The sequence below is a fragment of the Flavihumibacter fluminis genome (genome assembly GCF_021491375.1).
Lineage (GTDB): Bacteria > Bacteroidota > Bacteroidia > Chitinophagales > Chitinophagaceae > Flavihumibacter > Flavihumibacter fluminis.
This window is the reverse complement of record NZ_JAKEVY010000008.1, coordinates 1-57,671: the sequence shown is the minus strand read 5'-3', so window position 1 is coordinate 57,671 and position 57,671 is coordinate 1. Positions and strand designations below refer to the sequence as shown.

At 44.1% G+C, this 57,671-nt stretch carries 52 protein-coding genes (1 of these 52 running past the window's edge); 23 read left to right on the top strand and 29 right to left on the bottom strand.

What is annotated here, in order from left to right; genetic code table 11:
• A protein-coding gene (locus tag L0U88_RS20370) for a sensor histidine kinase (protein ID WP_234868665.1) crosses the window boundary here: on the top strand, positions 1-163 show its 3' end. Its footprint begins 821 nt before the window's first position; only the last 163 of its 984 coding nucleotides appear in the window; its start codon lies beyond the left edge, outside the window; its stop codon occupies positions 161-163.
• A gap of 5 nt (positions 164-168) precedes the next feature.
• Positions 169-876 carry a response regulator transcription factor gene (locus L0U88_RS20365; RefSeq protein ID WP_234868664.1) on the top strand — a complete coding sequence of 236 codons (708 nt, stop codon included), beginning with the start codon at positions 169-171 and terminating at the stop codon, positions 874-876.
• Between the two features lie 3 nt (positions 877-879).
• Here the strand turns inward: L0U88_RS20365 and L0U88_RS20360 are convergent, their stop codons facing one another.
• Genes L0U88_RS20360 through L0U88_RS20350 form a run of 3 tightly spaced genes read right to left on the bottom strand, consistent with a single transcriptional unit; the run spans position 880 to position 4,367 of the window.
• Positions 880-2,718: a BatD family protein gene (locus tag L0U88_RS20360; protein ID WP_234868663.1), complete on the bottom strand. Its 1,839-nt coding sequence runs from the start codon at positions 2,716-2,718 to the stop codon at positions 880-882.
• A gap of 11 nt (positions 2,719-2,729) precedes the next feature.
• Positions 2,730-3,428, bottom strand: coding sequence for an SDR family oxidoreductase (locus tag L0U88_RS20355; RefSeq protein ID WP_234868662.1), 699 nt, complete (start codon positions 3,426-3,428; stop codon positions 2,730-2,732).
• 18 nt (positions 3,429-3,446) lie between these two features.
• Positions 3,447-4,367 carry a DUF2167 domain-containing protein gene (locus L0U88_RS20350; RefSeq protein ID WP_234868661.1) on the bottom strand — a complete coding sequence of 307 codons (921 nt, stop codon included), beginning with the start codon at positions 4,365-4,367 and terminating at the stop codon, positions 3,447-3,449.
• Positions 4,368-4,447: 80 nt separating this feature from the next.
• On the opposite strand from L0U88_RS20350, the gene L0U88_RS20345 reads away from it, so the two are divergent.
• A complete protein-coding gene (locus L0U88_RS20345) occupies positions 4,448-5,146 on the top strand; it encodes a YjjG family noncanonical pyrimidine nucleotidase (protein ID WP_234868660.1) in 699 nt (232 codons plus the stop codon).
• A 204-nt stretch (positions 5,147-5,350) separates the two neighbouring features.
• Here L0U88_RS20345 and L0U88_RS20340 read toward each other — a convergent pair whose 3' ends face one another.
• Complete coding sequence (locus L0U88_RS20340; RefSeq protein ID WP_234868659.1) at positions 5,351-6,013, bottom strand: phosphatidylserine decarboxylase family protein; 663 nt, start codon at positions 6,011-6,013, stop codon at positions 5,351-5,353.
• Between the two features lie 63 nt (positions 6,014-6,076).
• Between L0U88_RS20340 and L0U88_RS20335 the strand changes: the two genes are divergently transcribed.
• The 12 genes from L0U88_RS20335 (at position 6,077) to L0U88_RS20280 (ending at position 22,674) form a co-directional block, all read left to right on the top strand.
• Positions 6,077-7,216, top strand: coding sequence for a formimidoylglutamase (locus L0U88_RS20335; RefSeq protein WP_234868658.1), 1,140 nt, complete (start codon positions 6,077-6,079; stop codon positions 7,214-7,216).
• 22 nt (positions 7,217-7,238) lie between these two features.
• A complete protein-coding gene (locus tag L0U88_RS20330) occupies positions 7,239-8,579 on the top strand; it encodes a D-alanyl-D-alanine carboxypeptidase/D-alanyl-D-alanine-endopeptidase (protein WP_234868657.1) in 1,341 nt (446 codons plus the stop codon).
• Between the two features lie 36 nt (positions 8,580-8,615).
• On the top strand, positions 8,616-10,526 hold the full coding sequence (gene mutL / locus L0U88_RS20325; protein ID WP_234868656.1) for a DNA mismatch repair endonuclease MutL: 1,911 nt from the start codon (positions 8,616-8,618) through the stop codon (positions 10,524-10,526).
• An 88-nt stretch (positions 10,527-10,614) separates the two neighbouring features.
• The gene (locus tag L0U88_RS20320; RefSeq protein WP_234868655.1) at positions 10,615-10,977 is read left to right on the top strand and encodes a BlaI/MecI/CopY family transcriptional regulator; all 363 of its coding nucleotides are present in this window, start codon (positions 10,615-10,617) and stop codon (positions 10,975-10,977) included.
• A 3-nt stretch (positions 10,978-10,980) separates the two neighbouring features.
• Positions 10,981-12,867: an N-acetylmuramoyl-L-alanine amidase gene (locus L0U88_RS20315; RefSeq protein WP_234868654.1), complete on the top strand. Its 1,887-nt coding sequence runs from the start codon at positions 10,981-10,983 to the stop codon at positions 12,865-12,867.
• Positions 12,868-12,952: 85 nt separating this feature from the next.
• Positions 12,953-15,880, top strand: coding sequence for a serine hydrolase domain-containing protein (locus L0U88_RS20310; RefSeq protein ID WP_234868653.1), 2,928 nt, complete (start codon positions 12,953-12,955; stop codon positions 15,878-15,880).
• Between the two features lie 119 nt (positions 15,881-15,999).
• Complete coding sequence (gene eno, locus L0U88_RS20305; RefSeq protein ID WP_234868652.1) at positions 16,000-17,286, top strand: phosphopyruvate hydratase; 1,287 nt, start codon at positions 16,000-16,002, stop codon at positions 17,284-17,286.
• A 47-nt stretch (positions 17,287-17,333) separates the two neighbouring features.
• Entirely contained in the window at positions 17,334-17,636 is a 303-nt protein-coding gene (locus L0U88_RS20300; protein ID WP_234868651.1) for an FtsB family cell division protein, read from the top strand.
• A 182-nt stretch (positions 17,637-17,818) separates the two neighbouring features.
• On the top strand, positions 17,819-18,049 hold the full coding sequence (locus L0U88_RS20295) for a hypothetical protein (RefSeq protein WP_234868650.1): 231 nt from the start codon (positions 17,819-17,821) through the stop codon (positions 18,047-18,049).
• Positions 18,046-18,717: an endonuclease III gene (gene nth, locus L0U88_RS20290; RefSeq protein ID WP_234868649.1), complete on the top strand. Its 672-nt coding sequence runs from the start codon at positions 18,046-18,048 to the stop codon at positions 18,715-18,717. The genes L0U88_RS20295 and nth overlap by 4 nt, the downstream gene beginning before the upstream one ends.
• A 229-nt stretch (positions 18,718-18,946) precedes the next feature.
• Entirely contained in the window at positions 18,947-20,245 is a 1,299-nt protein-coding gene (locus L0U88_RS20285; RefSeq protein ID WP_234868647.1) for a murein L,D-transpeptidase catalytic domain-containing protein, read from the top strand.
• A gap of 47 nt (positions 20,246-20,292) precedes the next feature.
• A complete protein-coding gene (locus L0U88_RS20280) occupies positions 20,293-22,674 on the top strand; it encodes a hypothetical protein (protein ID WP_234868646.1) in 2,382 nt (793 codons plus the stop codon).
• Here the strand turns inward: L0U88_RS20280 and L0U88_RS20275 are convergent.
• Together L0U88_RS20275 and L0U88_RS20270 are read right to left on the bottom strand one after the other, a co-directional pair.
• Entirely contained in the window at positions 22,665-26,294 is a 3,630-nt protein-coding gene (locus L0U88_RS20275) for a BamA/TamA family outer membrane protein (protein WP_234868644.1), read from the bottom strand. The two genes, L0U88_RS20280 and L0U88_RS20275, sit on opposite strands and share 10 nt — an antisense overlap.
• Positions 26,291-27,166 carry an SdiA-regulated domain-containing protein gene (locus L0U88_RS20270; protein ID WP_234868642.1) on the bottom strand — a complete coding sequence of 292 codons (876 nt, stop codon included), beginning with the start codon at positions 27,164-27,166 and terminating at the stop codon, positions 26,291-26,293. Before L0U88_RS20270 ends, L0U88_RS20275 begins: the two co-directional genes overlap by 4 nt.
• 68 nt (positions 27,167-27,234) lie before the next feature.
• Here L0U88_RS20270 and L0U88_RS20265 point away from each other — a divergent pair, with 68 nt between their 5' ends.
• Together L0U88_RS20265 and L0U88_RS20260 are read left to right on the top strand one after the other, a co-directional pair.
• Positions 27,235-28,473, top strand: a complete 1,239-nt coding sequence (locus L0U88_RS20265) for a Pycsar system effector family protein (RefSeq protein WP_234868640.1) — start codon at positions 27,235-27,237, stop codon at positions 28,471-28,473.
• 12 nt (positions 28,474-28,485) lie between these two features.
• Positions 28,486-30,714, top strand: a complete 2,229-nt coding sequence (locus L0U88_RS20260) for an FUSC family protein (protein ID WP_234868638.1) — start codon at positions 28,486-28,488, stop codon at positions 30,712-30,714.
• Here the strand turns inward: L0U88_RS20260 and L0U88_RS20255 are convergent.
• The 12 genes from L0U88_RS20255 to L0U88_RS20200 all read right to left on the bottom strand — a co-directional run bounded on the left by L0U88_RS20255 (position 30,711) and on the right by L0U88_RS20200 (position 42,737).
• Positions 30,711-32,573, bottom strand: a complete 1,863-nt coding sequence (locus L0U88_RS20255) for a 2-oxoacid:acceptor oxidoreductase subunit alpha (RefSeq protein ID WP_234868636.1) — start codon at positions 32,571-32,573, stop codon at positions 30,711-30,713. The two genes, L0U88_RS20260 and L0U88_RS20255, sit on opposite strands and share 4 nt — an antisense overlap.
• Before the next feature lie 128 nt (positions 32,574-32,701).
• The gene (locus tag L0U88_RS20250; RefSeq protein WP_353620683.1) at positions 32,702-33,475 is read right to left on the bottom strand and encodes an FkbM family methyltransferase; all 774 of its coding nucleotides are present in this window, start codon (positions 33,473-33,475) and stop codon (positions 32,702-32,704) included.
• Between the two features lie 20 nt (positions 33,476-33,495).
• Positions 33,496-34,404, bottom strand: coding sequence for a gliding motility-associated ABC transporter ATP-binding subunit GldA (gene gldA, locus L0U88_RS20245; RefSeq protein WP_234868633.1), 909 nt, complete (start codon positions 34,402-34,404; stop codon positions 33,496-33,498).
• A gap of 20 nt (positions 34,405-34,424) precedes the next feature.
• Positions 34,425-35,057, bottom strand: coding sequence for a carbonate dehydratase (gene can, locus L0U88_RS20240; RefSeq protein WP_234868631.1), 633 nt, complete (start codon positions 35,055-35,057; stop codon positions 34,425-34,427).
• A 12-nt stretch (positions 35,058-35,069) separates the two neighbouring features.
• Positions 35,070-36,638: a SulP family inorganic anion transporter gene (locus L0U88_RS20235; protein WP_234868629.1), complete on the bottom strand. Its 1,569-nt coding sequence runs from the start codon at positions 36,636-36,638 to the stop codon at positions 35,070-35,072.
• Between the two features lie 88 nt (positions 36,639-36,726).
• Positions 36,727-37,080: a hypothetical protein gene (locus L0U88_RS20230; RefSeq protein WP_234868627.1), complete on the bottom strand. Its 354-nt coding sequence runs from the start codon at positions 37,078-37,080 to the stop codon at positions 36,727-36,729.
• Positions 37,081-37,142: 62 nt separating this feature from the next.
• Positions 37,143-37,511, bottom strand: a complete 369-nt coding sequence (locus tag L0U88_RS20225) for a response regulator transcription factor (protein ID WP_234868626.1) — start codon at positions 37,509-37,511, stop codon at positions 37,143-37,145.
• 1 nt (position 37,512) lies between these two features.
• Complete coding sequence (locus L0U88_RS20220; protein ID WP_234868624.1) at positions 37,513-40,224, bottom strand: sodium:solute symporter family transporter; 2,712 nt, start codon at positions 40,222-40,224, stop codon at positions 37,513-37,515.
• A complete protein-coding gene (locus L0U88_RS20215; RefSeq protein ID WP_234868621.1) occupies positions 40,217-40,432 on the bottom strand; it encodes a hypothetical protein in 216 nt (71 codons plus the stop codon). The genes L0U88_RS20220 and L0U88_RS20215 overlap by 8 nt, the downstream gene beginning before the upstream one ends.
• Before the next feature lie 10 nt (positions 40,433-40,442).
• A complete protein-coding gene (locus tag L0U88_RS20210) occupies positions 40,443-40,688 on the bottom strand; it encodes a DUF6814 family protein (protein WP_234868619.1) in 246 nt (81 codons plus the stop codon).
• A 4-nt stretch (positions 40,689-40,692) separates the two neighbouring features.
• On the bottom strand, positions 40,693-42,228 hold the full coding sequence (locus tag L0U88_RS20205) for an MFS transporter (protein WP_234868617.1): 1,536 nt from the start codon (positions 42,226-42,228) through the stop codon (positions 40,693-40,695).
• Positions 42,229-42,317: 89 nt separating this feature from the next.
• On the bottom strand, positions 42,318-42,737 hold the full coding sequence (locus L0U88_RS20200; protein WP_234868616.1) for an IS1/IS1595 family N-terminal zinc-binding domain-containing protein: 420 nt from the start codon (positions 42,735-42,737) through the stop codon (positions 42,318-42,320).
• An 86-nt stretch (positions 42,738-42,823) separates the two neighbouring features.
• Between L0U88_RS20200 and acs the strand changes: the two genes are divergently transcribed.
• Complete coding sequence (gene acs, locus L0U88_RS20195; RefSeq protein WP_234868613.1) at positions 42,824-44,737, top strand: acetate--CoA ligase; 1,914 nt, start codon at positions 42,824-42,826, stop codon at positions 44,735-44,737.
• Here the strand turns inward: acs and L0U88_RS20190 are convergent.
• From L0U88_RS20190 to L0U88_RS20150, 9 genes are all read right to left on the bottom strand, one after another.
• Positions 44,718-45,977, bottom strand: coding sequence for a 1-acyl-sn-glycerol-3-phosphate acyltransferase (locus tag L0U88_RS20190; RefSeq protein WP_234868611.1), 1,260 nt, complete (start codon positions 45,975-45,977; stop codon positions 44,718-44,720). The two genes, acs and L0U88_RS20190, sit on opposite strands and share 20 nt — an antisense overlap.
• Before the next feature lie 64 nt (positions 45,978-46,041).
• Positions 46,042-48,720 carry a beta strand repeat-containing protein gene (locus L0U88_RS20185; protein ID WP_234868608.1) on the bottom strand — a complete coding sequence of 893 codons (2,679 nt, stop codon included), beginning with the start codon at positions 48,718-48,720 and terminating at the stop codon, positions 46,042-46,044.
• 228 nt (positions 48,721-48,948) lie between these two features.
• The gene (locus L0U88_RS20180; protein WP_234868606.1) at positions 48,949-49,506 is read right to left on the bottom strand and encodes a L,D-transpeptidase family protein; all 558 of its coding nucleotides are present in this window, start codon (positions 49,504-49,506) and stop codon (positions 48,949-48,951) included.
• A gap of 143 nt (positions 49,507-49,649) precedes the next feature.
• Positions 49,650-50,027, bottom strand: a complete 378-nt coding sequence (locus L0U88_RS20175; RefSeq protein ID WP_234868604.1) for a LysM peptidoglycan-binding domain-containing protein — start codon at positions 50,025-50,027, stop codon at positions 49,650-49,652.
• 10 nt (positions 50,028-50,037) lie between these two features.
• Positions 50,038-50,517 carry a BON domain-containing protein gene (locus L0U88_RS20170; protein WP_234868602.1) on the bottom strand — a complete coding sequence of 160 codons (480 nt, stop codon included), beginning with the start codon at positions 50,515-50,517 and terminating at the stop codon, positions 50,038-50,040.
• A 45-nt stretch (positions 50,518-50,562) separates the two neighbouring features.
• Positions 50,563-50,970, bottom strand: coding sequence for a DUF4332 domain-containing protein (locus L0U88_RS20165; protein WP_234868599.1), 408 nt, complete (start codon positions 50,968-50,970; stop codon positions 50,563-50,565).
• Positions 50,971-51,053: 83 nt separating this feature from the next.
• A complete protein-coding gene (locus L0U88_RS20160; RefSeq protein ID WP_234868597.1) occupies positions 51,054-51,890 on the bottom strand; it encodes an outer membrane beta-barrel protein in 837 nt (278 codons plus the stop codon).
• 20 nt (positions 51,891-51,910) lie between these two features.
• Positions 51,911-53,014, bottom strand: a complete 1,104-nt coding sequence (locus tag L0U88_RS20155; RefSeq protein WP_234868595.1) for an anti-sigma factor — start codon at positions 53,012-53,014, stop codon at positions 51,911-51,913.
• Between the two features lie 23 nt (positions 53,015-53,037).
• A complete protein-coding gene (locus L0U88_RS20150; RefSeq protein ID WP_234868593.1) occupies positions 53,038-53,523 on the bottom strand; it encodes an RNA polymerase sigma factor in 486 nt (161 codons plus the stop codon).
• 91 nt (positions 53,524-53,614) lie between these two features.
• Between L0U88_RS20150 and L0U88_RS20975 the strand changes: the two genes are divergently transcribed.
• Positions 53,615-53,749: a hypothetical protein gene (locus tag L0U88_RS20975; protein ID WP_255723251.1), complete on the top strand. Its 135-nt coding sequence runs from the start codon at positions 53,615-53,617 to the stop codon at positions 53,747-53,749.
• A gap of 18 nt (positions 53,750-53,767) precedes the next feature.
• On the opposite strand, the gene L0U88_RS20145 is transcribed toward L0U88_RS20975, so the two are convergent.
• Entirely contained in the window at positions 53,768-54,004 is a 237-nt protein-coding gene (locus L0U88_RS20145) for a hypothetical protein (protein WP_234868591.1), read from the bottom strand.
• Between the two features lie 156 nt (positions 54,005-54,160).
• On the opposite strand from L0U88_RS20145, the gene kbl reads away from it, so the two are divergent.
• Positions 54,161-55,351: a glycine C-acetyltransferase gene (gene kbl, locus L0U88_RS20140; RefSeq protein WP_234868588.1), complete on the top strand. Its 1,191-nt coding sequence runs from the start codon at positions 54,161-54,163 to the stop codon at positions 55,349-55,351.
• An 8-nt stretch (positions 55,352-55,359) separates the two neighbouring features.
• On the opposite strand, the gene L0U88_RS20135 is transcribed toward kbl, so the two are convergent.
• Positions 55,360-55,740: a RidA family protein gene (locus tag L0U88_RS20135; RefSeq protein ID WP_234868586.1), complete on the bottom strand. Its 381-nt coding sequence runs from the start codon at positions 55,738-55,740 to the stop codon at positions 55,360-55,362.
• Positions 55,741-55,772: 32 nt separating this feature from the next.
• Between L0U88_RS20135 and L0U88_RS20130 the strand changes: the two genes are divergently transcribed.
• From L0U88_RS20130 to L0U88_RS20120, 3 genes are all read left to right on the top strand, one after another.
• Positions 55,773-56,411, top strand: coding sequence for a 3-hydroxyacyl-CoA dehydrogenase family protein (locus L0U88_RS20130; RefSeq protein WP_234868584.1), 639 nt, complete (start codon positions 55,773-55,775; stop codon positions 56,409-56,411).
• A complete protein-coding gene (tsaB, locus tag L0U88_RS20125) occupies positions 56,408-57,082 on the top strand; it encodes a tRNA (adenosine(37)-N6)-threonylcarbamoyltransferase complex dimerization subunit type 1 TsaB (RefSeq protein WP_234868582.1) in 675 nt (224 codons plus the stop codon). Before L0U88_RS20130 ends, tsaB begins: the two co-directional genes overlap by 4 nt.
• 72 nt (positions 57,083-57,154) lie before the next feature.
• Positions 57,155-57,496, top strand: a complete 342-nt coding sequence (locus tag L0U88_RS20120; protein ID WP_234868580.1) for an ArsR/SmtB family transcription factor — start codon at positions 57,155-57,157, stop codon at positions 57,494-57,496.
• Positions 57,497-57,671 lie beyond the last annotated feature (175 nt).

Below are 57,671 nucleotides of genomic sequence, written 5' to 3'. Positions count from 1 at the left end.
GCGGTTTTATCGAATCGGGAATGAATCCGTACGAACCACCCAGGGAACCGGTTTGGGGCTCTATCTGTGTAAAAAAATCACAACAGATCACCGGGGTTCCATTCGGGTTTCAGATAATCAGCCCAGTGGAGCTAACTTTATAGTTCAGTTACCCAACAATTAAACAACATGGCAGACAATATTTCCATTTTGCTGGTTGAAGACGAAGAAAACCTGCACGAGGCATTAAAACTGAACCTTGAACTGGAAGGATATGAAGTAAGTTCGGCCTATGATGGTTTATCGGCTGTAAAAGCTGTTCAGCAAGAGTATTTCGATCTGGTTATATTGGATATCATGCTGCCGGGGATGGACGGACTTACAGTCCTGGAATCCATTCGCATTCAGCACAACGAAGTGCCCATATTAATTTTAAGCGCTAAAAACAGTAGTGCTGATCGGGTTACAGGTTTGAAAAAAGGAGCCGATGATTACCTGACCAAACCATTTAACCTGGAAGAATTAATGTTACGGGTCCATAAACTGATTCAAAAAAATAAAAAATTAAAGGATAAGGATACCATTGGAGATACCTACCAGTTTGGGTCCAATAAAATTGATTTCAGGGCGCAGGAAGCTACCACTCATGATGGACAAAAGATCCAGCTCAGTAAAAAGGAAGCCATGTTACTGAAACTGCTGATTGAAAACAAAAACGAAGTGGTACCAAGGGAGAAAATCCTGCAGACTGTATGGGGATATAATGTATACCCAACTACACGTACCATTGATAATTTCATTCTTAGCTTCCGTAAATATTTTGAAGAAGACAGCCGCAATCCCAAATATTTTCACTCCGTGAGAGGAGTGGGTTACAAATACGCGGAAAATGAATAAGTATTAGGATTGCTGCACTTTAGTAAGCAAACCTTCCACCTCTGTCAATATAGCTGCAGCATCCGCAACTGCTATTCCGGGTGCATACAAGGCCCACTCACACCGATTCCAGATTGAATCGAGCGCCGCCAGATCGTTATCACTCCATCCCCTTGCTTTCAGCATCGGAACTACGGTTTCTTTCTTTCTTTCAGATGGAGCAAGTCCAAAATGATCCCCGATGCAATTCCAGATGCTTGTTTCCAATTCCTTGAAGAAAAGCACGGGATCCTCTTTTCCTGCTGCCCATCTGGGCGATATTAGATAGTCTGATATTGTTCTATGTACAGGTTCAGGATTAACAGATACAAGTTCGGACGGCTTTGGATTTGCAGGAGCATGACCTGTTTTTTTTCTTCCCATTATTAGCCAGATCATGCCACCAAATACCAGCAGCCCTACACCTATGATTATCAGTTTGCCGGGAGATAAAACAGGCTCAGAAATTTTTTGCGTCGCGGGTTTCTCGGGCATTCGGTTAAGGGAGGGTGTTATTGTCAGAGGGATGCTATCTGTCCTGAGTGTTTTATATGCCTTTGTTCCCGGATCAAAAAAGCTGAATTCAATCCCGGGCAATTGAAAAGTTCCGGGTGCTGAACTGGTAATGGTATAGGTAATTGTTTTTTTACCCTCCATCGGACTAATGCTTTTGTTCAGTTCTTCTGTGATCTGCGGATCAAAACTGGTGATGCTATCCGGTAAAAACCATTCGGGAGCATTGATAAGGGGAAGGTTGCCGCTTCCTTCAATTTCAAGGACATAGGTCAGGTTCTCACCCGCTGCTATTTTGTTAGTCGAAGTAGCTCCCTTGATGGTGAATTTGCCAACTGCGCCGGAGAAACTGTTGGGGGCGCCTTGCGGAAGAGGAAGGATGGTTACTGTACGGGCCGGACTTGCAACTGTTATCTGGTGTTCTTCCCAGGTTCCGGATGCATCACCCATCAGATCATCAATCAGTCGTTGCAAGGAACTCCTGTTGGCTGATCCGGATGTTTGGTCGGTCCGAAGGAAACGAACCTTGTTTTCCAGCTCAACCGGTTCCAGTTCAAACGTACCTTCCTGCAGCGGGATAAGCTGGGTTTTACGAATGATATGCGACTGGTATTCCTTACCATTCCTTTCTTCGATAGTGGGACCAGCACCGTCCAGCTCAATCATATCGTATACACTGAATCCATTCATGGAGGGGCGTTTGCTGACTCTTGAATCGGAACGAAGTCTTGTCAATAATTTATAGGTGGAAACGATGGGTTCTCCAACATATGCGGTGGTTTTGTCGAGATCCAAAACCACGAGGAGTCCTTTTTTTATTTTCTCAGCGGGTGTTTCCCCAGGTTGAAGAATATAATCTTCCTGGATCTGACGGCGGTATGCACTAATGCCAGGATCAATCGGATAGGGATTTGCAGACTGAGGGGTGGCATTACCAACTTCAATCCTCAACTGATTCGACTTCGTCCGTTTCCCGTTAATGAGCGCAGTCGCTCCCTGTATGATTAATTTGCCGGTACGCTTTGGTCGCAGAATGAATGTCATTGCCTGGTACCTTGAAATTTCACCATTCACCAGGCTCATACCACTGGTTTCAATTGGTCCCTGCAATACATTGAAATCAGTAAATGGAGGCGCTTCAAAAGATTCAATCTGGCTGGCATTTTCAGCAATGAACTGCACTTGTAAAATATCGTTCAGTCCAATAGACTGCTTATCGGCAAGTGTAGTAAAGTTGACCTGTGCTGTTGAAAAAAATGGCAACAGTAAGATTGATACAATCAGAAGTATAGTAGAAAAACGAAGCTGCATGCAAGCACAAATTACAAATCACCTAATTGGGGGCGAAGAATAATGTCTTCAACGCATGCCCTGCTTGATAAACGGCTGGTGGCAACAATCATAAGGGCAATATCACGGGCTTCCATCATACGATTCGGATCTATACCTGATCCGGACCAGCTATCAGTGTAGGCGGCGCCAGGTAAAACGGCGGTAACCTTTATACCATGGGGCTTCATTTCTTCCCGAAGGTTTTTGCTGAAGCCGAGCAGGGCATATTTGCTGATGCTGTAAGCGCCTCCATTTGGATAAGCGGAAATGGAAGCGATGGAACAGATATTGAAAATATGGCCGGATTTTCTGGCCATCATGCCCGGTAAAAAATGGCGGGTAAGATGGTAGGCAGATAATAAGTTTACGGATAGAGAAGTTTCAAGTGCACCCTCTTCTTCATTGTGGATGCTTCCTGGTATAAAAAGGCCAGCATTGTTAATCAAAATATCGGGAACACCATGAGATAACACCCAGTCGGCAAAATCTCTTACTTCCTCCCGTTTGGAAAGATCGGTTGGGCGTGCTTTAAATTCACTGGTGGGGAACCTGTTTTGCAGGTCCTTTAGCGTTTCGTATAACTGGAAATCATTCCGGCTGCATAAAAAAAACTGATGTGCTTCTGAAGCAAACTCCTCGGCCACAGCTTTTCCAATACCCTTGCTGGAGCCTGTTATCACAATAATCATGCGTAAATGTACGCCATCTTATGCAGTTGCCTTGCCAGGTTTTCTTTTAGAATTGCTAAAACGACGTATAAAGAATATTGTACCGATCATCAGCAGGGATCCGGCAGCAATGGGTTTAGGGAATGCAGCCAACATACTCTTCTGCTGCTTTCCTGAAATCAGTTCCTCCAGTTGCCAGTTCTTTTCCGAGGAAACCGGGTTTGCCTGATCGGAATGACGAAATCCTTCCATGAATTCACTTTGTGACAAGATAAAAGGTAATACCTTTTTAATTGCAGGCAACTGATCCATTGTACCAACAGCATTGATCTTGAGAACTCCGTTTTTACCGAGTAAGCGAAGGTTGTAATTCACAAGCGATTCATCACTTCCGTTTACTTTGAGTTCAGTAGCCCAGTAAAGCGCTTTTTTATAATCATCGAAATAGGGGATCATTACCCAGTTTTCCACCTGAAGTGCATTGAATCCCTGCTCCAATCTTTTTTCATTGGCTTCCTGTAGTTGTTCGCGAATATTATTAAGCAATTCAAGATGGTCAAATTCTTTCTGTTTCTCGCTTGAAACATATCCGATCGGAGCATAGCTGATTACAAAACTATAATCGTTGTTAATGTTGGAAGGAACAAAATCGGATCGAACAATCATGCCCAGAACCTCTTCATCCGGAATATTTCCCCAGATATTTTCCAGGATATACCTGGCCTGATCTGGTTCAATAAAATAATGTCCGTCAGGAACTTTCATTCGAATCGACTGGTCAGAAAACCGGAGTTTACCTGAATGAAATTTCAGAACCTGGTTAAGGGAATCTGCCTGTTTTTTGAAAGTTGCCTGAATTTGACTGGGTTCAGAGGATGCCAGCTGAACACTATCGATCGGTTCAGCATAGGCAGACAAGGAAGCAATCAGAGCGCTGCCTGCGAGTAGAATTTTGGTCATAGGGATCAGAATATTTAGGATGCTACGGACTGCCAAGATAATAATTCTTTAGAATCATGCAATACCTTTGTCAATCATATATGAAGCATTATTCACATTTATTCTTCGATTTGGATCATACACTGTGGGATTTTGAAGAAAACGCAAAAAAAACCCTGGAACATCTCTACAAAGAGATGGAATTATCTACAAAGGGAATAAGTGATTTTACTTATTTCCATAAACAGTATTGTGCGCATAACGACCGGCTATGGGAGCGCTATCGTAATGGCTTGATTAAAGTGGATGAGCTTCGGTGGAAGAGAATGTGGCATACCCTGCTGGATTTTAAAATCGGGAATGAACAACTGGCAAAAGAACTCAGTGCGGCTTTCCTGGCTCATTTGCCGCACCGGAATATATTGTTTCCGCATGCCCATGAATTACTGACCTACCTGCATGAAAAAGGGTATGCTTTACATTTAATCACCAATGGATTTGAAGATGTTCAGCATGCCAAACTGAAGAACGCAGGAATAGATCATTTTTTTGGGGAAGTTATTACATCCGAAGGCAGCAATAGCCTCAAACCCAATAAGGAAATCTTTGAATTTGCTTTTCGTAAAACGGGTGCTGTTCCACACACCAGTATCATGATCGGCGATCACCTGGAAGCGGATATTATGGGCGCCAAAAATGCCGGAATGGACCAGGTATTTGTGAACCATATCCGCGAAACGGCAAGTTTTGCACCAACTTATACAGTGTATAGTTTAAAGGAAATAATGGAGATATTTTAAGGGAGGAAAGGAAGAGGGGAGAAAGGAAGGGGGAACAACGGAAACGGGAGACAAAGGAGACAGGGAGTTCATTGAAAGCAAAGGAGGTACTGCCGTTCAATGCCACGGCTTATGTACAAATTAATGACTCCATAGAAGCGTGCAAATTAGGGTTTTCACATCTCACGTTTCACGTTTCACGTCTCACGTCTCACTTTTCACCTTTCACTTCTTCAATGTCGCCAACACATCTACCCCGCCTTTCACAGCCTGGCCGAGTTGTACATTTACCTCGGTGCCAACAGGTAGCAGAAGATCCACGCGACTACCAAATTTAATGAAACCCAGTTCTTCGTTCTGTTTCACTTTCATGCCGGCTTTCAGGTAATTGACAATCCTTTTTGCGAGTGCACCGGCGATTTGTTTTACCAGGATTTCTGTATTACCGGTTTTTAAGACCACACTGTGACGTTCGTTTTCGGTAGATGATTTGGGATGCCAGGCCACCAGGTATTTTCCTTTGTGATATTTGCTGTAAATAACCTCACCAGATATCGGATTGCGGTTGACATGCACATTAGCCGGACTCATAAAAATGCTCACCTGCAGGCGTTTGTCGTGGAAATATTCTTCATCAAATACTTCTTCGATAACCACTACTTTTCCATCGGCCGGACATATAACTTTATCTTCTCCAAATGTATGTGTTCTGTTAGGCAGTCTGAAAAAGGATATGATGAAAAGAAGCAGCCCTAGCAATCCAACAAAAATGATCCAGCTGATCAGGGGTGCAGATGCACTGATAAAAAAGAATGACAGCAGGTTGAGGATTACAAAAATAAGGGTGGCAATGGCGATGGATTTATAGCCTTCTTTGTGAATAGTCATGTTGGTCGATTAAACCGTAAAATTAGGCATAACGCTAAAGAGTCCAATTATTATCTTGCAGCCATGAGTGAAATGCAACATTTAACGGATTTTGTTTTGCCGGTTTCATTGGCTGCCATCAGTGAAGACCAGGGTTTCCGAGCAGGTCAGATGGGAAAACAGATCCTGGTATATGAAGAAGACGCCTTCCCGGAATTGGATGCTGTTGATCTGGTTTTGGTAGGTTGTGGAGAACAAAGAGGACTGGGAATGGGCAGACCCTTTTGTAAGGGAACCGATCAGATTAGGAAAATGTTTTATAGAAGTTTTTACTGGCATACCGAAATCAGGATTGCAGATATCGGCAATATCAAACCTGGTGCATCACTCAGCGATACCTATGCAGCACTAAATCTTGTCATCCGGGAATTGACTGACGCAGGAAAGCGGGTTTTGATCCTTGGTGGTTCACATGATCTTACGCTTGCCCAATACCATGCTTATGCGAGCAGACAGCAACTCATCGAAGCTGTTTGCATTGATGCAAAAATTGATCTGGATATGGAAGCGTTGCCCCAGGCTGATCATTTTTTGATGGAAATGCTGACCGGCGAACCCAATTTCATGAAACATTATAGCCACCTGGCTTTTCAGAGTTATTATGTACATCCCTATATGCTGGAGAACATGGATAAACTCCGGTTTGATTGTTTCAGGGTTGGAACCGTAAAGGAACAGATTGATGAAATGGAACCGGTCATCCGGAACTGTCGCATGGTAAGTTTTGATTTGTCAGCTATGGCCCATGCCTATGCCCCGGGATCTGCTATTTCTCCCAACGGGTTGAATGGAGAAGAAGCCTGTGTACTTGCCCGGTATGCAGGCATGAGCCCGGTTGTAAACAGTTTTGGAATTTATGGATACCAACTGGCAAAAGATCCGGAAGAACTGACCGCGCAGCAGATCAGCCAGATGATCTGGTATTATATTGATGGTATTAATAAGGGGAAAACGGAGGCTGCCTTAAAGGAAAGAGATTCCTTTTATGAATACAATACAGCGTTTGCAGAAGTGGAAACCCTGTTCCTGCAAAGTAAACGGACCGGCCGCTGGTGGATGCAATTGCCCGATAACCGATTCATCGCCTGTTCCTATAAAGATTATCTGATTGCGAGCAATAATGATATTCCCGAACGCTGGTTACGGGCGCAGGAAAGAAACTGAGTATTTTAGTTATTTTTAAAGAATGCGCTTATACACACATGTAGTTTTTTCAGTTTTGCTGATGCTTATCCTGTCGGCTTGTTCGGTTTCCAAAAAACTGGATCAATACGCTCAAAAACTGGTTCTTCAGGAAGAGGGACTGAGACAGGCTCATATTGGCATCAGTATTTACGATCCACAAAAAGCCAGTTATTTATACAACTACCAAGGCGATAAATATTTTATTCCGGCCAGCAATACCAAACTGTTCACTATGTATGCAGGGATGCGGTATCTGGGGGATTCGCTTCCTGGCATCCGATATGCTGAAACTGCAGACAGTATCTACCTGCTGCCTACTGGTGATCCCAGTTTGCTGCATCCTGATTTTCCTGTTCACCCGGTTATCGACTGGTTGAAATCAAATCAGAAAGAGCTGGTTATTCAACAGGAGAACTGGCGGGAGAAAGAACTGGGTTATGGCTGGTCCTGGGACGATTACAACAGTTCATATATGGCGGAGCGGAGTCCACTACCGGTATATGGCAATACCATCCGCTGGACGCAGGTACTCGAAAAATCCGAATCAGAAGACGGACAGCTGGTAAACGAAGCCTTTGTGTATTCAGAACCTGAAGTTTCCTGGAAGGTGAATTTTAATCCGGCAAAAACATCCAGTTTTTCGGTTATACGTGACCGGTACTCCAACCAGTTTACCATCTCGGAAGGGAAGGAGATTTTAAAAACACTGGAGATTCCTTTTGTAACAAATGGCCTTTTTTCCGCGCTTGATTTATTAAGGGATACAATCGGTCGTTCCATTCTTCTGGTGCCTGGCGAGAATACCAGAAAGGCCGACCGGGTTTTATATTCGCAGCCAACAGACAGTCTCTTAAAGCTGATGATGCTACGCAGCGATAATTTTTATGCCGAACAGGTTTTGCTGATGGCATCGCAACAGGTTTATGGCTGGATGAATACCCGAAAAATGATTGATACCATTTTAAAGGCCGACCTCAAAGGTTTGCCACATTCACCAAATTGGGTGGATGGATCCGGTTTGAGCCGTTATAATTTATTCACGCCGGTTGATATGGTATGGCTACTGGAAAAAATGGAGCAGGAGTTTGGCCGCAATAGAGTAGATGCCATACTTGCATCCGGCGGAAAAGGAACATTATCGAATTACTATTCTGATTTAGGTGATGCAATGAAAGCGAAGACCGGGACATTAAGCGGGCAGGTTGCATTGAGCGGCTATCTGACTACAAAAAAAGGAAAGCGATTGATTTTTTCGGTTTTAGTAAACAATCACCAGACCAGTGCAGTAAAAGTTCGAAGGGCCGTGGAAGCGTATCTTCAAAAAGTCTGGGAGCGGTATTAAAGGCAGGTGTTATCTTTGCCGAAAGGAGTGTGAACATTGGCAGATACCATACAATTATTGCCCGATCATATAGCTAACCAGATCGCGGCGGGAGAAGTGATTCAACGTCCGGCTAGTGCAGTAAAGGAATTGTTGGAAAATGCAGTGGATGCAGGAGCAACCGAAATTCGGCTGCTGGTTAAAGAGGCCGGAAAATCCCTTATTCAGGTAATCGACAATGGAAAAGGGATGAATGAAACGGATGCGAGGCTCTGTTTTGAACGGCATGCTACCTCCAAGATCCGTCAGATCGACGATCTCTTTCATATCAATACAATGGGGTTTCGCGGGGAAGCACTTGCTTCTATTGCGGCAGTTGCGCAGGTTGAGTTAAAAACCAGAAGGTCACAGGATGAACTGGGTACCTACCTGGAAATGGAGAACAGTATGGTGGTAAGGCAGGAGCCGTGTGCTACAGCAGCCGGCACCAGCATCGCGATGAAGAACCTGTTTTTTAATGTTCCGGCCCGGAGAAATTTTTTGAAAAGTAATGCTGCCGAAATGCGGCATATCATTGATGAGTTTACCAGGGTAGCAATGGCTTTTCCCCATATCTTTTTCTCGCTTTCTCATAATGACCAGCAGGTTTTTCACCTGGATAAAGGATCGCTCAAACAACGGATTGTTCAATTGCTTGGGAATGCCTATTTATCGAGGTTAGTGCCTGTTCAGGAACAAACCGATTATCTCAATATCCAGGGCTTTATTGGTAAACCGGATGCCGCCAAGAAGACCCGGGGGGATCAATATTTTTTCGTTAACAACCGGTTTATCAGAAGCGCTTACCTGAATCATGCAGTGATGCAGGCTTTTCAGGATCTGATACCGGCCGATAGTTTCCCGCTTTATGTATTATTCATTGATCTGAATCCGGAACAGATTGATGTGAATGTGCATCCAACCAAGCAGGAAATCAAATTTGAAGACGAAAAAATTGTATATGCATTTGTACAGGCTGCCGTGAAACATGCGCTTGCACAATTCAGTATAACGCCTACCCTGGAATTTGATATCGATGCCGGTATTCAACAATCAGATGCGGTTGCCAAACCATTTACGGATGAACACCGGCAGGCAGCGAGCAGTTCTGAGCTGTACCAGGCTTTCAGCAAATCCAACCAGGCACACTTTATCGAAAAGGGAGGTTATTCAGGAATCGGCGGGTCTGGTGCTGCAACAGGTGGAGCTGCACAGGAGAAAGCGATGCCTTCCTGGAAAGATTTTTTTGAGAAACCAGCAACAGATAAGCATACTGGTGGATTGCCAGCAGGCAAATTGGGTGATGAAGAAGGTGAATTGTATTTTGATTGGGAAAAGCCCCGAAAAAAATGGCAGTTGCTGGAGCATGCTGAGTTGCTTCAAATCCAGTTGCAGTACCTGATTGCTCCAACCCTCCAGGGCTTTCTGCTGATTCACCAGCAATTTGCTCATGAACGGGTTTTGTATGAACGTTACGCTGCAGCCCTGGTTGGAAAAATCATAGCATCCCAGCAAAGTCTTTTTCCAGTGACCCTGGAACTGGCCCCGGCGGATGCGGCCCTGCTGACGGAACTGCTTTCAGATATGCTATTACTCGGCTACCAGATTGATCCCTTTGGTAATAATAGCTTTGTGGTTCAGGGGAGTCCGGCCGATATTGTTCAGGGCAATGAGAAAGCCGCGATTGAACAATTGCTGGATCAGTACAAACATTTTAGCAGTGATGTCAAATTTTCCCGGCGGGAAAAACTGATACGTTCCCTGGCATCCCAACATTCCATCAAGTCCGGAACTGCACTTACCCAGGTGGAAATGCGCCGGCTGGCGGAAGATCTGCTGCGCTGTGCGCAGCCCAACATTACTGCGAACGGCCGCCCTACCTTCATCGACTTCAACCAGGATTACCTCTCCCGTTCCTTTGGTCTCTAACCTCACCGGTCGGGTTTAAACTACTTGAAAAAATATTTGCATAACTAAAAATATAGTTTTAGATTGCTATGACTAAATTATTAGTTATATGAAATCGTTGACAAAAGCCGAAGAGGAAGTGATGCAGGTTTTGTGGGGAATTGGCCAGGGATTCTTAAAGGATATCATGGAAGCTACGGAGGAGCCAAAGCCGCACTCCAATACCATTGCCACGATTCTTAAAATTCTGATCGAAAAAGGCTTTGTGGAAGCAATTCAGCAGGGAAGAAATAACCTTTATCGTCCTCTAATCAGTAAAGCCGATTATGGCAAGCGATCCGTTCAGCAAATTGTAAAAGGATATTTTGAAGGATCCGCTACTAACCTGGTGAGCCAGTTTGTGAAGGACGAAAAAATTTCAGTTGATGAACTGGAAGCACTTTTGAAACAGATTCGATCAGCTAAAAAATAAGCCATGCTCCCCTATTTGTTGTACCTCTTCAAAATGCTTGTTTCCTCGGCTATTCTGCTGGGTTATTACTGGATCTTTCTACGGGATCAGCGTTTTCATCAGTATAACCGGTATTACCTTTTAGGAGTGCTGATCATCTCAATGGTGCTTCCATTGCTTCATTTTGATTTGTCGTTCTTTAATGAAGGGATAATCAGCCAAACTGTAATCCGAACTATCGAGGTAATCTCCGTGTATGGGGAAGGTGAAAATGTGGAAGTAAGCCCTGTTGGATCGATGTTGAGATCAATTACAATTTTAAAACTAATCTATTCTGCTGGTATAGGTGTTGGTTTTTGGGGATTGGGTATTGCGCTTCGAAGGATTCACAGGATGCGAAAAATCTATAAAGGTGAGCAACTGGATGATATTACAATTTATCATACCAGGGAAAAAGGAACGCCTTTTTCATTTTTCCGATCTGTATTCTGGAACGACCAGGTTTCCCTGAATAGCAGAGCCGGTCAACAGATTTTCAGGCATGAACTTTACCATATACGGCAATATCACAGCCTGGATATCCTCTTTTGTCAGCTGGCCATTCTGGTTTGCTGGTTTAATCCTTTTTACTATCTGATAAGGAATGAATTAAGGGCTGTTCATGAGTATCTCGCGGATCAGCATGCCATAGGTAATGATGGTCCACTCGAATACGCAGAAATTTTACTGGAACGAAGCATTCAGGAAAAGCAGCTGGCGCTTACCCATCCATTTTTTCAGTCACAACTTAAACGTCGAATAACCATGTTAACCATTAAACCTTTCCAAAAATCCGGCTACCTAAGCCGGGTGCTGGCCCTGCCTTTGGTTGCCAGCCTTTCCTTCCTGTTAGTTGCTTTTGTCATTCGTAAGCCATCCGAAGGTGGTTTTGTTGCCAAAGAGCCGGTTACCATTGTAGTGGATGCCGGGCACGGCGGACCTGATCCGGGTATTAAGTTACCAGACGGCCAAACAGAACAGCAACTGGCATTACAAATTAGCCGGAAAATTGCCAGTCTGGGTCCTGATTACAATGTCAAGGTTCTCCTAACCAGAATGGACGAGTCATTGCCAGATAATTTAACGGATCCATTTGAAGCGAATAAGTGGCGTGTTTTGTATTCCAATTCCATAAAGCCAGCATTGCTTCTATCGGTGCATTTAAATGGTAGCGATAACAATTCATTAAACGGATACGAGCTACATGTTCCCCGGTCAAACGGGCCGCACCAACATCTGAATGCCTCTTTAACAGCAGCTCAGATTTTGCAAAATCAGTTAAGTCCGGTTGTCAAAGTAAATGGAATAAAAGAACGTCAAAATAAAGGAATCTGGGTGCTTGACAAATCTGAAACTCCCGCTTTACTGATTGAATGTGGTTTTCTTACCAATCCGGGTGATTATGAGTTTATCAGGGAAACAAAGAATCAGGAAACCATTGCCCGGAAAATCCTCGAGTCAGCTGTATTATTTGCTGAACATCAGCGGGGCAATAAAGCTGTCCAGATAGATACGGTTCCTATGTCAAAAACACCCGGCAAAGGTGAAATTACATTTACACAGGCCGAACAAATGCCATTTTATCCGGGAGGAAAAGAAGCCTGGCAAAAGTTTTTAAACACTACACTGCGATATCCCCAGGAAGCAATTGATTCCGAAACAACGGGCACCGTATTACTCGGATTTGTAGTTAGAGCAGACAGCACCTTAGCAGATATTTCGATAATCAGCGATCCAGGTAAAGGACTAGGACAGGAAGCAAAACGAGTGCTGGAAGCCAGCGGAAAGTGGGCTCCTGCCAAACAAAAAGGTCAGGCGGTTAACTGTTACTTTAAACAGCCCATTACTTTCCACCTCGAACGAGAGTTTTGATTTCAGTCTGCCGCTGCGCTTCCCACCCGACCGGTGGATGCGGGAATTTGCTGAATTGTGCGGTATTTTTCAGTAACTTAGGCAGATGAAACAAATCTGGTTATTGGCAGCTGCCCTGTTCGCAGCCGGCAGCCTTACGGCACAAAAGAAATCAGCCCTGAATGCAGATCAGTGGGTAGACAGTGTATTCAAAACACTGAACAATGATCAGAAGATCGCTCAGTTAATGATTGTCCGAAGTTCCGGCATGAAAAACGGGATACCTGTTTTTTACGATAAGGAAGTGGAAGAGGCGATCAAAAAATACAATATCGGTGGCATCTGTGTTTTCCAGGGCGGGCCTGTTCAGCATGCCCTGCGCATCAATAATTTTCAGCAACTGGCTAAAACTCCCTTACTGGTAACCGTAGACGGAGAATGGGGATTGGGTATGCGCTTCGATAGCGTGATGAGTCTGCCACGCCAGGTAATGCTGGGGGCAACCAATGATCCTTCGTTGATGTATGATTATGGAAAGGCCGTGGCGGAACAGTGCAAACGGGTCGGGATCCAGGTAAACTATGCACCGGTTGTTGATATCAATAATAATCCGGCGAATCCTGTAATCGGAGAACGTTCTGCCGGCGAGGATAAGTTTAAAGTTACAGAATTAGGTATCCAGTATATGAAAGGCCTACAGGATCATGGAGTAATGGCCTGTGCAAAACATTTCCCAGGACATGGCGATGTTGCTGTTGATTCACATTACGATCTGCCACTTATTCCTAAATCACGGCAGGAGCTGGATTCTATGGAACTCTATCCCTTTCGCAAAATGATCGAGGCCGGAGTGGGTAGCGTAATGGTTGGGCATCTGGCTGTTCCTGCCATTGATGACGCCAAAAACCGCCCCAGCTCGGTATCAGCCAAACACATCAATGAACTCCTGAGAAAGGAGCTTGGCTTCAAAGGCTTAACCTTTACCGATGCCCTGGAAATGAAAGGTATTGCGAATTATTATCCTGATGGGGAAGCATCCGCACAATCGTTGATTGCCGGCAACGATCTGCTTTGCCTGCCTGGAGATATCCCCGGAGGAATCCAGGCAGTTAAAAAAGCTATACGCAAAAAGCGACTCACCTGGGCCAGCATTAACGAAAAAGTACGGAAAGTTCTGTATGCTAAGTACCAATATGGCCTTGCTAATCTAAATCCGATTGACCTTCACAACTTAACGGCGGACCTGAATAAAGATATTCCTGCCCTCCGCCGAAGAGTGGCGGAGGAAGCAATTACTGTTTTGCGCAATGAAAACAGGGCCATTTTTCCGTTGCAGCCAGGCACCAACCGCAGGGTTGCCTATGTTGCAATTGGTACCAACCAGGATAATTTATTGGCCAACCGCATGCGGAAAGATTATGGAGCCCATACTTATTTTTTCAGCAATAAGCTGGATGAAAATGCTGCCAATTCGCTGATTCAGTTTATGATCGGTCAGTACGATGTTGTAATTGCAGGAGTCCATTCTTATAACCGAACACCAGCCCGCAATTTTGGATTGAATCCGGCTGGTTTACATCTGCTTGGACATCTTCGGGATAATATCCCAACAATAACCGTGTTTTTTGGCAACCCCTATGCTATTAAAAATGCCTGTGATAACAAGGTCTTACTGGCGGCTTATGATGATGATCCCATTACCCAGGAAACTGCCGCCGATCTGATCAATGGAAAGATCCGTCCCAAAGGCAAATTGCCGGTATCAGTATGCCCTGAACTTCCGGTAGGGACAGGCCTGGTAACACAGCGACTGCTTCCCGAAACCTGGCCAGGTAATCTTGGATTCAGGTACGACCAGCTGGTAAAAATTGACTCCGTTTGCCTGGATGCCATTAAACAACAGGCCATTCCGGGAGCAGTGGTGCTGGTGGCCCGGGACGGTAAGATCGCTTTTGAACGGTCCTATGGTACTTATACTTACAATGATTCCACCCCCATGTATTGCGAAACCATCTTTGATATGGCCTCTGTTACAAAAATCATGGCTACCACTTTATCTGTCATGAAACTGGTGGATGAAGGGCGGCTGGACATCAATAAAACACTGGGTGATTACCTGGTATGGACCATAGGGTCGGATAAAGCCGGATTGAGAATCAAGGATATTTTATTACACGAAGCCGGACTGAAATCTTTTATCCCATTTTACCGGGAGACAATAGATCCGGTTGACGGCAGTCCAAATGGGGCCATTTATTCCAACTGGCCTGATAGCGTTTACTCCATTCGGGTAGCAGAGAACGTTTTCTTACGTAAAGATTTTACCGATACCCTGCACAAGCGCATATTACAAAGCGAACTCGGGCCGGCAGGTAAGTATGTGTATAGCGACAATGATTTTATCTTTCTCGGAAGGATAGTAGAAGCCATTACTGGTCAGGATCTGGACACCTACACCCGATCCACTTTTTATGAACCACTAGGACTTACCAATACAGGCTTTAAGCCAAGAACCCGATTCCCTGCAGGGTATATGGCGCCTACCGAAACAGAACCCGTATTCCGGAAACAACGTTTGCAGGGGGATGTACATGATCCCGGCGCCGCCATGTTTGGTGGTGTGGCTGGCCATGCAGGGCTATTCAGTACTGCTTATGACCTGGCGGTATTATCCCAGTTGCTACTGAGTAAGGGAACCCTGCAGGGACAAACATTTTTCAAACCATCAACAGTGGATCTGTTTACGGTTTACGCCAGCGGGATCAGTCGCCGCGCGCTGGGTTTTGATAAACCCGAGCGCGACAATCCCATTCGCAAAGAACCCTATCCTGCAACGTATGCATCACCTGAAACTTTTGGTCATACCGGTTTTACCGGCACCTGCGTATGGATTGATCCCAAATACAACCTTACCTATATTTTTCTCAGTAACCGGGTGGTGAATAATGGTGATCCCAACAAATTTTTGAGAATGAGCGTACGACCGAAAGTGCAGGATATCATCTATCGGTCAATGGGTGTTGGAGAAAAGTGAGGTAAGGATTCCTCTGACATTTCACGTCTGACGTCTCACGTCTCACGTTTCACTTTTCCTTACATTTGTGTCCGCTTGCTGTACACACATTCATCTCAAAACCAAACAAGCAAAAAACAATGAGTTACATTTCCGAAGTACACGCCCGGCAGATATTGGATAGCCGCGGTAATCCCACTGTAGAAGTTGATGTAATAACCGATGAAGGTGCACTCGGCCGCGCAGCCGTTCCCAGTGGCGCCAGTACCGGAATTCATGAAGCGGTTGAGCTTCGGGACAACGACAAGAAAAAATATGTAGGAAAGGGCGTTTTGAAAGCGGTAAAGAATGTAAATACAGTAATCGCTGACAAGCTGCTGGGTTGGGATGTATCCGACCAGGCTGGCATCGACAATCTGATGATCCAGTTGGATGGCACTCCAAACAAAGCAAAGTTGGGCGCCAATGCGCTGCTTGCCGTTTCAATGGCTGCCGCCAAAGCTGCTGCAATTGAAGCTGGACTGCCCCTTTACCGTTATATCGGCGGAACCAATGCCAAAACATTGCCTGTTCCCATGATGAATATTCTGAACGGTGGAGCACATGCTGATAATAAAATTGATTTCCAGGAATTTATGATCATGCCTATTGGCGCTCCCAGTTTTTCTGAAGGATTGCGCTGGGGTGTAGAAATCTTCCACACGCTGAAATCCGTACTTAAAAAGAAAGGGTACAGTACCAATGTAGGTGATGAAGGTGGATTTGCACCCAATATCCAGAGCAATGAAGAAGCAATCGAAACAGTACTGGAAGCCATTTCTGCTGCAGGCTATAAAACCGGATCCCAGATCATGATCGCAATGGACGCAGCTAACTCTGAACTTTGGGATGCTAAAACCAAAAAGTATATTTTCCATAAGAGCGACGGTAAAAAAATGAGCCCTGATCAACTGGTGAAATACTGGGAGAGCTGGGTGAAGCAATACCCCATTGCATCCATTGAAGATGGTATGGCGGAAGACGACTGGAATGGTTGGAAAGCTTTGACAGATGCAGTTGGAACCAAGTGCCAGTTGGTGGGTGATGACCTGTTTGTAACCAATGTTACCCGTCTGCAGCAGGGCATTGATAAGAAAATCGGTAATGGTTTGCTGGTAAAAGTGAACCAGATTGGAACCATAACAGAAACCATCAACGCAGTAACCCTGGCACAGCACAACGGATACAATACAATCATGAGTCACCGCAGTGGAGAAACCGAAGATACCACCATCGCTGACCTTGCTGTGGCATTGAATTGCGGACAGATCAAGACCGGTTCTGCCAGTCGTACCGACCGTATGGCCAAGTACAACCAGCTTATCCGCATTGAAGAAATGCTGAATGAAACGGCTATCTATCCGAAAAATCTTAAATTCGGAAAATAAACTACTGAAACAGTCGGATAGTTTTGCTATCCGACTGTTCCTAACCCATGCAGAAGATACTTTCCCATATCCCGGGTTTCCTTAAGAATAAATACATTCTTACACTCCTGTTCTTTGCTGTCTGGATGGTGTTTTTTGACGACCGGGATATCATTACTACTCATTTCCGTTATAAAAAAGAGTTACGGAACCTGGAGGATAGTAAAGCCTATTATCAGGAGCAGATTGCTGAAACCAGGAAAGAGCTGGAGCAATTGAAAAACGACCCTCAAACCCTGGAACGCTATGCCCGCGAAAGATATCGCATGAAAAGGGCCGATGAAGATCTCTATATTATTGAAGATCAATAATTAGCGATAAGGTTTTGGAAAATTGTAAGATTCCCCTAATTCACTGTAGAAACGCTTCGAAAAAAAAGTAAAATTATTTTTAGGTTATCGCAATAATCTATTTATAACGATCGTTTTATAGTCGGACGAAACCCCGGACTGGACCCCGGGTAATTTATTTACTGGACAAAAATGGTTTGCTTATGTCAATCTTTACACAGGAAGATTTACTACTTTATTTGTACAAAGAAACTTCCGCTCAGCAAAACGCTTTAATCGAAGCTGCTCTTCAACAGGATTATGAACTCCGTCAGAGTTTAGCTACCTTGCAGGAATCCATCCAATTACTCGATCAGCCTTCTGTAGCACCCCGTACTGAGGTGGTATTGAATGTTCTGAACTACGCGAGAGAAGTGGTGGAAACTGGCGCATGACGATTAAAGAAAGGTATTCAAAAGTAATAGCGTATTTTCAACAACAGGCCCCCAATGCTGAAACGGAATTATTGTATGATAATCCGTTTCAGTTGTTGGTGGCCGTTGTTTTGTCAGCCCAATGTACAGACAAGCGGGTCAATCTCACCACCCCCGCCCTGTTTGAGCGCTTTCCGGATGCAGAAGCGCTTTCCAACGCCTCAGTGGAAGAAGTTTTCGCTCTCATCAGGAGCATTTCCTATCCCAATAACAAAGCCAAGCATCTGGTTGGACTGGGGAAAATGTTGATGGAACAATTTAATGGAGAAGTTCCCATGACAGTGGAAGAGCTGGTTCGACTTCCTGGGGTGGGTCGGAAAACTGCTAATGTTATAACTTCTGTTGTGGACGCTCAGCCCAATATGGCCGTTGATACCCATGTATTCAGGGTATCTGCAAGATTGGGATTAACAAAAAACGCCCGAACCCCGCTGGCGGCTGAAAAACAATTGATCAGACATCTTCCGAAAGAGCTGGTGCATATTGCGCACCATTGGTTAATTCTTCATGGCAGGTATGTTTGCACCGCAAGATCCCCTCAATGTTCAGGTTGTGGCCTCAGCGATATTTGTGTTTTTTACAAGCGGACTCAAGCAAAACAACCAACCAAAACTACTCATGGTAAGTAGGTAATTTAAGGGCTAATCTGTATAAAAAAGTACTGTTTATTCGTCGAAAAATGCAGTCCGTTCGTCGAAGGGGCAAAATACAATCATTTGAAAATCAGCTAAATAAATCAAATAGTAAGTTTACTATAGGGTAAATTCAGCAGATTTTACCTTGCGGGCCAGCATAAAAGCTGCTACTTTTCGTTTTAGTTATAATCCGCATTCTGTTAAAAACGAAAATGTACCCCTTATGAAGACTAAGCTCTACGTAGCTGGAATTAGCGGCTGTTTGCTATTGCTGATTGCAATATACCAGCCGTTCGTTCGATTCACTTCTAAATCCGTAGCACAATCGACTGAAGATTTATCCGCTGGTCGATCTGTCCTGAATTATGAGCAGGCAGCCATACCAGGGCTTGAGGTTAAAACACCTGCAAAAGTTGCGATAGTAAACAAGGCTGAAGTAGCGGAGATTCGCAAAAATCCTAAAAAAGTTAAAGCTGTTCTGGCTAAAACCCAACCCAAAGCAAAAACAATCAGTGAAGTTGAGCCGGTTGCTAAAAAATCTGAAGAAATGGTTGCCAGTTTGCTGAAAAAAGAAGCCGAGGAGGATAACCTGCATCCATATGTGGCATCCAGCAAAACTGCAAGTCGTCGGGTAAAAAATAAAACCCCAAAACCTGAAGTGGAGATGCCTGAGGAGGTATTGGTGAATGCCAGTCCGAAGCGCCCTGGAAGAACAGTTATCAATTACGACAATGAAGAAACCGTTGTAAATACTTCGTATAAAACAGAAGCGGAAAATATTGTTAATACAAGTAAGGATCGATTCCCTCATGGAAATGAGGCAGCCAATGAAGTTCGGGTTGAAACCGGAGCGGATGCTGCTGTAGCCGTGGCTAAAGTTGAAAAGAAAGAAAAAACGTACAGTTTCCGTGGCAAAACAGAGGTTAAGTCCAGTTTGTATAAATACATTCCTCCCTTCTGGGACGGATTTTCACCGGAAATCGGAAATGAATCAGCCGATCGAACTGAAGTTATCCAGAAAGCCAAAAAGCTGGCGGCTATGGCGAATAAAGGGGGGTATAATAATGAATATGCCTTCCTGCTGGATATGAGCGTAAAATCCAACAAGTATCGTTTTTTCATTGTGAACCTGAAAACCATGCGAATTGAAAAGAGTGCACTGGTTGCACAGGGAAGAGGTAAACAAAACCTGAACCTGGATAAAGAGTATTCCAATACTCCGGGTAGTAACTGCAGTTCGCTGGGGGTTTATAAAGTTGGCAAGTCTTATCAGGGTGATTTCGGCCTTTCCTACCGTTTACATGGACTGGAAACTTCCAATAGCAATGCCCTGAAACGTTATATTGTACTCCATGCCATGGGAACAGTACCGGATCTTGAAACCAATTTCCCAATCTGGCAGAGTGAAGGCTGTCCGTCTGTTGCACCAAAAATCATGGAAAAGCTGAGCGATATGATCGATAACAGCAAGAAACCCATACTGATGTGGATGTATGACGACACGTACATTCCGATGATGTAGAATTGGTTAATTTTGTAGTCGTTTGCATTAAGGCAACGGTCAACAAGATGGAACCGAATTATTCAGGGGAACAGGAAATCCAATCCCGATTATCCTTCGCCCCACTGGTAGATGCATGGGCCAGAACGGCAGCAGAAGGCAGACCTGGAACGCGCAAGCTCTACCAAACATTGCTGGATCGAATTAAGCGGCATCCAGAACTGCTGGAGCCGATAGAAGATATCTCCATTTTAAAAGAACACGAGGAATGGGTAGACATGCTAATGGCTACCCTTTTCCCTGTTTCCTACTCTGATCAGGAAGATCTCTATGGAGTAGGGCTTCCCTTCGGCAGGGAAATGATTTACTGCAGTAAACGTTTTCGGGAGTTGTTCCTGGATGCATCCGGTAAGCTGAACAGCATTCCTGAAGAAGTAGCTACCCAGCACCTGCAGGAAGAAAAATGTGCATCCGCCTATAAACTAATACTTTCCCAGTTATACGGTCAGAACATTGACGGAAATGTTACCAGTATTGTAAGGCTGCCCAATCCACAAACGGGACTGGATATCTATTATGAACTTGATCTGGATACGACGTTCATTAAAGTGCATGCTCAGGGGGAACTTCCGGATGTTTCCAGTTTACCGCAATGTTGTAATGTAACAGATGTGTTGCAGCAGGATAAACTGCGAAAGCTTTTTCCACTCGAAAAATTTCGGTTTGAGGGAATTACCGTTGTCCGGATTAAAGATGTAACACATCGGGAGGTTATCAATTCCATCAAAAATATCTTACTGGAACAGCACGGTTTTGGCGAAAATCAGGTATTCCATCAAATCGAGCGACAGGTTCAGGCGCTGATGGGTATCCCTGATCTGAAAATGGGGGTCACTCCGTTTTTTAGGGTCAATGAACATCAGATTGTGGCTGAACAATTCACGCATCACAGTATCCTGCTTAAAGCAGATGGCAGTCAAAAAGGAACGGATAATCTCTGTAAGATTTTTCAGGAATTATTTAAAGAAACCGATCAGCCTTTGCTGATCTCATCAATTACGCATGAGTGGTTGGAACGTTATCCGATGCTTATGAATCTTACTTCCATCGGGTATTACAGCGCTGCCTTTTTCCCGTTAAAAAGCATGGGAAAATTAATTGGTATTTTATCGGTGGTTCATAAGGAGGCGCATGCAATCAAACACCAGCATCTGAGTGAAGTTGTGGAAGCCATTCCGCTATTTGTATTAGCCATGGAACAGGCTGCGGAAACGCTGGATAATGAAGTTGACAAAGTTATCAAACAGCATTTCACTGCCGTACAAAGTTCAGTAGAATGGAAATTCACAGAAGCGGCACTTCAGTTTATTGCAACCAAGGCAAAAGGAGGTAAAGCAAAAATTGAACCGATCGTATTTGATCAGGTATTTCCATTGTATGGTGCAATAGATATTCGCAATTCATCCATTGAGCGAAACCTTGCCATTCAGCAGGATCTGCTGGAACAGCTGAGGTATGCGGGAGAAGTAGTGCAGAAAGCGAAGGAAAAAACAAATATGCCACTGCTTCAGGAAGTGGCCTACCGAATTGAGAAATACAGTTACAATGTTTCCAATATCCTGTTTTCCGGTGATGAGGTCATCATTGATCATTTTCTTCGGAATGAAGTGGTGGAGCTATTTGAACACCTACGTGTTTTGCTTCCGGAACTAGGTGCCTTTGTAGATGGATATTTTGAGCAGATAGATCCTGCTATCCGTTTAAAAGTTACTCACCGGCACGAGTTTGAAGAAAGCATAACGTTTATCAATCAGGAACTTGCCCGCTTTATTGATGCAGAACAGGATGTAGCGCAAAAAATTTATCCGCATTATTTTGAGCGATTTGTGACTGATGGTGTGGATTTCAATATGTATATCGGTCAGTCTATTACACCGGACAAACCTTTTGATACTTTTTATCTGAAGAATTTGAAGATGTGGCAGTTGACTACCCTTACAAGGGCTGCGAGGCTGGCTAACCAGTTGCAGACAAGGATATCCAATCCTTTAAAAACAACGCAACTGATACTTGCTCACAGCGTTCCGATTTCCATCAGTTTCAGAACTGCTGAGCGAAAATTTGATGTGGATGGCGCTTATAACATCCGCTATGAAATAATCAAGAAGCGTATTGATAAGGTGCATGTAAAGGGTAGCAATGAAAGGCTAACGCAACCTGGCAAACTGGCAATTGTTTTCTCTCAGTCGCGCGAAGCTGCAGAATACCTGGATTATATTGAATTCCTTCAAAATCAGCGCATGCTGCTGCACGACCTTGAGCAGCTGGAGCTGGAAGAACTTCAGGGAGTGGTAGGACTAAAGGCACTTCGGGTAAGTATCAATATGGAACCAGACGAATCTGAAAGCACCGAAAACAAACCGGAGGTTATTGAGATCGTTCAGAATTGAAATCCCAGGCTGACAAAAGGAAGTCCGCCTTCTTCTGATTGACCATAACAGGCAGCCAGAACAAACCGGTTGGCGGGTGCCAGCCAAATGCCGCCACCATAACCCAGGTGCCAGCGCCTGGAACTTTCGTTCTTCAGCCATACCCGGCCTAGATCCTGAAAGAATAACAGTCCGAGTGTACCCGGCAAAATATAACCTCTGAGTTCAGTCAGTTTGATCCGAAGGTCAAGGTTGTTGTAGAATCGTTTGTTGCCTGCGAATCTGAAATTGCGGTAACCCCTGAGGCTTTCATTCCCACCCAGGTATTGTGCCTGGAAAAATTCATAGTTCCCGTAGTTGGCACCACCGCCAATTCTTCCAGCCAATACTACCTGGTTAGGAGCTATAAGGTTAACAAAATAAGAGAAAGTGGATTCCCACTGCGTGAATGAATTTGAAATCCTGCTAACGCCATTTATCCATCTCGCCGTATTAATCCAATGTACACCCCTGGTGGGGGCTGTTTGATTATTCCGGGTATCCAATACCGTTTGAGCCTGCAAGCCCAGATAGGTTTTTTTCTGCTTTAACCGCTCCTGATCGAGGCCGCTCTCCGGTTTTGTAATGAAACGATCTTGGTTGTCATCGTAATCAATCCAGTAATGTTGAAATACAGGGCCTGCATTCAACTGTAGAGAAGGTGCCGGATCATACTTTGCAAGGGCAGCCAATTCGAAAAGGTTGAAGCGGGATCTGTAATACGTGATATTGATCTGGTCGGTTTTTACAAATTTTGTCTGATTTCCAAATCCAAAAAAGTTTCGGGTATTGTTGGGGGCTTTCAGGTTAGCAAAAAATCGAAAGGAAGGCGCATCAAATAAATATCGAAACTGGTAAGCTCCCGTTGCTACTGCATAATAAGCATTGAATTGATGCTGGTAAGCAAAGGGTTCTTTTCTGAACCGGTGATGTGTTGATCGAAGGCCAGCCCCCAGAAAAACACCATCATCCCGGTTGTAAGTTGCCAGAAGAAGAGGTGTTGTGATATTGTAACGAAAACTTTTCCGATCGTAGTTGTGTACAGATGGCAGATGGGAAAATTTTTTTTTCAGCTTTCCTGGCCCGGTTAGTTGATTGGCTTCCTGTTCTATATCGTACCATTTAATGTCAGAGGACCGGTTACCGGATTGATCAAGTACCAGGCTGTCATTTCCTTCACCGCTGATAATACGGACGGTAAAACCTCTTGGCATTTCACCCCTGATATGAAAAACATCGCTCCCTTTTAGTCCATATAGTCTGAGTTCTCTGGTTATAAAAGGGTCGATCCGTTGTTCAGATAATTTGTCAGACGGTTTCCCTTCTTTGTTGATATCAAAAATGGTCAGCTTTAAGTCTCCCTTTTCTTTCCATTCCAGTTCAAACCAGTCTTTTTTGTTGGATCCCGCTATATCAATTGTCCTGTGTAAAAAAGACTGGTATTCCAACACTTCATCAACAAAAAATAGTTTTCTCTTTTTTAAAATAGCTGCAATAGTGCCTGCCTGCATGGATTGAAGCTCTGTGGGTTGTGCAGCAAGGGCACTATCAATTACAGCATCCGAAATTTGCTTGACCAATTGAATGCTTAATTTCTCCCAATCCGCTCTGCTGGTTCGGTTTAAAAAACTTCTGTCAAAATAACGGGCATTATAATTAAAGCGATTGATATTCTCTGCCTGTATATTGAACCCCTGGAATTTTGGCAGCAACCAGGATCTGCTGATAAGCCAGGGGATCCAGCCACGGTTGGTAAAGAAAGCCTGATCACGATCACGGGGAATCGGAAAATAAATTCGACCTTCTTTTGTGTTTCTGCTGCCCCAACGCCACTGGTCATCATGGCGGTCAAAATCCATTATAAACATGTCCAGCAGGCGTGCTTTTAAAACAGCCTGCTGATCTGTAATATTGTCGTTGTCTTTTCTAATGGCTTCAAGTACTTTATCTGTGCTGTAGGTTTTTGCCAGGCCATCCGGTTCGCGTGGTTCGAAAAGATAGAGTTTGTTTCCAAAATCAGCGCGATACTGACCCAGGGCAGGATCATTTGGCAGAAAAACCAGCTTTGGTTTAGTATGAGGAATTCCGGCTGCTTTTGCTAAACCAGGAACTGATAATGCTGCATATGGATAGGAGGCTGAAATGCCATCAACAATCGCATCCTTTACGAAAGTTTGCCGCAATTCTTCTGGCAGGGTTTTGTCAGGATATTTCTCAATACTTCTCAAGACATATTCCCTGCCGCTGCTGTCTTCCAGTCGGAGTGAACGGCTTTGCATACCACCGCCCCGTTTGGTTGGATGTAATCCGCCGTTAAAATCTTTTATAGAGAAAACGGGCACTTTTACCGGCGTTGTCCATTCCTGCCGGTAATTGGATCCGAAAATTAGTTGCCTGAGTCTGCCGGCTGTAAAGTAAGGTGCAGCTGCCAGTGAGATGCTATCCGGCCATTTTGAAACGGGTAAATCTGCAGTGTCAGACGTTTTGGGGGCTGGGAGCAAAATAACTTGCCTGTATACTTCCTGATGTGTTACTTCACCAGCTTCCATAAATACCAGTTGCATTTTTCCATCTGTAAACCATTGCAGTTTTGCATAACCGGTGGTTGAAAAACTAATTTGGTCACCATTATTTTTTCTGTGCCTGGTTGCTTTGGATCCGGCACCGCTAACTATGTAGTGCTGGTTATTGATCCGGATATGTTGCAGGCCATGTTCATGACCGGCAAAGCGGAGTACGCGTCCATGATAAGTCAACAGCGAGTCTATTCTGGACGACATGTTTTTGTATGTGGGATGTTTGTTGTCCTGGATATTCCCAAAACCACCTCGTACTATAGGGTAAATGGAACCAATGATAGGAAGGGGTATATAAAGTTTGGGATTGATTTCTGTAAGTGGGAAAAGATGCTGCCTGAACTGATAATAACCTCCATGGATACCCGAAGAAACAAAAGGATGGTGACTCAGAAACAGAATGGTCTTCTCTCTGTTCCGGTACAGGATTTCCTGCAGACGGAACAATACTTCTTCTTCGGTATTGCAATCGCAGTCGCTGCTAATACCAGGTTTTTCTGTTTGCTGCAGCCACCACTGACTATCCATGATGATAACCGTTAGTTGATCACTCAGGTTTCGTTCTTCGGGGCCGGGACAGCCATCAGCAGGTAGGAAAAACAAGTTGGGAAGATTGAGGTTTTGTATGTATTCCCCCTGGTTTTTTACCTGTTGCCATCCGTTACTATGGCCCTTTGCCCAATCGTGGTTGCCAGGAATAAAATAGATTTGATCTGCCAGTTGCACCCCTGCTTTCCATTGCGTATCAAGAATTGCTTTGTACCTGGAGTAATGCTTGCTCTGTTCATCCGGTAAACCGGCAGGGTAGATATTATCTCCGAGGAAAAACAATGCGGTTGCTTTCCCGTTTTTCGAATGCTGGCTTTGCAGCAGTTTATTTAATACCGGGTGTTGATTATTTGTCAATTCGCCAGCGTCGCCTATAAAGATTATTTCCTGTACTACGGAATCTGTTTGTGCGGATACCAGCATTGAACCCAATATCAGAAGGGATGAAAACAGGAGTCTGATTGCGAAGGGGTTCATTTATTTATGGTTTGAATGTTGGTCTCAGCTTGTTCCGGATCAAACGGGAAATAGAGCAGGGTCGCTTTGGACTGACGGCCTTCATTGGAAATATAAAGATCTCCATTAGGGGCAAAGCAAAGACCTTCCGGTTGTTGAAACAGGTCGGGGTTCAATCCATATACTGATTCCGGTTGTCCCTCCCTGTTACAGACTGCGAGTAGTTTGGCTGTTGAGGATAGTATATACAAATCGCCAGTAATCGGATGAAAAGCTGCAGCGGAAGGCTGAAATTCAATGGTATCATCTTTGGCCAGCTTACGAAAAATATCCCATCCTATTTGCACTACTGGTTGTTCTTCCAGCTGGTGAGTGTTCAGGTTAAAAGCCCATCCGAACACAACAGGTTCTCCTTGACCGCAGTTCTTACAAAAAAGCAATAGTCGGTTCTGATCCTGGTCGTAGGCAATACTTTCGAATTCTGTGTATTTGCTAAAGCTCAACGGGTAATCAGCCAGTAGTTTTCCGTTTCGTCCATCCAGCAGAAATAGACTTCCGTCGCTTCTCAGTACATAGTATCCTTCTGGTGTTCGGACGATATCTTCATAGTCGCCTTTTTCTCCAAAACTCAGGGTGTTGATTTTGCCAGAAGTAGTAGATAGTACGAAGAGTTTTCCCTGTTCATCGTTTATGGCAGCCAGTTGGCCATTATTATGAAAACTGATTCCCGATATTTCGCGAAGTGGCTTCTTAAGTAACAGTGTATGGGAAGGCTGATTCGGATAACCGGGAAGGGCAGGCACAAAACAAACACCGCTCAGTTGATTACAGGATAAAAAACCTGTTACAACCAACAGCGATAGAAAACTATTCCAGGTAAGACGGTGGAACATGACTGCAAGTTAGTTTCACCTGAGATTCAATGCTTGATTTGCGTTAATTTAGTTTAATAAACAGCTACATGGAAGCAAATTCGGGCATTCTGGATAAGGCGGCTAACCAGGTTCGGCAACATTTTGAAAAAAACGTTCCGGCAACGCTTTATTTTCATGACCTCCACCATACCCTTCAGGTAGTGGATGCTTCCAGCCAGATGGCAGCTGCCATGCACCTTCCGGAGGAGGACCGGCTTGCTTTGCTGCTCGCTGCCTGGTTTCATGATGCGGGATATAGTACACAATATGAGGGGCATGAAGAATACAGCGTTGAAATTGCCTGTAAGTTTTGCAGGGAGCAGGGACTGGCAGAGGCCCTGATTGCTAAAATGAGTTCCTGCATTCTGGCTACCAGCATGCCTCAGTCGCCGGCTAACCCTATTGAGCAGATCATCTGTGATGCTGATATGGCGCATCTTGGGTCCGCCCATTATCCGGAGGAAAGTAAATTACTCAGAAAGGAAATCAATACTGTCTTTAATAAAGACATCAGTAAAAAAGCGTGGCGAAGAACGAATATTCGGTTTCTTCAGGAGCATCGGTATTTTACGGAGTATGCGCGTACTCATTTTGAGCCGGTTAAACAGGCGCATTTAAAGGCATTGCTGGATAAGGAAGCAGCTGCTAAAGGAGAAACTGTTGAAACCCCTGTAGGCACCATCGAAGATGTGCCCGCATTGGAGCCAACCAGTACAGAAAAGGAAAAGAAACCGGTTGATAAAGCCAGTCAATCGCGAACCGACAGGGGCATTGCTACGATGTTCCGTATCATGAGTGAAAATCATGTGAGCCTTAGTCAAATGGCAGATAGCAAAGCCAATATTATGATCTCGGTTAATACCATCGTGTTATCTATATTGGTTTCTGTTTTATTGGGAAAATTGCAATATTACCCTCAGTTTATTCTGCCTACAGCAATACTGGCATTGGTTTGCCTGACGGCTGTAATCTTTGCCATTCGTGCAACCCGTCCAACTATAACGGGGGGTGTTTTTACGGAAGAAGACATTCGTCAGAAAAAGGCTAATCTCTTGTTCTTTGGCAATTTTTTTAAAATGGAACTGAAAGAGTACGAATGGGGTATGAAAGAAATGATGAACGATAGTGAGTATCTGTACGATAGTATGATAAAAGATATTTATTACCTCGGTAAAGTGCTGGCAAGGAAATATTATTATTTGCGTATTTCCTATAATGTATTTATGTATGGCCTGGTGGTGGCGGTTCTTTCTTTTGCGATTGCCAGTTTTATTGGAATGAAATAACCCGGTAAATCTATGATTGAATACATCCGGGAATATAAAAAGTACAGCAGCAGTTATTATGTATCGGAAGGCATTCGTACCACGGCGGGTGTGATGCTTCCAATACTGACAGCCAGTTATTTTGGACATCTGGATGTTGGAATGGCACTCGGACTGGGCGCTCTTTGTGTGAGTATTGCGGATAATACCGGGCCCATTCATCACCGGGTGAACGGAATGATGGCGGCTCTTATTTTGATCTTTATTTCCACGCTTATTACGGGCTTCTGCATGCCTTATCCCTGGTTGCTGGCTGTGCTGATCGTGTTGATGGGGTTTGCCTATTCCATTATTGGTGTGTATGGCGTGCGGGCGGCTGCAGTTGGAGTGGCAGGCTTGCTGGTTATGATACTAAGTATTGATGAACGTTATACGAGCTGGGAGGTAGTAAGGAATGCCCTACTGGTAGCTGCTGGCGGTTTTTTCTATTTTACGATTAGCTTATTATTATATCGTCTGCGTCCGTATAAACTTATTGAGCAGGCACTTGGTGACTCCCTGCTTTCTATGTCTGATTACCTGAGTACCCGCGCCGGATTCTACGATGCGCAGGTTGATTACGATAAAAATTACAAGGAAGTACTTGAGCAGCAGGTGCTGGTGCATAATAAGCAAAGCCTGGTTCGTGAAATGCTGTTTAAAACGCGTGATATTGTTCGCGAGTCAACGCATAAAAGCCGGATCCTGATGATGATCTTCCTCGACAGTGTGGATCTGTTTGAACGGATCATGACATCCCAGCAGGACTATCGGCTCTTGCATCAGCTGATGGATAATTCAGGATTGTTACCGGCTTTTCAAACGCAAATACGTCTCTTATCTGATGAACTGGAGAAAATCGGGTTGGCTTTGCAGGAAGGAAGAGTTTCCGAAGCCAGAGAAGACCTGGAGGATTTGTTGAAAAAGCTGGAAACCGAATTTGTAGAGGTGCGTAATGCTACGATGGATGATAGTAATATTGAGGGGTTTGTAAGCCTGCGTCATATACTCAACAGTATTAAAGACATTCAGAGCAGAATTCTGACCATTCATCGCTATACCAGTTTTGACAAGAAAATCGGTGCGGCATTTTCACGAACCGTAGATTATACCAAATTTGTTTCGCCCTCTGATTTTAATATCAAACTGCTGACCAACAACCTTAGTATTCATTCAACGATTTTCCGTCATTCAATCAGAGTAGCGATATCCTTACTGGCAGGTTATTTTCTAAGTCGCATTTTGCCATTCGGGCATGGGTATTGGATTTTATTGACTATCCTGGTTATTCTTAAGCCGGCTTATAGTTTAACCAAACAAAGAAATATTGAGCGTTTAACAGGAACTTTTTTTGGCGCCTTGATTGGAGTGGGAGTTTTGTGGCTTATACGGGATGATCGGTTATTGGTAACTGTTATGATTATCGGAATGGTAATCGCATACAGCATGGTAAGGGTAAAATACCTGGTAAGTGTTGTGGCAATGACAGCCTACATATTGATCGCTTTTCATTTTCTGAAGCCCGGTGATTTTTCTGAAGTGTTGCGTGATCGCCTGATTGATACATTTGCGGGCTCGATGATTGCCTTCATTGCAACCTTTGCCATCCCTCCAAAATGGGAGCATGAGCAGATTCAGGAGTTGCTGGAGGAAGCCATCGAAGCGAATGCGCGTTATTTTGAAAGTATAAGCAAGTTATTTATTGGCGTATCACTAGGTAATGAAGCTTATAAGCTCAGCAGGAAAGAAGCATTTGTAAAGCTGGCCAACCTCTCTGATGCTTTTCAACGGATGCTGAATGAACCCAAGCGGCAGCAGAAAAAGGTACAACTGGTTCACCAGATGGTAGTGAATAATCACATGCTCGCTTCACATATTGCAACCCTTTCTTCCTATCGGAAAATGGCAGAGCGGTATGCTTCGGAAAAATTTCAACCCATTATTTCTGCCTCACTGCAGCATCTTCAGACAGCGGCTGAGCTGGTAAAACAGGAACCTGCACCGAACCTGCTGCTGAGTGCCGAAGAAAATTTTGTTATCCGGGAAGAGCTTAAACAATTATTGGAACTGCGGTTAAAAGAGTTGGCTGAAGGTGACATGGATACTGAAACCCGGCAACGGTTTTCGGAGTTGAAAACCATTGCCGATCAGTTTGAGTATATTAATAAAATCAGTATCGAGCTGGAAAAGCTGGCGCAGCGGTTACGGGAACGCACCACTTAAGCTGGAATGGTCATTCCCAACATGTCTTTCAGTTTGTTTACCAGCTCCGTTTTGGTAATCGGAACCCCCATGATCTTATTATATCCTTTGGCATCCACCAGGTATTGATCACGAATGATTTTAATAAGCTGGCCATTATTTATTTCCGGAATCAAAACCTGTTCAAAGTTTTTGATAATATCTCCCAGGTTTTTAGGAAAAGGACGGATATAACGAAGATGAGCATGGCTTACTTCCTGTCCGGCTTCCTGCAATTCCTGCACCGCGCTTTTAATTGCACCATAGGTTGAACCCCAGCCGAGAACCAGAATCTTTCCTTTCTCCGGACCACTGTCGAGTTTTTGCTCGGGTATATAATCTGCGACCTTGTCTACTTTTTCCTGCCGGATTTTTACCATCAGTTGATGATTCTCCGGTTCATAGCTGATATTGCCGGTTATATTTTGTTTTTCGAGTCCGCCCACCCGGTGTTCCAGTCCTGGTGTGCCGGGAATAGCCCAGGGGCGAACCAGTTTTTCATCGCGCTGATAGGGCATGAACTTTTCTTCTCCATGCCCCAGATCTTTCTTGAAGTTTACTTCGATTGGGGCCAGTTGATCGCTGGTAGGAAATTTCCAGGGTTCTGCACCATTGGCGATGTATCCGTCACTTAGGAAAATAACCGGTGTCATGTGCTGAACCGAGATACGTACTGCTTCATATACCGCCGCGAAACAATCACTGGGCGTGGAGGCAGAGATGACCGGCATAGGACATTCTCCGTTTCTTCCATAATAAGCCTGGAGCAGATCGCTTTGTTCTGTTTTGGTGGGCAGACCGGTGGAGGGGCCACCACGCTGGATATTTATTATTACCAATGGAATTTCCAGCATAACTGCGAGTCCCATGGCTTCTGTTTTCAGTGCCATACCTGGACCAGAAGTAGTTGTTACCCCCAGTGAGCCGCCATAAGATGCACCGATCGCTGCAGTGATGCCCGCAATCTCGTCTTCTGCCTGGAAGGTACGGATGCCAAAACTCTTGTGACGGCTAAGCTCATGCAGGATATCAGACGCTGGAGTAATGGGATAGGTTCCAAGGAACATGGGCAGCGACGCCTTTCGGGAGGCAGCGATCAGTCCGTATGCCAGTGCCTGGTTTCCCATGATATTACGATAGGACCCTGGTTCAATTTTGGCTTTTTCAACCTTATAGCGGGTTGTAAAGGTTTCAGTGGTATCACCATAGTTGTAACCGGCTTGAAGTGCTTTGATGTTGCTGTTGAGGAGGTCTGGTTTTTTGCCAAATTTATCCTTGAGAAATTGAAGGCTGCTATCCATGTCCCGGTTGTACATCCAGTACAAAAAGCCAAGGACGAACATGTTTTTCGCACGGTCTTTCTCCTTGGTTCCGAGTGGGAATTCTTTTAGTGCCTCACGGGTCATCTTGGTAATATCCATGCGAATGACTTCATAATTGGCGAGGCTATCATCTTCAATGGGGTTTACGCCATCAGGATAGTTGGCCAGTCGCAGGTTTTTGGCGTCGAAACCATCGGTATTGACAATGATTTTGCCACCTTTTTTCAGTGCCTTGAGATTGGTTTTCAGAGCTGCGGCATTCATCGCTACCAACACATCACATTCGTCGCCGGGTGTATAAACGGGGGTGCTTGAAAACCGTAACTGGTAACCACTGACACCGGGAATGGTTCCCTGGGGAGCCCTGATTTCAGCGGGGAAATCGGGAAAGGTGGCAAGGTCTATGCCCAGTAAAGCGGTATTGTTAGTGAATTGAGTACCAGTCAATTGCATGCCATCTCCACTGTCGCCTGCAAACTTTATAACTACCTCCGGAAGGAGTTCTTCTTTATGCATCATGGTGCAAAGGTAAGGAGAGGTGAGATGTGAAACGTGAGGAGTGAGAAGGAGAATAGAAGATGGAGGAATGGAAGAGGGAGTAGAGATGGAGTACCGGGGCAAAAGGGGGGGTGAATGCCAGAAGGGGGTTAACGGGAAAATCCAATAATTTTTTTTATTAAGGATTTGAGTGGATTGGGAAGGATTGATTTCAACCAGAGTAGCAGATTGATTTTTTTTTGATAAAAATTCAGGTCTGGCATATGTAATGGGAAATTGATGGATGTTGCATGAATATCAAACCATGGGTCAGGCATTTGATCAAAAACTTCAATTATTTTTTCTCTACTAAGCCAGGGGCTTTTAATATCTGCTCCAAAGGGACCTGCCGTGTCAATTCCGGTATATCCATAAACAGACTTGAAATTATAAAAGGAGACAATATTGAATCTTGAATATTTATTGAATTTCAATAAGTTGTTTAAGGTCTCAGGCCCACAATTCTCTACTGAAATATAATCTGGGAAAGGAGGATTTTGATGGATCGATTCCAACACATTTAGATCAGCACCTTCAAGATCAATTTTGACCATATCAGGCGCTCCATATGTTGTTATAAGATCCTTGAAGGAACACCCGATTACCCGAATTTTCTTATAATCATAGCTATTATTCTTAGGCACATTTAAAGTACTAAGTCCTGAATGGTAGCGGTGGATATAAAATTCAATTTCCTTTTCATCTACGTTTTGACCAGTAATACATTTATTTTCAATTATCAAACGACCACTTTGAATTTCTTTCTGGTATTGGTTTGCCAATGCTTTGGCTAAAACAGGATTCGCCTCAACCGCAACTACAGTAGCAGCTTTAGAGAGGTAATAAGGAATATTCTTTCCTTTATTGGCACCAAGATCAAATATCAGATTCAGGTGATAGAGTTTTAAGAGTTCGTTAGTGAACGGAACACATCTTCCAGGCTTTGATCACTACTTTGGAGAGATACGATGTTCAAGTTATGTTCAACACTGAGGGCCAGCAGCTGTTTTTTTGCTTCTACAGGATCGGCTGCTTCCAGTTGCCATTCAAAGGCATTGATTTTCTGTAATGCTTTCAGGCTCGTAACCGCTCTTTCCAGCCATTGAGCTTCCAGGGCTTCTTTGAATTGAACCCGGATCACTGGTTTACTGTGGCTGGCCTGGAGGTCTTTCAGGTTGTTATCTGCGATCAGGTTTCCCTTATTGATAATGATTACCCGGCTGCAAACAGCTTCCACTTCCTGAAGGATATGAGTGGAAAAGAGAATGGTTTTTTGGGCTCCGAGAGAACGGATGACTTCCCTTATTTCTATTATCTGGTTGGGATCAAGTCCGGTGGTGGGCTCATCCAGAATCAGAACCTCCGGGTCATGGATCAAAGCTGCCGCTAGTCCAACCCGTTGTTTATAACCTTTGGAGAGTTGTCCGATTTTTTTATGGCTTTCCGGTGTTAATCCGACCTGGTTGATAACGGTATTGATGCGGCCTTTTTTGTCGCTTATACCATGTACTTCAGCCATAAACTGAAGGTATTCCCGCACATACATGTCATAATAAAGCGGGTTGGATTCAGGCAGGTAACCGATCCTGGATTTGGTAGCGAGGGGATCTTTCGTAACATCCACCCCTGCAATCATGGCAGTGCCGCCATCTGGTTGCAGATAACCGGTAAGGATTTTCATAGTAGTGGATTTCCCGGCACCATTTGGGCCGAGAAATCCAACTATTTCTCCCTGATTTACAGAGAAGGAGATATTATTGACAGCTGTTTGCTGACCATAAACTTTCTTGAGAGACTGAACCGCGATTGACATAGTTCAACAAACCTACAGAATTATAAGTCATCATACTCATAGATGCTGTCAATATGTGTATTGGCTGGCATTTCAAATACAGGTTTGATCAAGCCGTCTTTCAGCCCGTACACCCAACCATGCAGGTGAGGTTGCTGGTTGTATTTCCAGGCTTTCTGAATGATGGATGTTTTAGCGAGATTCATTACTCCTTCAATCACATTCAGTTCAATCAAACGGTTGGTTCTTTGCTCTTCATCGGGAATGGCATCGATTTCATCCCGGTGGAATCGGTATACATCTTTAATATTTCTGAGCCATTTGTTGATGATGCCAAAATTATGTTGGGTCATCGCTGCTTTTACGCCACCGCAACCATAATGACCGCAAACGATCACATGTTTTACTTTCAAATGAACCACAGCATATTCGAGTACACTTAACAGGTTCAGATCTGTGTGTACGACCATGTTGGCGATATTTCTATGTACGAAAATCTCACCCGGCTGGGTGTTGGTAATCTCATTGGCAGGCACCCGGCTGTCGCTGCAACCTATCCAAAGGAAATCAGGACGCTGAATATTCTCCAGGCGTTTGAAAAAATCCGGATCTTCTTCAACCGTTTCTGCTGCCCATGCTTTGTTTTCAAGTAAAAGTTTTTCGTATTGTTTCATGTTTACTGATTTTTAAATAGTTTCTGAATGGTTAGAAAATCCCTGTTCTTTATTCGCGCTTTTTTTAAGTTGAACAGTAATATTTTTTAAAGGGGCACTGATTATAAAATCTTCAATCACTTCCACTACATCCTTGTCGAGAAAGTCGGCTCGGGTGGCGTCAATCAATACAAAGGAGTCTTCCGGAACTTTGGCCAGTTTGTGTTTAATGATTGGTTTGTTTAGGAAGGATACATCCTTTCTCAGGCGGAAAAGATAGTTTTTATCGTCGTTTACCACAAAAACTGCTGAGCGGAAATTACTGCGCAATACAAAGAATAGTCCAACCACACAGCCTACCAGGATGCCTTTCAGCAGATCGGTCAGCAGGATAGCAATGATTGTAACGATGAAGGGAACAAACTGGTCCCAGCCTCTTTGATAGAATTTTTTGAAAATAGAAGGTTTCGCCAGTTTGAAACCGGTATAAATGAGTACAGCTGCCAGTGCTGGTAATGGAATCATATTTAGGATATTGGGGATAAATGCCACACATAGCAGTAATAACAAACCATGAAGGATTGCCGACATTTTGGTTTTGGCACCGGCATTAACGTTTGCTGAAGTTCTTACAATAACAGAAGTGATGGGCAGGCCGCCAATGAATCCGGATAGCAGGTTACCTACTCCCTGGGCCTTCAATTCGCGGTTGGTTGGGGTTACGCGCTGGTAAGGATCCAGTTCATCCGAAGCTTCGATATTTAATAAAGTTTCAAGGCTTGCTACGATCGCAAGCGTAAATGCTACGACCCATACATTGTAGTTGGCGATATGACCAAAATCCGGGAATTGAAAAAAGCTAACAAACTCCTCAACGGTTTCTGCTTTTGGAATATTCACCAGGGTATGATCGGGCAGCACGAGGGGAGATTGCGAGGCGATGAAGAACTGATTAATAGCTACCCCAATTAGCACCACTACCAATGGTGCAGGAATCAGCTGCATAAACTTGCCGATTTTCACCACATATTTATCCCACACTATATGAATCAGAAGAGAAGCAATACCAATAAGGGCGGCACCAGGTATAATATGATTAAGGGAATTGAGGATGCCTGTAAATGTATTAGAGCCATCCGGTTGACGGAAACTTTCATCCCCTTCGAAATCTGCATCGTAGCCAACCAGGTGAGGTAACTGTTTCAGAATGAGGATCAAACCGATAGCTGCCAGCATTGCTTTGATGACAGCTCCTGGTATGTAATCGCCCAGCACCCCTGCTTTCAGATATCCAAGAATGATTTGCAAAACCCCGGCAATTACCACGCTAACTAAAAAAGCTTCAAAACTTGGCAGTTTAGCGAGTGCTGCCACAACAATGGCTGTTAGTCCTGCAGCCGGACCACTAACACTAAGTTGGGAGCCACTTAGGGCGCCAATGACGATACCACCCACTACTCCGGCAATAATACCTGAAAACAGGGGGGCGTTGGAGCCCAGCGCAATACCAAGGCAAAGGGGAAGTGCAACTAAAAAAACTACGATAGAGGATGGGATATCTGACGACAGATTCCCAAACGGATTTTGTAAACGTTTGGACATACAGGTTGATTGTTTCGAATAATAGAAAGGGATAACCAGTCTTCAACAGGGAAGGGGCAGGGTACCGTAAAAAACTTCAATAAAAAGCTCAGGCCTGATCCGGAGGCTGAATGAGGGTTTGGGAGAGTTGATCGTCCGGAAGATTTTCGGATACCGGAACAACCCTTAAAATATCTTCTGCATTAACGGTTCTCAGGAGGGCACAAGCGTCCAGATTACAAACTGAGAATGTTTTTCCGCTCTTATGTTCTTCGTTGATTGGATTATTACTGCCGGCTTCTTCTTCCACTGAATTAAGTACACAGTATTTATTCTGCTTGGAAACCAGCGGAAGCATAATCAGTGTTGTACCCAATAAACCCAGGAATAACAGGGTAATGCCGGTAATCAGCATTTTTGAACCGAAGAATTTCGGCCTTCCTGTTATGGGGGTATTTTTCATGGCGGTCGAAAATAAATTAATAGCTTGAAAGATAACTAATTGTTAAGGCATTTAACAAAGAGTTATCGCAATAATTGATTTATCTCTTTAATAAGAGAGCGGGTTGAGAAAGGTTTGAAAACAAAGGCTGCAGCGCCCAATTCAAGGCCTTTCCGTTGGTCGGACTCCCTGGTTTTCGCGCTCAGGAATACTACAATAATGTGGTTGAGTGCGGGCTGTTTTTTTATGAATTCACAAATTGCATAACCATCGATATCCGGCATCATGATATCGAGTACCACCAGGTCTGGAATTTCCTGCTGAACGAGTTGAAGTGCTTCCGTTCCATTCCGGGCAACAACAACTGAATACCCGTTTTTCTGCATCAGGAATTCCAGCGACATCAGGATGTATGGGTCATCATCAACAACCAGTATTTTTTTTCCCGGCATATCAGAGGTTTATTTGGGATAATGGCAGAATAAAGATAAAACGGGCGCCTCCATCCTCCCTGTTTTCAGCACGGATATTTCCAGTATGCAGTTCAATAATTTTTTTGGAAATCGCCAGCCCAAGCCCGCTGCCTTCCGGTTTTTTTAGTGTTTGGTTGGGCGCCTGATAAAATTTATCAAAGATCAGCTCCAGTGCTGCTTCAGGAATTCCTTTCCCCTGGTCAGACACGGATATCTCAAGATGATTGCCGGAAACTTCGGCTGCAAAAAGGATTGTACCTGATTCAGGCGAGAACCGTATTGCATTGGTGAGAAGATTATAAAGTACCTGACGAACAAGAATTGGATCCAGTTCGATCAACTGAAAAGGATGAGTGAGTTGGGTTTGTATCCGTAGTTTTTTTTGCTGAACAAGTGGCTGAATATCAGAAAGTGCTTCATCCAACAGCTCTTTGGTCTGTATAGTTTGAAGTTCTAAAGGCTGTTTGCCGGATTCAAAGCGTTCAAGACTTAACACCTGGGTAATTAAATGACTCAAGCGTTCTGTTTCCCGTACCACAGCAGCCAGGAATTCAGTTTTTTGGTTTTCCGGCATTTCTGGATTATCATGAACCAGTTCTGTTAATGCCCGGATGGATGTAAGGGGAGTCCGGAGTTCATGCGTTACTGTATAAAGAAATTCATCTTTCATTTCATCCATTGCCATCAATTGGCGATTGAGTGCAGAAAGTTGTTCAGTTACACGTGTCAGTTCAGCCGATTTTCTTCTTAGTTCTTTATTCAGTTCCATCATTTGCTGCGATTCCCGCAAAAGGTTCAATACTTCCTCCATGCTCAGTTCCTCCGCTTTGGCAACGCGTGAAACCAGGATATGCGCTGATGCGGATCCAATTACGCCGGCCAATATTTTTTCCGTGAATTGCACCAGCCGAGGATCTGCAGTGGTTGTATTCAGGGGAATTTGGTGCCGGCTTGCATACTTCTGAAAAAGACTAACAGCTCTTTCACTACCAATAAAATTTTGCAGAAGCAGTCTGAGTGCAGGCAGATTTGCTGTATTCTTCCAAGCGGCGGGTTCAACTTCAAACTTTTCTTTGGTCAAAAAGTCTACAAAGAGTTCTGCCTGGAAAGTTTCCCTCGTACCCTTTTGGCCATTGATGGAAACCAGCACAAATAGTCCGCTGTTTAATAAAAGGCTCCAGAATAGGGAATGTGAAACGGGGTCCAGGGAAGTAAGTCCGAATAGTGCATCCGGCCTTAACCAGGAGATCCCGAAATATCCATTTTCTAAAATGGAATTATCCAGCAGTCCTGCTCCTGCAAGGGAAGGCAGCAGCAGGGTGAACATCCAGCAGATAAAGCCGGCGGCGAGTCCGGCCAGTGCTCCATTCTTAGAGGCTCCTTTCCAATAGAGGCCTCCCAGTACAGCAGGTGCCAGCTGCGCAACAGCTGCAAAAGATACAAGGCCTATGGAAACAAGACTATACTGTTCTGCCACCAGTTTGTCGTATAACAATGAAAGGCCGATTACGAGCAGGATACTTCCTCTGCGCACCCAAAGTACAACAGCAGAAAGGTTGCGCCTGGATTCCTGGTGCAGCCGGTTGGTCGAAAAAAGTAAGGGAAGCGCCAGGTGATTACTAATCATAGTTGTTAGTGCGATGGTTTCTACAATGATCATTCCTGTTGCTGCCGAGAACCCACCGATAAATATCAGCAGGCTCAGCAGATGTCTTCCCTGGTCGAGGGGAATATTCAATACATAAAGGTCTGGGTTAGCAGTAGCACCGGGATATAAAACAGAGCCTGCAAGTGCTATGGGAACTACAAAAAGGTTGATCACAAAAAGATATAGGGGGAAAACCCAGCCTGCTGTTTTCAGGTGGTTTTCATCCAGGTTTTCAACTACGTTCACCTGAAACTGTCTTGGCAGAAACAGCATTGCGAAGAAGGAGAGTGTCAGCATAGAAAACCAACTGGTATAGGCATTGTTTTCCTGGAAGGTAAATAACTGCTGCAATCTTGGTTGCGCATTTGCCTGCTGAAACAGATCAGAAAAGCCATTAAATACACCATAGGTAATGAATAAACCGGCTGCCAGAAAGGCTACGAGCTTGATGACTGATTCAAATGCAATCGCGGCTATCAGTCCCTCATGTTTTTCAGCTGCATCCACCGATCTGGTGCCAAAAAACAGAATGAAAATAGTTAGCAGCAGGGTGCCATAAAATGTGCTATCCTTCCAGATGGACTGATTCGTGTTGCCAGTTGTACCTGCAAGCAGATCGAAACTGGTGGCAATGGCTTTCAGTTGAAGTGCGATATAGGGTATCACTCCCATCACGCAAAAAATGGTAACCAGAACGGCCAGAGAAAAATTCTTTCCATAACGGGTTGAAACCAGGTCGGCAATACTGGTGATTCCCTGTGTTCTGCAGATGCGGATGATTTTGAGCAGAACCGGCCAAAAAAGCGCACACAAAATTGTTGGACCAATATAAATAGTCAGGAAATCCAGTCCGCTGGTGGCAGCTCTGCCAACACTGCCGTAGTAGGTCCAGGCGGTACAGTAAACGGCCATTGATAACGCATATACATATCCGTTATTTATCCAGGATTTCCTTTTTTTTCTCACGGATTCTGCGCTCCAGGCCAGCAGGCTGAGCAGGAGCAAATAGCCTAAAGCGGTTCCGGCAATGATCCAGCTACTCATGCTCATCTGGTTTTTTGGGAGCAGTGCGGTGAATGGATCGAATCAGAAAAATAAAGAGCAGCCATCCGGAAAACAGGTAGACCAGCAATAAAGGCAGATCGCCAATCTGTTTGGGTTGATTTGCAATGGAGAGCAGGGGAAAGTTAAAAAACAAGAGGCAGGCAATTGCTATCAGCACTGCCTTCTGGTTTTTTTTAGAGGCTGACATAGCCACAAATTTAATCGCTTATTTCATCGGATCGCTCCGGCAGGTGATCATATTCGCCTTTAAGTGCGAAGTAGCCAAATAGGGCAAGACCGATGGCGATTGGAATGAATATAATTACAAATACACCCCATTGGATTTTGGTATCAATAACCGGTTTGGCGGCAATCTCCGATGCTGCTGTTTTTACCAGGTAGTAGATGGCAAGAGGTGCGAGTGCAATCCAAAGAATTCCGAGGTATCGTTTGAGTTGATTCATGACATTAATCGTTTACGTTTGGATCAATTTTATTGCTGATATAAAGGGTGCCGATTACCAGGCAAACGGCTGCAATCAGGATTGGGTACCAAAGTCCGACCAGGGCATCTTGTGTATAAATGGTGGTGAGCAGGGTGGCGATAAAAGGGGTTAGTCCGCCAAAAACTCCATTCCCGATATGGTAAGGGAGTGACATACTGGTGTATCGTATTTTGGTGGGGAACAATTCAACCAGGAAGGCAGCAATCGGGCCATATACCATGGTTACAAAGAATACCTGGATGAAGATCAGCAATACAAATTTCCAGTAGGTGGGGTTGTCAAGTTTTTTTTCTGTATAAGTGAGTTTGCCGGCAGTTGTTACATTATTCCTAAGAGTGTCGGATTTAACTTCAGTAAAAGACATTCCTGTGCTGAATGAATAGCGGGAGGATGTTATTTGCAGGGTTGCGGAACCATCCGGCAGGGGGCGGGTTTCGCGGCTAACGGAAGCAACTGCAGGGGTTTCTGCACTAATTCGGTTAGGGATATCCGTTGCTGTCATGAGTTCTTTGTAGATGGGTCTGTAGGAAAATACGGCCAGCAGCATGCCTGCCATCATAATCCATTTCCTTCCAATCTTATCACTCCACGATCCGAACAGAACAAAAAATGGGGTTGCAAAAACGATGGCCCAGATCAGGATGGTGCGGCTTTGGTCGAAATCAACCTTGCATACATTTTCGATGAAGGATTGGGCATAAAACTGTCCGGTATACCACACCACTCCCTGGCCCATTGTAGCGCCAAACAGGGCCAGTAATACCATTTTCAGGTTGGTTTTATGACCAAAACTTTCTTTGAGCGGGTTGACTGAAACTTTTCCTTCCGATTTCAATTTGGTAAACAGGGGCGATTCGTTCATTTTCAGCCGGATATAAATAGACACCACTACCAGAAGGATAGAAACCAGGAAGGGAATCCGCCAGCCCCAATCGTTGAATTTACGAATGGAAACTTCCGGGTCGCTGTCGAGACTATGTCTAGTCAGCAGAATAACACCGAGAGATACAAAAAGTCCGAGTGTAGCGGTTGTCTGAATCCAGGAAGTAAAGTAACCTCTTCTGTTTGCCGGGGCATGTTCAGCAACATAGGTGGCGGCACCTCCGTATTCGCCGCCCAGTGCCAATCCCTGTAACAAACGAAGCATCAATACCAGTATTGGAGCGGCAAATCCGATGGTTTCATACGAGGGGATTAGTCCGATAGCGAAGGTGGAGCCACCCATTAATACAAGGGTTAAGAGAAAAGTATATTTCCTGCCGATCAGGTCTCCCAGGCGACCAAAGACCAGGGCGCCAAAGGGGCGAACAATAAAACCTGCTGCGAAAGTGGCTAGGGTACTCAGCAGCGCAGCTGTTGGATTGGTGTTGGGAAAAAACTGGCTGGCAATAACAGTAGCCAGGCTTCCAAAAATGTAAAAATCATACCATTCGATGAGGGTGCCTACGGATGAAGCGCCGATAACTTTCCAGATACCTGTGTTAGTTGGTTGGGACATAGCTAAGCAATCTTGTAGCTACATATTACGTAATCCGGATAAGTATACAAAGAAGTCGCCGCCAATTGTAAATTAGTATAGCTAACAGTTTATTTTCTAAATCGTTCCCAGCGGATCACCATGAATTTGTCACCAAGTTCGGTGATCATACATCCGGCTTTGCGAAGAGCAGCCGGGTCTTGCAGGAATTGATTCAGTTCTGTATGGGAAAGTACTTTATAGGAAGGGCGATAGGAGGGACCTTGAGGCAACTGCAGATTGGCTTTTTTTATCCAGTTATGAACGGAGGCGTGACTGATGCCAAGGAGCCGTTCGATCTCCCGAAGGGAAACACCTTCCAGATATAACTGCAGTGCTTTGATAACGTAGTAGGGCTCTGTTGATTTACCTTTTTTAAAAACAGTAAAATAGTAGCGGCAGGTTTTGCAATGGTATCGTTGCCTGCCTTTTACAATGCCGCTTTTGATGGGGTTGGATGCGGAGCAGCGCGGACAGGAAATCGCTTTCATAAATAAATATACCAAATTACCAAACTTTGTTGATTTTTGGCCAAACAACTTTTCTACTTTTAGAACTGCAAACAAAACGATGCCATATGTCATATCCTTATCAGATTAAGTCTTTCGAAGAATACAAGTCGGTTTACAATAAAAGTGTGATGGATCCGGAAGGGTTCTGGGGGGATATTGCCGGTCATTTTTACTGGCGGAAGCGTTGGGATAAAGTGCTGAACTGGAATTTCAAGGATCCTAAGGTAGAATGGTTTATTGGTGGTCGGCTGAATATAACTGAAAACTGTCTGGATCGTCACCTGGGGTCTTTAGGAAACAAGCCGGCTATTATCTGGGAGCCCAATGATCCGGAGGAACATCACCGCATTTTAACGTATCGGGAGCTTCATACCAAAGTGGTTCAGTTTGCCAATGTCTTAAAGAATAATGGCGTTCAGAAAGGGGATCGGGTTTGTCTGTATATGGGGATGGTTCCTGAACTGGCAATCGCAGTACTGGCTTGTGCAAGAATTGGTGCTATTCATTCCGTAATATTTGGGGGCTTTAGCGCGCAGAGTATTGCCGATCGTTTGATGGATGCCCAGGCAGAATATGTAATTACCTGTGATGGCGCTTATCGGGGTAATAAAGAAATTCCATTAAAGTCGGTAATTGACGATGCCCTGGTGCAGTGTCGTTTTGTAAAGCGGGTGATTGTTTTAACCCGTACCCGTACTCCGGTTTCTATGATCAAAGGTCGTGATGTTTGGTGGGAAGATGAAATAAGGAAAGTAGAGACCATGGGCAATCCTGATTGTCCGGCTGAAGAGATGGATTCAGAAGATCCCCTGTTCATTCTGTATACCTCAGGCTCTACTGGCAAACCCAAGGGTGTTGTACATACCTGTGCCGGCTATATGGTGTACACCAACTATACTTTTGTCAATACCTTTCAATACCAGCCGGGTGATATCCACTTTTGTACCGCAGATATAGGTTGGATTACAGGGCACAGTTATATTGTGTACGGTCCATTGAGTGCAGGTGCTACCACCTTATTATTTGAAGGAATTCCAACCTGGCCGGATGCAGGTCGATTCTGGGAGGTTGTTGATAAATACAAAGTAAATGTCCTGTATACGGCACCAACTGCTATTCGTTCCCTGATGGGATTTGGCCTGGGTCCATTGCAGGGAAAGCAGTTGAGTTCGCTGAAGGTATTAGGTACAGTTGGTGAGCCCATTAATGAAGAAGCCTGGCATTGGTACAATGAAAATATTGGGAAGGGGCGCTGTCCGATTGTTGATACCTGGTGGCAGACTGAAACAGGTGGCGTACTGATCAGCAATATGGCTGGGGTTACTCCTGCTAAACCCAGTTATGCAACCTTGCCAATGCCCGGTGTACAGCCGGTATTGGTGGATGAGAATGGAAAGGAAATCACTGGTAATAATGTGAGTGGCAATCTTTGTATCCGTTTTCCCTGGCCATCGATCATCCGGACAACTTACGGAGATCATGAGCGTTGCAGAACGAATTATTTCTCGGCTTATGAGAATATGTATTTTACCGGTGATGGTTGTTATCGCGATGAAGAAGGTTATTATCGCATTACTGGTCGGGTGGATGATGTGTTGAATGTGAGCGGGCACCGTATTGGTACTGCCGAAGTGGAAAATGCCATCAATATGCACGCAGGTGTAGTGGAAAGTGCAGTAGTAGGGTATCCGCATGATATCAAAGGGCAGGGTATTTATTGTTTTGTGATTTTCCAGGGTTCTCATGGAGATGAGAACCTGAATCGCCAGGATATCACGCAAACGGTCAGCCGAATCATTGGCCCGATTGCCAAGCCGGATAAAATTCAGTTTGTGCCTGGCTTACCCAAAACACGGAGTGGCAAAATAATGCGACGTATCCTCAGGAAAATAGCTGAAGGTGAGATGGAGAATCTCGGAGATACCAGCACCCTGCTGGATCCGGCAGTGGTGGACGAAATCAAGAAAGGAAAACTCTAAGCGAAGAAATCAACTCCTCTTTCATTACCCGGATCTGCTGAACTGTGGATTCGGGTATTTTTTTTAGCTCCAGCTCCTGCCTGTGTAGGATAAGGCAGGGTGCGCATTTCCAGGTTAACCACCCGAAAAAAATGCTGATGATGAAAAAAGTCATTCCAGCAAGAAGAGAATGATCAATAGTGAATACCAGGAAAATCAATAAGATCCAACAGATATCCAGCAGGGCTGCAGATGCTACAAGAATCCAGGCATAAAAATCTATTCGGGTAACTTTTGTATCGGCAATCCATTTTGCGATAAAAAGGGGGGGCGCATGGAGAAGAAATCCGGGTGCCGCAAGAAGTCTGCACATAAGCTTGTTTGTTTTCGAAACGGGGGATAAGTTGATTGGAAGCAGTCCTTCCTCTTTGATCTGATGCTGTTTTAAAAGATGTACATAGAATCTATAGGTATCCAATAGCTTTTCATGAATCCTTGAAAAATTAAGGCTGATTTTTTTTTCCTGTTGCCATTGTTCCATTGGATCTGCGATCTGGTAGCTGTTATGACTTCTGAACAATTGAAGCAAATGAAAGAGTTCCCTGGAAAAGGAAGCTTGAACTTGTATTGTCAGTTCCTGAATGGATTCAAAAGCAATGTCGGTTAGTTTGCGAATTGCCTGGGCTGGGTTTGTTTGGTAGGCGGCATAAAAATCTGCTGTTTCAATAGGTGCGCCAGCTTTTACCCAAACAGTACTAAACAGCTCAGTTGGATGGCTGTAATGAAATCCAACAGGTACAATAGGGAGCGAAATGTGCTGATTTTTTTCCAGCGCCTGAAAAGCCAGGCGAAAGGTTCCTTTTTTAAAAGGCAACAGGAAGTATTCAACATGGCTGAAGCCTTCGGGAAAAAAAAGTACAAGTTCTCCTTTTTGCAGTAGGTTGAGGGCTATTTCAAAACTATCGTCGTTCACACCCAGGAAGGAGCGGTTATACTGGTGATGGTGGATAGGGTGCATGTGCAGTGCATTCAGGATACGGTGTATCAGCCTGCTTTTAAAAATGTCTCCTCTTGCAAAAAAGTGAATAGGCCGGTTTAATAACAATCCAAGCAAAGCTGCATCCATTAGTGAGCCGGGATGATTTGCTATCAGGATGGCCGGACCGGTAGCCGGAATGTTATGGCTGTTCAGGAAATGAATTTTCCTGTAAAAAATCCTGGTGGCCAGGGTCATTAAAAGTTTTACCAGCCTGTATAACATGAAATACAATAATAAAAAAAGACCGCCACTATTAGTGACGGTCTTTTTATGTTGACAGTAATTCTTACTGGATAAAGAATTGCATTGTCTGACGTTCGTTATTGATTGATGTGGTAATGAAGTAGCTGCCTTTCTGCAATGATTCCACATTGATTTTAGCGCGACTATCAGAACCGAAGGTGATTTGCTCCTGGCGTACAATTCCTCCAACTGCGTTATAGATAGTGATTGTCACTTTCTTATTGCTCCAGTTTCCGTTCTCAATAGTCAGTGGCATATTGCCAGAAACCGGGTTCGGGAAGAGACGGATACCTTTCAACGCAACTTCGTTGTTGGATACGCGGATTACATCACTATAGCTGAATTTACCATCGCGATCTGTTTGTTTAATCCGGTAATAAGCGGAACCAGAAAGCGGATTGGTGTCTTTAAAGCTATAGCGGGAGATACTTGTTGTATTTCCTATACCAGGTACATTTCCAATGGCAGTGAAGTTCTGACCATCAGCAGAGCGTTCGATGGTATATTCTTCGTTGTTCACTTCCAGAGAAGTGCTCCAGTTCAGATCTACTGATCCATTGAAATAGCGGCCTGTGAAGCTCAGCCAGGTTACAGGCAGCGGGTTCGCAATTGGGTCAATCGTACTCAGGGTAAATACCGGATCAGCGGAACTTACATTTGAAACGTTTGTACTTGCTGATGCTACATAAGATGCTCCTCCAACATTCTGCAAACCACCGTTTCCGATTAATTGCCAGAAACCTGGATTATCCCATTGAGTAACACCGATGGTGGTAGGATCTGTTACACCACTGTTGCCGGAATACGAAAGCCATATTCTTGGTCCAGCAGTAACAGGTCCCTGTTGATCCAGAATCCAGTACTCCAGGTCACTAATTTGTAGATCAGGAGGGTTGGTAGGAGATAGTTGATCAATTGGGTATAATGGATCAGGGCTATTTCTAATATACTGCGCTATGTAGGTTGCAGACGGAATATTTGAATTAAATCCTGTACCACTTATGTGAATAGGTGCATATATACCAGCGTCACCAGTTGGGAATGTGAATGCGGAAATGCCTGATCTTAGTATAGGACCATCTACGTGACTAATTGCGTTACCACCTAAGGCAACCACCCCATTAACTGCAAAGTTTAGGATATTGGTATTTGTAGTTTCTACTACACCACCTGTAAATGTTACAACCTGGCCAACAACATTCAATACAACCGGAGAATTTAATGTAATGGGTCCTGGCGCAGTCTTTAAAAATGAAACATTTCCATTGATGTGTGAAGTTGCGCTTGCCGCAAGTGTTACGGATTGAGGATTAGCACCTGTAAATTCTAAATGAACACCTATAGCCCAAGGTTTTGCACTAGACTGAATGGATAAAGCTCCACCAACAGATACAAAGGATTGATTGGATAGATTTCCACCAATAGAGTTTAAATAACCCGCATTTATTGTAAGATTATTGGAAATAGCTAAACGGTCGCCTATTTCAATATTAAAACTTCCATCACTGTTGGTGTTATTAATTATAACATCAAAAAATGTGGTCGTTCCATTCTGAGCGCTTGTGCCAAAAGAATAAAATCTATTCGCAGCAGATGTAAATTCAACTGTACCATTATTCGCATTGAATGATCCGGAGTTGTTGAAGTTTCCCAGTATAGTCATGGTGTTAGATGGTGCGTTAAAAGTTGCATTTGCACCTATATTGAAGTTGTTGAAATTCCACACAACTGCATCATTGTCAGGAAAATTGATAGTTCCCTGAGTAATGTTAAGTGTGTTGGTAGTCAACGAATTGAAATTTATCAGATTACTGGGCAAATCGGTTACGAAAGATACCTGGCTGGCTGGATTGGATTTGTTAATAGTAGTTGATCCTGAAAATGTTGAAATGAAAGGTGCATTTACAGTAACAACTGCATCCGAAGCGCCATTGAGCGTGAAATTGGTTTGTGCGCCATCAAATGCAGTTCCAACAGTAAGGTTTCTGCCAACCTGAAGCGAACCATTGGGACCACTGATTAAACCATCAATCAGGTTTAAATCGTTGGTAACAACAACCTGGTCATTTGTACCAATAACCAGATTGTTGGCAGTTTGAGTTTTTTGAAGCACCAAGTTGAAAAAGGTAGTAGTCCCTGGCAGGCTACCGTTATTATTTATAGAAGTATGGGTTGATCCAGTCAGTGTGATCGTACTGGTGCCAGCATTAAAACTGCCACCGTTAATAATTGCCATATTAGCCCCGAGAGATAGACTTCCATTGGCATTAAATGTACCAGTACTTACACTGAAATTGTTACCAACTGATGATGAAACAGCACCTGTTGTAACGGATCCTCCGTTTATTGTCAGGAAGCCACCTATAGAAGAGACATCTGGTAAAACAATGTTACCAGTAGACATAATTACATCAAACCGGATGGTCATACTGGTTGTTCCACTGGGACTGATTGTTCCTGTGTAGGCGGAAGGGATCAGAATATTGTTAAGTGTAATTGAAGGCTGGTCAAGCAGGCAATTTGCATTACTTCCGTTATCAAATACTGCAGTTTGGCTTGCAGTAGGAGCTCCAGCTCCGCCCGGACCTCCGGAAGTAGATGACCAGTTGGAGGCATTTGACCAGTTTCCGGAAACTCCGGGCGCAACCCAATATTTAAATTGTGCGGTTGCACTTGCCGAAACAAATAAGAGTAGGATTGTGAAATGTACAAGTCTTCTCATGGTAGAGTATTTGTGATAGAATGTATTCATGGATAACACAGTTTTGAAAATGACTAAGTAACCATGGTATTTGACACCTGGTTACGGTTTAGGAAATAGTCTTAATAAGGAATTTGGAAAACTGTGGTTATTCCGAAGGATTTGGAAGACTAGACGTATGCACTGACAAAAATAGTCATATCCAAGATATGACTATAATTTTAACTAATATATTTATTCCCAGTATTTTTACTTACGTATCGTTACTTTGGTGCCGATGGGGATCATTTCAAAAAGTTCATCCATTTCGGATCTTTTCAGGCTGACACAGCCATTGGTCCAGTTCTGGAAATAGTCTACCGCCATGTCGTCCCGCATCCAGGTACCATGAATGGCGATCCCATTTCCGATGCCTTTGTTCTTGGGAATCAGCCCTTTAGCTTTTCTTTCTTTGTATTTCGCCCAGTCTGCGGGTGTTGGATAATCCAGCAACATAATTTTCCCCCATTTGTCGTGCGGGCGTTTGGAAACGATTTTGTATTCACCTTCAGGGGTTTTGCGATCACCTTCCCACATCTTATCTCCCAGGGTTTTTTCACCAAAAACCACAGGATAAGTGGCATACCAGCCTTCATCATCAAAAATACTCAGTTCATAATCGGTCTTGTCCACCAAAATGCGGGGAGTGCCATTCAATTCGGAGTTTAGCCGGTTAAATCGGACTTTCCGGTAATTATGGCCGGAAAAGGAGAGCAGGCCAACGGTGCACAGGGCCAGCAAGGATACGGATACACGTGAGAGCTGCATATAATTGATTTTTGTAAACTAGCTTCGACGGTTAGGGTATCACAAAAACGTTGCCTTATATTAATTTATTTCGGCTGTGGATAAACTTTGGAAAAACTTAACAGAAAAGCCCCGATTTCGGGACTTTTCTGCTTTACAATCAATTATTTACGTGGTATTTTTAATTGCCATCCAGGGTGGATAAGATCCGGGTTTTTGATCAGGTCAGTATTGGCTTCATAGATATCCTTCCAGCTTAATCCGGGATACTTCTTAGCAATTTTACTGAGGTTATCTCCGGATTTAACGGTATAAATCTCTTCTGCCCCTTCGGCCAGACTGAGATTCATGATCAGGTCAGCATCCCTGAATTCGGGGTTCAAAGTTTCATAATGATCCCAGATGGCATCTTTTACCGAAGTACTGGGGGCGATCCCGTCGATATACAAAACACCATCCTGTTCTCTAACTTGTAAGTTGGCTACACCTTGCGAAGTTGCCAGGTCAACCAGGCTTTTGTATTTATTATCCTGAAGTGCCATAGCTGCAGTTTTATTTGATGGTTAATTTGTTTTCAATTTTTTTGGGTTTTAACTCATTGATTTTCATCATTAATCCCTGTAATTCAGATTTTTTGATTTCTCCTGTTAGTGTAATTACTCCATCCTGAACCGCTGCCTGCACTTTAGAAAGGTTCAAGGCTGTGATTGCCGAATTGGCCGTTTCCTGGAGAGTTGTATCCGGATTGATTACAACCGGGGCAGGCGGAGGTGTAACTGTTAGCTTGCTGTTCACGGATTTTACACCTTTGACTCCTTTGGCAGCTGTTTCCGCTGCTGATCGGGTTGCTTCGTCTGCTACCTCACCGGAAAGAGTCGCAACGCCATCAGTAACTGTAACCTGCACACCTGGATAGGCTCCAAGTGCAGTTGTAACATTTTTTTCGATGTCTGCATCTTTGGGTTTACAGCCGGTGAAGGTCAATGCTCCCATCAGGAACAATACCCATAGTGATCTGCTGATACTTTTCATTTGTATTCTGGTTTAATGGTAAAAAAGACAGCTTTGAACCACTGTTTAGTGGAAAACCTTCGGTTCCAGGTTTTTGGCAGCTTCAATCATGTCTGCCAGCATTTCCATGGAGGGTACCCTTCCGGATAATCCAAACTGATTATTTACTTCCTGCAGTTTTGTATGAAGATTGGCAGCATTACGGGTTGCCAGTTCTTTTACCGTATCTACTCCTGCTGCTTCCAGTAATTCGGCGGTTTGCCCTGCGATTCCATTAATTCGCATCAGATCGGCATGATTCACCCAGGTCAGAATGAGTGATTCCGGAAGTTTGGATCCGGCAGCCAGTACTTCCCGTCCTGCCTTGGTTCCGGCTTTTTGTAATAAGTCAGAGGTTGTTTTGATTCCATGAACTTCCAGTTTTGCGGCATATGTACTTCCGATACCTTCGATGTCAATTACATTGTATGGCATAAGTCCTTACTTTGATTTACTTAAATATACAATAAAAAAGCAGCCCCGATTCCCGGAGCTGCTTTTTTAATAAGTAGATCATATTAGAATGCGCTTAGCCTAAGTCCAACGGTATAGGGCGTGAAGTCCAGCCCCTTTTTAAACATGGACTCTGTGGCGTAAGAACCATAAACCTGAACTGGGCCAAGATGAATTTCACCTACATAAGCCAGTTTGAAATCATTCAATCCAAGATTGCCTTTTAATTTCTCTTTTCCGGTTTCTGCACTGCGATATTTTTGACGGGATCCATAGAGATAACTCCCACTTACACCTGCACTGATTCCAAAGGATCTTTCCAGAGATTTACCAGGCGTGAAGTTAATATTCAGCATAACCGGAACGGTGATATAATTCAATGCCAGTTTATTCTTGTTGTAATTGATCTGATCATCGAGATAAACAGACGGCGGATTCTTCCTGAACCGGATATCTTCCTCGAACCGGAAATTGTAGAACTCAAGTCCGGCTCCATACCGGAGATTGATCACATGTTTGATCATATTTAGCCGACCCTGTACAAACCAGATGTTGACATTGACCGATTTTGAATTCCGGAGGTTGAACCAGTCGTCGGTTGCTCCCGGAGCAAATGCCTGAGCTTCCGGACTACTGTAATCTGTGTTATCAACAAAATTGTTGAAGCCAAGATCAAAGGCAAACCAATGGGTTACATGGTTGGACTTGTTATACTTTCTGTGTTTGAAATAATCCTGAACTTCCTGGGATTGATTGGACGGCTGTCCGTTTTTCAGGATGATGATATTTCCGATTCGCATGGTATCACTTTCCTTTACGGGTGATTGGGTGGTATCGGTTTGTGCCTGCGTACTTAAAAGGGCACAGGTTGCCAGGGCCATCAGGCCGATCTTCTTAAACATAGATATGATTTTTCGTTTTTTTATTGTTCATTGGAAGCGGTGAATACGCCGCCTTTTGCCCGATCTTCAGAGAATGGGTTGGTTTTTCCTACGATGCGGCCGGCTTTGCGAAGTAGTCCACGCAAGGGTGTTTTTCGTATTATTTCTTTTCCCGGGGAGAATGTATCGTCATCTCTCGAATTATCATTGACAGCTACAACTATCACTGGTTCATCATCAATCTGAACAGGGATAACGGAATTCTCAGTGGTAGTTAAACTGTTTATCGCCAAAGAACCTTCAGCCGGTTCGTCAACTTTTGCTGCAATTGAAGTACCAACCGGAAGTTTTGTATTGGTGGTTTGGCCCGGCACACTTGCTTGCAGCTTTACTTCCTGTATCTTCTGAGGTTGACTTATAACTGCCAGCTGTATGGTAGATTCATCATTGCTCAAGGTTTTTTCTGATGCAGCTGTTGGCTTTGAACTTGCTGTCAATGTTGCTTGCTCAGATGGAAGTTCACCTGGTGTTGTTATGGATTCGACAATTTCAGCAGGTTGTATTTTTGCTTGAGATTGATTCGTTGCGATACTTCCCTGTTGACTAATATTTATATTAGATGTTTCAGCCTGGCGTCCCAACCAAAACAAACCGGCCATTAAAAGTACCATCGCAGCGGCTGCATAACGGGTCCAAACCGGGAACATGGGCCGTACAGTGGTTGAATTTCCACGGTACAATTTTTCTTTTCCTGGAAAAACTACTGTGTTATCTGGTACCAGTTTTGCCTGCTGAATTAATTCAAATTCAGCCTGAAACTCAGGGTTATCATAAACAAATTTTTCAGTAGCCGCTTTTTCTTCATTATTTAATTCATCATCGGCATATTGAACGAAATAGGATTCATAGTTCAGAATGGAAACCGTGCTGCTTGTATCTGCTGTGCGATACAATTTCGATTTTTCGGGAAAAACAGCAGCTGCCTGATCTTCCGGAAGAATAGTGTTTGACAGCATATCCATTTCCACTTGGAGATCCGGGTTTTCTTCGAGAAAGTTTTCCACTGCCAGCATCTCCTCCGCGTTCAACTCGCGGTCAATATACAGCAGGAAAAAAACCTCGTAATTATTTCTGTTAATGTTCATGGTTTCAAAATTTGGGTGAACGGTTAGAGTACGTTTTCCGGACTTACCAGGTAATTTTTCAATTGAATCCTGGCCCGGTGCAGGTACACTTTAACCTGGCTCTCACTCAGGGATGTAATCCGTCCGATTTCTTCGTAGGAATAACCCTCGTAATCCTTCAACAGCACCAGGCTGCGTTGAGTCTCACTAAGGCGGGCCAATGCGTCTTCAAGTACTTTGCGGAGATTACTGGCTGGCCGGTCAGTAATCCGGGTTTGTTCTGAAAACTCTTCCTTCAATTGCACCCTGCTGGTTTTCCGGATATGGTCTATCATCTGGTTATAGGCCACAGTAAACAGATAACTTTTGCTCTTTTCATAATCGATCGTTTCCCGGTGTAGCCACATTTTCTCAAATGCAGACTGCACAATATCCTGCGCGTCGTCTTCGTGCCGAAGGTTTTTGAGAATGAAGCGGTATACATTATCCGCATGGGTCCTCACACATTCATTGTATTCCCTCTCTGTCATAAACAGTTTTGTTGAATTTTCAGGTGGTTCTGTATGTTATACGGATAGCAAGAGGATAAAGTTACAGGGAAATAGAAAAAAGGTGTGGAAGATGATACAGAGGAGACTGGAGACAGAGGAGACTGGAGACAGAGGAGACCGGAGACAAAGGAGAATGGAAGAGGGAGGAATGGAAGAGGGGGAAACGGAAGATAATTATATAGTAAAAAACTATATAAGACAGTAAAGATGAAAGATAGGCGGTTTAGAATCCGGTAGAAAGAAGGTGGCCGGTTACTGCTTCAAAAATAATGGAACTGCTTACTGGTAAAGGAGAAGGAGCGGCATCCTCCGCAATTTCAGTACAGGTAGCTGCTGCATTGGTGCTTGCAGACCGGAAGGAGAATCCTGAAAAAGTCAACAGATAAGTTGTTAGAATGAGGCCCGTAAGGAGTGCTGCACAGCTAAGAATAAGGTTGGTTTTGGAAATCGGGCGTTTCATTGCTTCGGTTTTCGAATTAGACGCAAGATAGATAGGGGATGTTACATCTTCGAGTCTAAAAAGTTAAAAAAAGATCAACTTCAGCCAACTCAATCGATTTCACGAACAGTCGTTAGCCATGCAATCTTCCTTATTTTTACACCCTAAATCGGTAATATGAACGAGAAATTTGTACAGCGAATAAAAGAGGAACTGCAATCCATCGAAGAGGTAGGTTTATTTAAAAAGGAAAGGGTTATTACCAGTGAGCAGGGACCAGAGATACTGGTTAATGGGAAAAAAGTACTGAACTTTTGTGCAAATAATTACCTTGGATTATCCTCACATCCCAAAGTGATCCAGGCAGCCCATGAAGCCATTGATTCTCATGGATATGGCATGAGTAGTGTCCGTTTTATTTGCGGAACCCAGGATATACATAAAACACTGGAGAGAAAAATTGCCGAATTCCTTGGTACGGAAGATACCATTTTATATGCGGCTGCTTTTGATGCCAACGGAGGTGTCTTTGAACCCTTATTTGGTCAGGAAGATGCCATTATTTCTGATGAACTGAATCATGCTTCCATAATTGATGGCATTCGCCTATGCAAAGCACAACGGTTCCGCTACAAACACAACGATATGGCGGATTTGGAACTGCAGCTTCAGGCTGCCTCCGGGGCAAGAAGCCGTATTATTGTTACGGATGGCTCCTTTAGTATGGATGGTACCATTGCCCAACTGGATAAAATCTGCGATCTGGCAGATCAATACGACGCTATTGTGATGATTGATGAGTGTCACTCATCCGGTTTTCTGGGAAAAACTGGTCGTGGTACCCATGAATACCGCGGTGTAATGGGAAGGGTAGATATTATTACGGGCACCCTGGGTAAAGCCCTTGGCGGAGCATCAGGAGGATTTACGAGTGGAAGAAAAGAAGTAATTGAAATGTTGCGACAAAGAAGTCGGCCATACCTCTTTAGTAACACCCTGGCTCCGTCCATCGTAGGGGCTTCCATTGCGGTGCTGGATATGTTGAGTGAAACAACGGAACTGCGTGACCGTCTGGAATCCAACACCAGTTATTTCAGAAAACAAATGACGGAAGCAGGATTTGATATCAAACCCGGCGATCATCCGATTGTTCCAATCATGTTGTACGACGCAGTAGTTGCACAGCAATTTGCAGCACGTTTACTTGAAGAAGGTATTTATGTGATCGGATTTTTCTTTCCGGTGGTTCCAAAGGGGCAGGCTAGAATTCGTGTTCAGCTGAGTGCCGCCCATACCCGGGAGCACCTCGATAAAGCCATTGCAGCATTTACCAAAGTGGGCCGGGAATTGGGTGTATTGTCAAAATAAGCGATCGGCTATTTTGAGGCAATCATACTGATTTCCACGTTCACATTTCGGGGCAATCCTTTAACTGCAACCGTTTCACGTGCAGGGTAATTACCGTCAAAGTACTTACCATATACTTCATTCACCGCTGGGAAATTGGCCATGTCGGTAAGGAAAATCGTGGTCTTGACCACATCTGCAAAATTATAACCGGCTGTTTCCAGTACAGCCTTCAGGTTTTGCATTACCTGTTCAGCCTCTCCGCTGATATCGGTTGCCTCAATGGTATTGGTTGCAGGATTGATTGGCACTTGTCCTGAAATAAAGAGGAAATTGCCCAGCTGTACGGCCTGGCTATATGGGCCAATGGGGGCTGGTGCCTGTTCTGTTTTGATGATCTTTTTTTCCATGCGGTAAAAATAAATGCTTTGTACTTTTGATTATGAGGATTCCTCCAATTAAAGTAGCTATTCTGAACAGCAATCGGCAGGATCTGTTCCCGGCTAACTGTGAAGCGCCTGTAGAACTGGTCTGGATGGATAAGCTGGAGTCATTTCTTGAATTTCCTGCTGACCTTTTTATAGACCTGGATTTTGATGGCTCTGAACAACGAAAGGAAAATCTGGCAAAACTGAAAAAACCAATCGCTGTAAATGCTGTCAACTGGCCTTGCAGTAAGTTACCTCCGGGATTTGTCCGGATAAATGCCTGGCCCGGATTTACACATCCTGAATTGGTGGAGTTGGCATTCACCCAGGATATGCTTCCGAAAGAATTGGATTATTTCTTAAAAGCATGTGGTAAAACATGGATGAAAGTACCTGATGTAGCAGGCATGATTCGCCCGAGAATTCTTGCTATGATTCTGAATGAAGCCTGGATGACGTTAGAAGAAGGGATCAGCACCAGGGAAGAGATCGATATCGCTATGAAACTTGGAACGAATTATCCTATGGGCCCTTTTGAGTGGACCAGCCTGATTGGAGAAAAGAATGTGTTGCAACTATTAATCATACTGGCTGGTGAAAATCCTGCCTATAAACCTTCCAGGTTGCTGGAACAATCATTACTTCCTACATGAGCTGTTTGTTAACCATTGATACTTCTCTAGAAACCGCCCTGCTCTGTATTTCCCGGGATGGAGTGCTCCTAAAGAGTAGTTCAAACCATTCTCAGAAAGACCATGCGAGCTGGCTGCAACCGGCTCTGGAAAAGCTTTTAAAGGATACAGTTATTTCATTTGCTGAGTTGAACGCGATTGCAGTAGTTGCTGGTCCGGGCTCCTACACTGGCCTTCGGGTTGGGATGGCGAGTGCAAAAGGTTTGTGTTATGCCTTGAAAGTTCCTTTGATCCTATTGGATAATTTATATGTAATGGCTGCCTCTTATTTGCATCATAACGGCAAAGGAATCGTTTGTCCAATGATCGATGCACGAAGAATGGAAGTATTTACCGCTGTTTACGATTCCTCCAAAAATATGTTGATGGCACCTGCTGCCCTGGTATTGGAGGCAGACAGTTTTAATAACTGGATCAACGTGGAACCTGTTTTTTTCATAGGAAACGGAGCCGCGAAATATAAAGTCCTGTTAAAATCGGCGAATGCTTACTTCCCTGACTGGCAGCCCGGGGCAATGGATTTTGTGAGAATTGCACAGGAAATGTACGATAGAGGGGAGTTTGCTGAACTTGCTTATTCGGAACCATTTTACGTAAAAGCTTTTTATGACCCTGTAAAAGCAAAATCCTGATGTATTTTAATTAATTGCTATGTAAATTTGCTTGTTAAGGTTAAGGCTAAACATTTAAATCCCATCTGAGACATGAACACAGTAGCAGGAAATTATCTATTGGTTAATGAGGCGGAAGGCGCTGAATTGAAGGTTGATTTCTTACATGTAAAAAAAGCAGCACTCACGCTCAGAGCAATGAATCACAAATTGCGCCAGCAAATCATGAAGTTGTTGGAAGAAAACGACAAGTTAACCGTTACAGAAATTTATGTACGGTTGCGTCTGGAGCAATCTGTTGCTTCTCAGCATCTTGCAATTTTGCGCAGAGCAGGCATTGTGAAGACTGAGCGCGATGGTAAATTCATTTATTATCGGCTGAATGAACCACGCATTGTAGAAATCAGTCGTTGTGTAGAGGACATTATCAGCTAAACCCTCGTTCAATTTTGTTTAGAGGCGGGTACCTACACGGTTTCCCGCCTCTTTTTTGTGCGCCATGCATGGCGTCAGACTCGACGGTGCAAGTCCGTTATGGGGGTATGTAATCGCCAACCATTAGCCAAGAGCAAGGGTGTCTATCGCGAGGTAGAATCTGAAGGAAGCTGGC

Bases quoted from the DNA above. Each gene is read 5' to 3' on its own strand.
- gldA (WP_234868633.1), bottom strand. From the start codon at position 34,404: ATGTCAATCGCGGTTCAGTCTCTCAAGAAAGTTTATGGTCAGCAAACA.
- L0U88_RS20975 (WP_255723251.1), top strand. From the start codon at position 53,615: ATGATACAGAGGAGACTGGAGACAGAGGAGACTGGAGACAGAGGAGAC.
- L0U88_RS20345 (WP_234868660.1), top strand. From the start codon at position 4,448: ATGAAGCATTATTCACATTTATTCTTCGATTTGGATCATACACTGTGG.
- eno (WP_234868652.1), top strand. From the start codon at position 16,000: ATGAGTTACATTTCCGAAGTACACGCCCGGCAGATATTGGATAGCCGC.
- kbl (WP_234868588.1), top strand. From the start codon at position 54,161: ATGAACGAGAAATTTGTACAGCGAATAAAAGAGGAACTGCAATCCATC.
- L0U88_RS20275 (WP_234868644.1), bottom strand. From the start codon at position 26,294: ATGAACCCCTTCGCAATCAGACTCCTGTTTTCATCCCTTCTGATATTG.
- L0U88_RS20215 (WP_234868621.1), bottom strand. From the start codon at position 40,432: ATGTCAGCCTCTAAAAAAAACCAGAAGGCAGTGCTGATAGCAATTGCC.
- L0U88_RS20200 (WP_234868616.1), bottom strand. From the start codon at position 42,737: ATGAAAGCGATTTCCTGTCCGCGCTGCTCCGCATCCAACCCCATCAAA.
- L0U88_RS20135 (WP_234868586.1), bottom strand. From the start codon at position 55,740: ATGGAAAAAAAGATCATCAAAACAGAACAGGCACCAGCCCCCATTGGC.
- L0U88_RS20315 (WP_234868654.1), top strand. From the start codon at position 10,981: ATGCTCCCCTATTTGTTGTACCTCTTCAAAATGCTTGTTTCCTCGGCT.
- L0U88_RS20165 (WP_234868599.1), bottom strand. From the start codon at position 50,970: ATGCCATACAATGTAATTGACATCGAAGGTATCGGAAGTACATATGCC.
- L0U88_RS20180 (WP_234868606.1), bottom strand. From the start codon at position 49,506: ATGCAGCTCTCACGTGTATCCGTATCCTTGCTGGCCCTGTGCACCGTT.
- L0U88_RS20145 (WP_234868591.1), bottom strand. From the start codon at position 54,004: ATGAAACGCCCGATTTCCAAAACCAACCTTATTCTTAGCTGTGCAGCA.
- nth (WP_234868649.1), top strand. From the start codon at position 18,046: ATGACGATTAAAGAAAGGTATTCAAAAGTAATAGCGTATTTTCAACAA.
- L0U88_RS20185 (WP_234868608.1), bottom strand. From the start codon at position 48,720: ATGAGAAGACTTGTACATTTCACAATCCTACTCTTATTTGTTTCGGCA.
- L0U88_RS20350 (WP_234868661.1), bottom strand. From the start codon at position 4,367: ATGACCAAAATTCTACTCGCAGGCAGCGCTCTGATTGCTTCCTTGTCT.
- L0U88_RS20190 (WP_234868611.1), bottom strand. From the start codon at position 45,977: ATGTTATACAGGCTGGTAAAACTTTTAATGACCCTGGCCACCAGGATT.
- can (WP_234868631.1), bottom strand. From the start codon at position 35,057: ATGAAACAATACGAAAAACTTTTACTTGAAAACAAAGCATGGGCAGCA.
- L0U88_RS20170 (WP_234868602.1), bottom strand. From the start codon at position 50,517: ATGAAAAGTATCAGCAGATCACTATGGGTATTGTTCCTGATGGGAGCA.
- acs (WP_234868613.1), top strand. From the start codon at position 42,824: ATGTCATATCCTTATCAGATTAAGTCTTTCGAAGAATACAAGTCGGTT.
- L0U88_RS20265 (WP_234868640.1), top strand. From the start codon at position 27,235: ATGGAAGCAAATTCGGGCATTCTGGATAAGGCGGCTAACCAGGTTCGG.
- L0U88_RS20295 (WP_234868650.1), top strand. From the start codon at position 17,819: ATGTCAATCTTTACACAGGAAGATTTACTACTTTATTTGTACAAAGAA.
- L0U88_RS20320 (WP_234868655.1), top strand. From the start codon at position 10,615: ATGAAATCGTTGACAAAAGCCGAAGAGGAAGTGATGCAGGTTTTGTGG.
- L0U88_RS20175 (WP_234868604.1), bottom strand. From the start codon at position 50,027: ATGGCACTTCAGGATAATAAATACAAAAGCCTGGTTGACCTGGCAACT.
- L0U88_RS20365 (WP_234868664.1), top strand. From the start codon at position 169: ATGGCAGACAATATTTCCATTTTGCTGGTTGAAGACGAAGAAAACCTG.
- L0U88_RS20340 (WP_234868659.1), bottom strand. From the start codon at position 6,013: ATGACTATTCACAAAGAAGGCTATAAATCCATCGCCATTGCCACCCTT.
- L0U88_RS20330 (WP_234868657.1), top strand. From the start codon at position 7,239: ATGCGCTTATACACACATGTAGTTTTTTCAGTTTTGCTGATGCTTATC.
- L0U88_RS20120 (WP_234868580.1), top strand. From the start codon at position 57,155: ATGAACACAGTAGCAGGAAATTATCTATTGGTTAATGAGGCGGAAGGC.
- L0U88_RS20285 (WP_234868647.1), top strand. From the start codon at position 18,947: ATGAAGACTAAGCTCTACGTAGCTGGAATTAGCGGCTGTTTGCTATTG.
- L0U88_RS20155 (WP_234868595.1), bottom strand. From the start codon at position 53,014: ATGAACATTAACAGAAATAATTACGAGGTTTTTTTCCTGCTGTATATT.
- L0U88_RS20355 (WP_234868662.1), bottom strand. From the start codon at position 3,428: ATGATTATTGTGATAACAGGCTCCAGCAAGGGTATTGGAAAAGCTGTG.
- L0U88_RS20360 (WP_234868663.1), bottom strand. From the start codon at position 2,718: ATGCAGCTTCGTTTTTCTACTATACTTCTGATTGTATCAATCTTACTG.
- L0U88_RS20150 (WP_234868593.1), bottom strand. From the start codon at position 53,523: ATGACAGAGAGGGAATACAATGAATGTGTGAGGACCCATGCGGATAAT.
- L0U88_RS20255 (WP_234868636.1), bottom strand. From the start codon at position 32,573: ATGATGCATAAAGAAGAACTCCTTCCGGAGGTAGTTATAAAGTTTGCA.
- L0U88_RS20225 (WP_234868626.1), bottom strand. From the start codon at position 37,511: ATGCCGGGAAAAAAAATACTGGTTGTTGATGATGACCCATACATCCTG.
- L0U88_RS20335 (WP_234868658.1), top strand. From the start codon at position 6,077: ATGAGTGAAATGCAACATTTAACGGATTTTGTTTTGCCGGTTTCATTG.
- L0U88_RS20260 (WP_234868638.1), top strand. From the start codon at position 28,486: ATGATTGAATACATCCGGGAATATAAAAAGTACAGCAGCAGTTATTAT.
- L0U88_RS20130 (WP_234868584.1), top strand. From the start codon at position 55,773: ATGAGGATTCCTCCAATTAAAGTAGCTATTCTGAACAGCAATCGGCAG.
- L0U88_RS20230 (WP_234868627.1), bottom strand. From the start codon at position 37,080: ATGAAAAATACCCCCATAACAGGAAGGCCGAAATTCTTCGGTTCAAAA.
- L0U88_RS20220 (WP_234868624.1), bottom strand. From the start codon at position 40,224: ATGAGTAGCTGGATCATTGCCGGAACCGCTTTAGGCTATTTGCTCCTG.
- tsaB (WP_234868582.1), top strand. From the start codon at position 56,408: ATGAGCTGTTTGTTAACCATTGATACTTCTCTAGAAACCGCCCTGCTC.
- L0U88_RS20160 (WP_234868597.1), bottom strand. From the start codon at position 51,890: ATGTTTAAGAAGATCGGCCTGATGGCCCTGGCAACCTGTGCCCTTTTA.
- L0U88_RS20310 (WP_234868653.1), top strand. From the start codon at position 12,953: ATGAAACAAATCTGGTTATTGGCAGCTGCCCTGTTCGCAGCCGGCAGC.
- L0U88_RS20210 (WP_234868619.1), bottom strand. From the start codon at position 40,688: ATGAATCAACTCAAACGATACCTCGGAATTCTTTGGATTGCACTCGCA.
- L0U88_RS20300 (WP_234868651.1), top strand. From the start codon at position 17,334: ATGCAGAAGATACTTTCCCATATCCCGGGTTTCCTTAAGAATAAATAC.
- L0U88_RS20280 (WP_234868646.1), top strand. From the start codon at position 20,293: ATGGAACCGAATTATTCAGGGGAACAGGAAATCCAATCCCGATTATCC.
- L0U88_RS20270 (WP_234868642.1), bottom strand. From the start codon at position 27,166: ATGTTCCACCGTCTTACCTGGAATAGTTTTCTATCGCTGTTGGTTGTA.
- L0U88_RS20205 (WP_234868617.1), bottom strand. From the start codon at position 42,228: ATGTCCCAACCAACTAACACAGGTATCTGGAAAGTTATCGGCGCTTCA.
- L0U88_RS20235 (WP_234868629.1), bottom strand. From the start codon at position 36,638: ATGTCCAAACGTTTACAAAATCCGTTTGGGAATCTGTCGTCAGATATC.